Origin of the sequence: Sorangium sp. So ce448, from assembly GCF_051520915.1 — a bacterium.
GTDB classification, from domain to species: domain Bacteria; phylum Myxococcota_A; class Polyangia; order Polyangiales; family Polyangiaceae; genus Sorangium; species Sorangium cellulosum_B.
The window spans coordinates 4,574,557-4,632,227 of sequence record NZ_CP150343.1; the positions used below are offsets into that span (position 1 = coordinate 4,574,557).

Sequence of the window (57,671 nt, forward strand, 5' to 3'; positions counted from 1 at the left end):
CGCTGGCGCGACCGGAGCGGCGTCCAGCGGCAGCGGCAGCGGCGCGGGCACCAGCGCTGCGTCCGGCAGCGGCGGCGCGGGGACCAGCGCAGCGTCCGGCAGCGGCACCGCAGGGACCAGCGCCGCGACCGGCAGCGGCGGCGCGGGCACGGGCGCGGGCGAGCCGACGGGGTTCGCGCAGATGGAAGACCTCGACCGCGGTGTCGTGGCCGTGCCCACGGAAGGCGGCACGTACGTGGGCTTTCGCCTGTTCGGCTACGACCCCGACGACATCGCGTTCAACGTCTACCGCGACGGCGCCAAGGTCAACGCCGCGCCGCTCGCGGACTCCACGAACCTCGTGGACCGCGACGGCTCTCCGAGCTCGGTCTACACAGTGCGCCCCGTCATCGGCGGCGTCGAGCAGGGCGAGTCGGAGTCCGCGACCGTGTGGAAGGATGGAGCCCTGTCCATCCCGACGACACCGCCGCCCGCAGGGGACGGCACCACGTACTCGAGCGGCGATGGCAGCGTGGGAGACGTGGACGGCGACGGGCGTTACGAGATCATCCTCAAGTGGGACCCGTCGAACCTCCAGGACAACTCGAAGGCCGGCCGCACCGGCAAGACCTACCTCGACGCGTACTCGCTCGACGGCAAGCGGCTCTGGCGCATCGATCTCGGCGTGAACATCCGGGCCGGAGCGCACTACTCGCCGTTCCTCGTGTACGATCTCGACGGCGACGGGAAGGCGGAGGTGGCCGTCAAGACGGCGCCGGGGACGCGCGATGGGAGGGGCGAGTACCTGAGCAAGGGGCCCGCGGCCGGCGACGACGATTCCAAGGATTACCGCAACAACGACGGCTATATCCTCACCGGCCCGGAGTACCTCACCGTGTTCGCCGGCGACACCGGCGCGGAGCTCGCCACGACCGAGTTCAAGGTCGGCCGCGGCGACGTGTGCAGCTGGGGCAACAACGAGTGTTACGGCAACCGCGTCGACCGCTTCGTCGGCACCGTCGCGTTCCTCGACGACACGGGGCGCCCGAGCGTGGTGTTCGGGCGCGGCTATTACGCGCGCACGACGCTCTCGGCCTGGAACTACCGCGACGGCGCGCTCTCGAACCTCTGGACGTTCGACTCCAGCTCGAGCCGCGCCAACGAGGCGTTCGGCGGCAAGGGCTGCCACTCCATCAGCGTCGCGAACGTGGACGACGACCCGCAGCAGGAGATCATCAACGGGGGCGCCACGTTCGACAACGACGGCAAGGGCCTCTGCGCGGTGGACTACTATGCTCACGGCGACGCGCTGCACGTCACGGATCACATCCCGTCGCGCCCTGGCCTCGAGGTGTTCCAGCCGTACGAGGGCGGCGAGTCGCCCGCCTACGCCATGCGCGACGCCCGGACGTGCGAGGTCCTGTGGAAGGGGCCAGGCAACGGCGGCGAGGAGGGCCCTGGCCGGGGCGTGGCGGCGGACGTCGACCCGCGCAGCCCCGGCAGCGAGGCGTGGGTCAACAACAGCGAGCTGCTGCGCGGCTCGGACGGCGGTCGCGTCGGGAGCCGCCCTGCGTCGAGCAACTTCCTCATCTGGTGGGACGCCGACCTGAGCCGGGAGCTCCTCGACAGCAACGGCATCCGCCAGGCCGACGGCCAAGGGGGGAACTTCACGGCCACGGGGTGTACCTCGAACAACGGCACGAAGAGCACGCCGACGCTCAGCGCCGACATCCTGGGCGACTGGCGTGAAGAGGTGATCTTCCGCTGCGGCGATTCCATCCGCATCTTCACGACGGACCAGGTCGCGACGAACCGGATCTACACACTGATGCACGATCCGCAGTACCGCGTTGCCATCTCGTGGCAAAACGGCGCCTACAACCAGCCGCCTCACCCGAGCTTCCATATCGGGGAGGGGATGGCCGCGGCGCCGAAGCCGGATATCCACGTCCGCTGAGACACCGGCGCTGACAAGTCGCCTCGCTCGACTCGACATCTGAAGCCGACGGCCTGGCTACCGAGTCACCACGCGTCGAAAGGGCCGCCCTCACTGCACAGACTGCCTGTGAGCGTTCACAAGGTTTATAAATACACGAGCACAGTACATTCGTTAACACCGTTGACGAAGTTCGCGTGACGCTGGTACAGTGGTGTTACCTGCTCGCGGTGAGGCGGGTTGCGCCTGACGGACTGAGCCTAACGGCCTGAGCGCCTGAGAGAGCGACATGCGATTTATCGACCTGCACCAGGGTTCTGCGACCGACCTCCGTACATCCCGGCGGGGCCTGGCGACGCTCGCCGCGCTGGCGGCGTTGTTGCTCGGCGCGTGCGCCGGTGACGATGGCAACTCGTTGAGCGGCGCGTCGGAGGGCGGCGCGGGAGGACCCGACGCGACGGGCGGGACGGGCGGCGCGGGCTCGCAATCGAGCGTGAACTCAGGTTCGGGCGCCGGCACGGGGGCGGGCTCGCAAGCGAGCACGGGCGCGGATTCGGGCTCAGGCTCGGGCTCGGGCACCGGAGGCGCCGGTGTCGGCGGCGGTCCGGACGACCATCCTGCGTACGACCACTGCGTGAGCGGGTACATGCCCCATCCGAGCGACTCGGATCCCACCATGAAGGATGGCCCGGCGGAGTTCTTCCCGCCCGGCAACAACAGTCCGGACATCGTCGATACGACGGTGCAGCCCCAGGTCCTGGACTGGATGTATGAAAACAAGTGGCAGGACGCTCACGTCGAGTGGCACGCGATCCGCGCCTGCAACTTCGGGGGCGCCGGAAGCAAGGTGGGCATCTGCAACTTCAAGCAGCTGGTCCCGAAGGATCAGAACTGTCAGAGCGCCGGCGACGGCTATCAGTTCCTTGTGTTTCACCGCCACATGATCCAGGCGTTGCAGCAGCTCTGGCCCAACCATAAAGAGCAGTTCACGGGCTTCACCAAGTTCCCGACCAAGGCGGAGGATGTGCCGTCCCAGTGGCGCTCCGCGTGGAAGAACTGGGACGCGGCCGCCCTCGAAGCCGGGAAAATCGGCGATGAGATCGACAAGCCCGAGAACCTCGCGCGGTTCAAGGACGAAGGCGAGCTCGGCTTCTGGCTTCAGTGCAACGTGGGGCAGAAGCTGGCGGGCGCGACCAACATGCCGTGGGTGGGGCTCCACTTCGTTCTGCACGCCAAGTGGGCGCGGCCGGGCAACACGACGCACGGTGTGAACAACACCAGCGCGAACATCGACAACTACATGTTCTGGAAGCTCCACGGCTGGATCGACAACGTGTGGGAGAAGTACCGGCGCGCCAAGGGGTTGTTGCCGACGGATCAGAAGCTGAAGGACGATCTCGTCGCGCAGTGCCGCGAGATGGATACCGAGATCAAGATCATCAAGGAGAACCTGGACCCCGAGGATGTCAGGGATCCCAATGCGCCTTTGCCGGTGGAGTCCGGGTACTTCCACGAGAAGGTTCGGCCCATCTTCGAGAGCGCGACGAACCTGTGCAGCGGCTGCCACGCCGAGTCGGGCCCCAACGCGGGGCTGTCGCTCGGTGGCCGCCTCAGCTCCAAGGAGATCGTCGACGGTCTGGTCAACGTGCCCTCCCGCGACGGCGGCCAGTTCAAGCTCGTGGTCCCGGGCGACCCCGACCACAGCTGGCTCTACCTCAAGGCCGCCGGCAAGGCGGAAGCCGCGGGGTGCCAGGAGTCCTCCACGGCGCAGTGCATCTCGGGCGTGATGCCGCCCAGCACGGGGGGGCCGACCGTCACCCCGGCGCAGCTCGAGATCTTGCGTAAATGGATCGCGGACGGCGCCCCGGGACCGACGTGAGCCTGGCGAACGCGTGAGGTCGGCGGGAATCCGAGCCGCCGGTCTCACGACATTCGGGGCTCGGGGGGGGCGCCGTCAGCGCCCTCCGGCCCGCCCCCTCAGGCGTCAGAAGTGCCCAGGGCGCTCCGCCTCCCTCCTGGCATCCCGCACATCGATCCCGTTGCTCTCTAGTTCCGCCAGCCAGAAGTCCGGCCAGCGATCTGGGGAGAGATTTCAACGCAAAGCCGCAAAGTCGCAAAGCCGCAAAAGACAGATCTTGCGCAGTTTTGCGGCTTTGCGACTTGGCGCCTTTGCGTTGAACTCTTTCTCCCCTCGCGACGCCGGTCCCTGGCAGGATCTCTGACCCGAGGTACTAGGGTCCAGGCGACGGGTAGGTTTCCTTCATCTCCTGGATCCAGCGCGAGACCACCTCCACGCCCGTCTCGTCGACCTTGTGCGTCCCGATGCGCGGCATCTGCCCTTCGAAGCCGCGGAGCACCTGGCGGGCGACAAGCAAGCTGCGCGACGGGTCCCCCGGCCGGATGTCGTACCAGTTGGCGGGATCGGGGTTTGTGAGGCCCTCATACTTCGCGTTCTCCGCGGGGCGCTTGTTGATGCCCGTCCGGGCGGCGTCCGTGGCCATCACTTCGCCGAGCTCGCCCGCCTCGAGCCGCAGGTACAGGCCCGTATCGTGGGCCGCCGATTCGGGGAGGTCGTTGTGACAGCTCACGCCGCAGTTGGCGTGAAGGTAGCCGAGCGCCTGGCGCTCCACCTCGTTGCCAGGAATCGTGAGGGCGAGATTGCTCGCGTCCGCGATCACGCCGAGCTCGACCAGCGTCTCGGCCGAGATCCCCTGGGCGCCAGTGCCGAGCATCAGCGCGTCCCAGCCGAGGACGTAATCGGCGCGTCCGACGTGGCACTCCTGGCACTGATCGCGGTTCGGCACCGTGTGGCCGGTGCCGTAGAGATCTTCCACGCCGAAGTCGTTCTGCATCTGGATCGCCTGCTTCTCGTCCTCGGACCACACATAGCTCGTGTAGACCCAGCCGGCGGCCGTCTTGCGCAGGAGGCGAGTCTCCGCGAGCCGCTGCGCGCCGCCCGCGCCCGTCACGCTGAACTCCTTCCAGAACTGCGTCCCCTCGGGGTAGATGAACGCGTCCGGATTGGTCGTGTCCACCTGCTGCCCTTTCGGAATCGACACGAAGCGCCGCTTCCTGGCGCCGTCGCTCCAGAGCTCCACGGCAGGCTTGTACTCGAGCACACCGCACGCGAGCTCGCGCTGATCGAAGTTCCCGTAGAGCCCCGTACAGCGCAGATCCACCGGCAGCACGCCGTCGAGCGGCGCAGCGCAGTCCACGTCGGTGGGCATCGCGAACTCTGCGCAGCTCGCGCCACCCGCGCTGCCTGCGCCGCCTGCGCCGCTCGTTTGCGCGCCCGATCCGCCGCTGCCCACCGTGGCGCCCGACCCCCCTTCGCCCTCGGGCTGCGCCTGCCCGCCGCCCGAGCTGCATCCCGCCGCGAACAGCAGCGCGCCGACGAGTGAACCGTTCCTCACGACATGAAAAAGCATGCGCTCAGTCTGCCACAGGAGAGGAGCGCTTGGGAGCGTGGAGTCACACCTTCGCCATGCGCGCATCGCGCATCGCCCCCGCGCCGCGCGCTTCATCCGGTCACCCGTCGTCCTTTGCAGGGATGTGAACGTCGATCAATCGACGATCGACCGGACAGGAGCGGTGGAGCCGACGGAGCGCGATGAGGGCAGGGCGCCCTCTGAAAAGGTGAACCTATCGAATGGTCCACTCTTGCTGTACACCGCGCGTCCAGCGCCGGATCGTTCACACGGCTTGGACACCCGGCATGGCCTGTCCGCCGCGCTCGTGCGCCGCTCCGGCGCCATGCTCGCGCCGCGGTGCGGCCTCGGCAGCAGGCGCTGCTGACCGCGTGCTCGTGACGCAGCACCTGGCGCGCGGAGTCCGGCCGAAGCGCGTGGAAATGCCTGGCACGGCGCGTGCGATACGCCGCCGACGACGACGACGCGCGTCGGAGCAGCGACCCGGCCCGGAGGGCGCGCTCGGCGGTGCGCCGCCCGGGCCCGCGGTGGTGCGCCGCCCGGGCCGTCACCCCGCCCAGCGCGCCAGAGAACAACCTTTTCACGGAGCCGTCGCATGAGTGGTCTCAGTCTCGTCTTCGATACGCCCCAGCTCGCGCAGGACTACGAGGTGCGCAGCGCCGATCGGCAGTTCCGCCATGGAAAGCGGCTGATCGTGGGGCTCGGCGTCCGCCCCGGCGATCACGTGCTCGACGTCGGCAGCGGCACCGGGCTGCTCGCAGAGCACGTGGCGGGCCTCGTCGGGCCGACAGGGAAGGTGCTCGGGATCGACCCGCTGCCGCTGCGCGTGGAGATCGCCCAGCAGAAGCTGACAGGTCGATAGCCGACCACCACACCGCGACGCCATCCCAGCACCCTTTTCGCTTTCTCTGCCACGAGGAGAATTCCGCATGAGCGCTACACAGAACCAGAGCAACAACGTCCTCGAGATCGTCCCCGTCGCTGGCCGGATCGGCGCGGAGGTGCGCGGCGTGCGCCTCAGCGGCGATCTCGACGCCGCCACCGTGAGCGAGATCCGGAAAGCCTGGCTGCGATACAAGGTCATCTTCTTCAGGGGCCAGCACCACCTCGACGACGGCTCGCAGGAGGCGCTCACCACGCTGTTCGGCGCCAAGCCCGTGGCGCACCCGACGGTGCCCGTGGTCAATGGCACCGAAACCATCCACGAGCTCGACTCGCGGGAGGGCGGGCGCGCGAACTCCTGGCACACCGACGTCACGTTCGTGGACGCCTACCCGAGGGCCTCGATCCTCCGGGCGCTCGTGATCCCGGCGTACGGTGGCGACACCGTCTGGGCCAACACGGTCGCCGCGTACCAGGATCTGCCGCCCGCGCTGCGCGCGCTCGCGGACACGCTGTGGGCGGTCCACAGCAACGAGTACGACTACCAGGCGCGGAAGCCGAACTCGTCGGCGGACGACGTGCGGCGCTACCAGGAGGTGTTCACGTCGACCGTGTACGAGACCGAGCACCCCGTCGTGCGCGTCCACCCGGAGACCGGGGAGAGGTCGCTCGTGCTCGGCCACTTCGTCAAGCGGCTGCTCGGCGTCTCGTCCCACGACTCGACGCACCTCTTCCAGGTGCTCCAGGAGCACGTCACGCGCCTCGAGAACACCGTGCGCTGGCGCTGGGCCGCGGGCGACGTGGCGGTCTGGGACAACCGCGCCACGCAGCACTACGCGATCAACGACTACGGCGATCAGGTCCGCGTGGTGCGCCGCGTGACGGTGGACGGGGACGCGCCCGTCAGCATCGACGGCCGGCGCAGCGTCACCCGCAAGAAGGCGGCGCGCGCCCCCGCCGCGAGGAGCGAGAGCGCCGCGGTCGCCGTGGCCACGGCGACCGCGTAGTCGCGCCGAGCCGAGGCGCGTCCGCGGGCGCCAGGGGATCCTTGACGGCCGCGGACGTGTGCGCTTCACCTGCGGCGGAGGAGCACCCCGTGGGTCCAACAAGCAAGCGCGACGACGCTCGAGACGGAGCGCAGAGCACGGCGCACGTCGTGGTGATCATGCTGATCGTGGCCTTCGGCGTGCTCGCGCTGCCGTGGATGGTCCTCCGGAAGCTGGACGCCCGGACGCCGACGGGCGGCGTGGCGGCGTCCGGCGTCCCGGCCGAGGACCTCGCCCAGGGCGGCAAGATCTATTATCGCTCGTGCGCCAACTGTCACCAGGCCAGGGGGGAGGGGAAGCCGGGCCGCTATCCGCCCCTCACCGGCTCGTCATGGCTGCTCGAGGACAAGGAGACGCCGATCCGGATCACGCTGCTCGGCGCCGCCGGCCCGATGGAGGTGAACGGTGCGCTCTACAACGACGTGATGCCCAACCTCGGCGTCACGCTGTCGGACGAGGACGTCGCGCTGGTGCTCACCTATGTCCGGTCGAGCTGGGGGAACAGCGCGCCCGCCATCACGCGGGACGAGGTCGCGAAGGTGCGCGCCTCGCTGGGAGACCGGATGGAGCCGTGGGCCGGCGGCGCGGCGCTGTCGGCGGCACGCGAGACGCGCGTCCTGCGCTGAGGCGCGCAGGCGAGCGGGGCCGGCTGCCACGGCGGCGCTTCCAGGCGAGCGGGGCGGTCACTCCCGCACGGGCTCCTGCAGATCCACCCCGAAGTGCTCACGGTAGCCCCGCCGCGCGGCCTCGCGCAGCTCGTCGTCGCCGCGGCGGACCTGCTCCTCGAACGCCTGCGCGTACGTCTCGGGATCGACCTCCCGCGCGCCGAAGCGCAGCTTCTTCCCGGAGAGCGTCTCGAGGACGAGCGTGGCCACCCGGTGCTCGGCGCCGCCGCGCGCCACGACGCCGAAGGGGAACAGGTGCACGAGCGTGAGCTGCGGCGGCGCGTCGCCGGCCGTCATCTCGGCGATGTACGCGGAGAGCTCGCGGCTCACGCGGCCCTGCGCCTCGTCGGAGAAGCCGGCGAGCAGCTCGGTCACCGCGGGCGAGAGGGGCAGGTGAGGGCCGTCGATCTGGTGCTGGAGCTCGTGCCGCTCGGTGCCGGCGAGCACGGCCCGCTCGAGCGTGGAGCCCAGGCGCTCGCGCAGCTTCGCGAGCGCGGCGTCGCAGCGCGCGAGGGCGCCGGCGTGAGCGTTGGCCCCGCCGTCCGCCGCCGCGTGGCACGTCGCGCCCTCCTGATCGAACCGCTCGGCGTAGGACCGGACCTCGGAGCCGAGGACGAGCGCGAAGGGATCCTGGTCGCGCGAGAAGCCGAGGTGGACACGGCGCTCGCCCGTCATCGGCTCCACGAGGAGCGTCGCGAAGCGGTCGCGGCCGACGCGGTAGGCGTGGACCTCCTTGACCCGGTAAGGCGTTGTGTAGAAGCGCCGCGTGGCGCCGTCGGCCGAGACACCGAGATTGACGGCCGCGTCGAGGTAGTACCCGAGCCCGGCGCGTCGCGCCGCGTCGTTGGCCTCGGCGACGAGCCGGCCGAACGCGCGGCCGGAGAGCTCGAGATCGTCCACCTGAGCGGCCAGCGTCGCGAGCGCCGCGGCGACGTCCTTACCGTCGGGCTGCGCCCTGGCGAGCGCGAGCATCTCGCGGCTGCGCGCCCTGGTCAGCACCTGCGCCTCCGCGCCCGTGCCCTGCGCGCGTCCGCCGCGCGCGTGCGCGTCGCGGGCGATGCGCACGCGCTCCCAGCTCGGCAAGAGCTCGCCGTACACCTTGTCCCATTCGGCCGTGGGCGCGCCGAGCCTCCAGTCGACGCCCTTCGGCGCGGGGCGGCCGAGCACGAGCAGGGCCCCCAGCAGCGCGGCGACCGAGGCCGCGGCCGCGCCTGCCGCCACGATCGGCCGGGCGCCGCCCGAGCTGGCCCCGACGCCTGGCTCCAGCTCGGCTTCGGGCACCATCACGCCGAGCGCGAGCACCTCGATCGCGGAGGCGAGCACCGCCACGACCGCGGCGAGCAGGAGCGCGAAGAAGGCGACGGTGCCCGCCTCGACGCCCCAGCCGCCCGAGAGGAACGCGCGGTACACGAAGAGCAGCATGAGGCCGGGCATGGCCCACACGGCCGCGATCGCGAGGCCCGGGTGCTCGCGCCGGGGGACGCGGCGCACGTAGGCGAGGCCCAGCAGGGCGATCGCGAGCGGGCCGAGCACGAAGAGCAGGACCATGCCGTAGCCGAGCTGGAAGCGGGCGTCGGGCAGCGTCGCGACGAGCACGGCCGCGCGCGCGATCGTCTGCGCGGGGATCTCGCCGCGCGATGGCCAGAGGTAGAAGACGAGCGCCGCGGCGAGCGACGCGATGAGCAGCGCGCTGCCGCCCCTGCGCGCCCGGGCGTGGAAGCGGAGCACAACGCCCGCCGCGGTGAACGCGAAGACCGCGAGGAACGGGGCCGGCCGCGTCACCAGGCTGTCCGGCAGCGGCAGCATGTCCCACGCGGAGCTCCGGCGGCCGATCCACACGGCGACGTTCACGGCCACGAACGCGGCGAGCACGGCGATGGCGCGCGACGTCGGCCGCTCGACGAGCAGGCCCGCGCGCCGCTCGGTGCGCGCGCCGAGGAAGAGCAGCCACAGGCCGGCGATCGCGGGCGCGAGCGCGGCGACCTGGGCGGCGGGCGCGAGCTCGGGGAGCACGCTCCACACGAAAATCCCGTGGCCGTAGGCGACCTCGTACGGCACCAGCGCCGACAGCGCGAGCGCGAGGCCGCTCCACAGGCAGCGCGCGCGGAGGCGCTCGGCCGACATGCGGTAGAACATCGCGGTCGCGGCGCTCTCCTCGCCGGGAGGAGCGGCGGCGTGCTGCGGCGGGGCGCCGGCGTGCTGCGGCGGGGCGCCGATGTTTTGCGGCGGGGCGCCTGCGTTCTGCGGGGCGCCGGCGCCGTGCTGCGGCGGGAGGAGAGGCGCGCTCACGGCTCGACCGCCGCGCTCGCGATGCGCGAGATCGACCGCTTCTGCGGGAACACCGGGTCGCGGTACCGCACCTCGAACAGCACGCGCTTTCCGTCGGCGGAGAACCGCGGCACCCGCTCCGTCGCGGAGCCCACGGTCAGCTTCTTGATCTCGCCCGTGGAGAGCGCCAGCACCGCGATGTCCGTGCCGCCCGCGCCCCGCGTCTCGAACGCGACGCGCGCGGCGTCGGGCGAGAACGCGGGCCACGAAGCGCCGCCCGGGGCCGCGTACACCTTCCGGCGCCACGTCGCCGTGTCGATGACCGCGATCCCCGGCTCGTCGCCGTCGACGACGCACACGATCTTCGTCCCGTCGCTCGATGCCGCCGGGTTGCGCAGGTCCTCCCCGGGCTTCGCGCGGAACGGGCGCTCGATCGACAGCGGCTGCTTGGTCACGTCGACCACCGCGAGGTGCGGCGCGTCGCCCTCCGACGCGTCGGGCACGTAGACGAACGCGAGCCTCGTCTCGTCGAGCCACGCGAACCCGCCGAGCGACTGGTTCTCGGTGTGGAAGCCGAACACCTCCTTGCCGCCGTCGGTGTCGAGCACCATCAGATCGGCTTGCGCGCCCGCCTCCGGGCGATCGTAGACCGCCACGAACCTGCCGCCGGGGGCGAGCTTCGGGTCGACGAAGCGGTGCTCCGGATCGACGCGCACGCGCTTGCTCTGCCCGGATCGGTCGACGACCGTGATCGTCTTGGCCCAGCCGAAGAAGTCCTCCACCAGCGCGACCCGGTCGCCGTCGCGCTGCGACGACGGATACGAGTACACGTGATAACCCCTCCACATCGGCTTGACCGCGCCGGGATCCGTCGTGGGGACGGCCGGCCGATCGAGCGGCCGCCACTCGACCGTCTCCAGCGCTTCGCTGCGGGCGAGGTCCCTGGACCTCACCGAGTGGAACACCGAGACATCGGCCGTCTTGACGAAATAGCCGCCCTCGGCCGTGCCCACGAGCAGGTCCTCCGCCGCCTGGGGCGACAGGAAGGTCACGCGCCCCTGCTCCTCGGCCTCGATCTCCTTCGCGCGGGCGGCGTACGCGCCGGCGGCCCGGTCGAGGTTCGCGGCGCGGTCCTTCACGAACCTGCGCGCCGACGCCAGCCGCTCCAGCAGCTTGATGTCCGATCCCTCCGTGATCTCGCGCACCGAGGGGTGGTCCATGAGCTGCGCGATCACCGCGTCGAGCGCCTGCGACGCCATGGAGTTCGCGAGCAGCGCCATCGCGCGGTCCTTCTTCGGCGCCCCGGAGTAGCCGCGGATCCGCCCCTCGGTCGACGTGCCCTTGTCGAGGAACGTGAGCGTCACCGGCGCGTCGACCCGGAGCTCGAAGTAACCCTCCTTGATGGGGTGCTCCACGATCTCGGGCGCGAGGCGCGCCTCGACGATGAAGCCGGCGCCGAGCGCCTTCGCGGCCTCCTTCGGGTCCTTGGCGCTCTCCAGCGCCTTCATCACCTTCGGATCGCCGCCCTTCACGGGATCGAACCCGAGCTCCGCGAGGTGCTCGCCGAGCTCGTCGGCGAGCCTCGCCGCGGGCTGCGAACCTTCCCACCAGTACCCGTCGAGATCGATCGCCACGAGGATGCGCAGCGGATCGGTCGCCGTCATCGAGCGGAAGGCGAGGAGGCCCGCCGCCGCGATCACGAGGCCGAGCACCGCGAAGACCGGCCAGAGCCTGCGCTTCGGCACGAGCGCCTCGAGCGACTCCGGCGGTTCGGGCTCGGGGGCGGGGGGCTGCGCGTCGGTCGGATTTTGAGGCTCCTCCATGGAAGGGGACGTGCCCTATCCGCGAGAGGGCGTAAAGCTGCGCGTCTTCCATGACCGCCCGACCATACTCCGCCGGCGCGGAGGGCTCGAATTGAGCCTGAATTCGCGGAGGCATGCGCCGTGCAAGCGCGTCGAGCCCTGCTCTTCATCAACGAGGTCCCCGATGAATACCGCACATACCTTCCGCCGCACGCTCGCCCATCGCCTCTTCGCCCTGCTCGCGCTCCCCGCTGCGGCGGGCGCGGCCGGCTGCACCACTACCTACAGCAGCTGTCCCGAGGATCCCGAGCCCGTCTCCAAGGTGGCCTGCTTCGCGTGGCCGCAGGACGATGCGAGCAGCCTCGGAGATGCTGGCGGCGAGGGGGGAGCCGGGGGCGGCGGAGGTGCCGGCGGGAGCGAGCCTGTCGCGTGCCCCTCGCGGTCGGAAGGGCAGGAGATCCTCAATCATACCGGCTTCGGATCGCACAGCGTCAAGAGCGATGGAGCCTTGCAGGACGGCCAGTGCTGCTATGAGACGTATTTCATCCCCATGTGTGAGGGGCGCCCGTACCTCGTCGAGGAGGCGGCGCGGACAGCGCCGTTCGTCCGCGCCCGCGGCAGCGCCGGGTGGGGCGCGCCGGAGGCCGTCGCGCCGCGGATCGATCATCTCACCGCCGATGTGCGGGCGGCGCTTGCCGCGGCGTGGACGCGCGACGCGCTCTTCGAGCACGCGTCCGTGGCCTCGTTCGGCCGCTTCGCGCTCGAGCTGCTCGCCGCGGGCGCGCCGGCCGATCTCGTGGAGGAGGCGCACCGCGCGGCGCTCGACGAGGCCCGCCACGCGCGCCTCTGCTTCGCCCTCGCGAGCGCCTATGCGGGCGAGGCGATCGCGCCGGGCGCGTTTCCCTTCGACGGGCGGGTGGAGGTCGAGGCAGACCTCGCGTCGATCGCAGCGCGCGCCGCGAGGGAGGGCTGCATCGGCGAGACCATCGCGGCGGTTGTCGCGGCCGAGGAGCTCGGCGCAGCGGAGGACCCGGCGGTGCGGAGCGCGCTCGCGATCATCGCCGCGGACGAGGCGCGGCACGCGGAGCTCGCGTGGGGCACGGTGGCGTGGGCGATCCGCGCGGGCGGCGAGCGGGTGCGGGCGGCGGTGGAAGAGGTGTTCGCGGGGCTCGGGCGCGCGGAGATCGAGGGAGGCGACAGCGCAGGAAGTGCGCAGCTCGCGGCGCACGGGCGCTTCGGCGCCGCGGCGCGCGGCGAGGCGGCCGCGCGCGTGATCGAGGAGATCGTGCGGCCGGCGTCGAGGTTGCTCCTGGCAGGGAGCCCGGACGAAGCGGCCCAGAGCGCGATGACGGCCTGAGGGGAAGGGCCCTTCCGGTCGCCTTGGCCACGCGATACGCTCCCTCTCCGCCATGAAGAAAGCGCATCTCGTGACCGGGGCGACCGGGTTTGTCGGCGCCGCGCTCGTCCTGGAGCTGCTGCGGCGGACCGATGACGACATCGTGACGCTGGTCCGACCCGGCGACACCGGAGCCGTCGAGAGGTTCCGCCGGTCCATCCACCATGCTGCAACCCTCTACGAAGCGACCGATGTGCTCGCGAAGCTCGACAGGTGCCGTGTCGTCGCCGGTGACGTCGTCGAGCAAGAGTGCGGCATCCGCGAGCCGATCGATGTTCGCGTCGCGCAGGTGTGGCATGCCGCCGCATCGCTCCAATACGAGGACCGTCACGTGGACGTCATCAGGGCGACCAACGTCGAAGGCACCCGCCGCGTCCTCGCCCTCGCGGAGCAGCTCGGGGCGGGGACGTTCAATTACATCAGCACGGCGTATGTTGCGGGGCGAGCGACGGGGGTGATCCCCGAGGTGCAGAGCCGCGGCAACGCGACCAACAACCACTACGAGCAAAGCAAGATCGACGCCGAGACGCTCGTCGCATCCTGGGCGAACGGGCGCGTTCGTATCTTTCGCCCCAGCATCGTTGTGGGGCATAGCCACACGCTCGGGGCGACCTCGTTTTCGGGCTGTTATGGTTTCTTTCGCCAGCTCGTGCAGTTCCGCGGGATGATCGAGCGCACCCAGAAGGGCTTGCTCTCGAGGTCCCCCGTGCGGATGAGGGTCGACCCGGATGGCGACCTGAACCTCGTTCCGGTCGATGCGGTCGTCCAGGAGGCCGTCGCGATCGCCCTCCAGGACGCATGCGCGGGTGTGTTTCATCTGACGCATCCATTCCCATGGAAGACCGGCGCGACGGTGCGCGCGATGTTCGAGCTGCTCGGTATGCACGCGCCCATCTTCATCGACCGGCGTGACGACCTCTCGTGGCTCGATCAGCAGCTCGACAAGCGGATGGACTTCTACGGCTCGTACATCATCGGTCACAAGCATTTCGAGCGAATCCGGACGGACGCGGCGCTCCGAGGGGGCGAGCGTTTTGCGTACGCGGAGGTGCCCCTCGTGGCGCTCTGCCAGTGGTACTTTCAGGTCCTCGAAGAGACCCGCAAGAACCTCCCGGTGGCACGCTGACATGAGCGCGACAGGGCCGCTCTTCATCGTGGGGACGGGGCGTTGTGGGTCGACCATGCTGTCGAACCTCGTGCGCCGGCATCCGGACCTGCTGAGCATCTCCGAGTTCTTCTCGCTGGCCACCGACCTCGGTGGACGGATCTCCCCGTGCTTCCCCGACCCTCCGATCGGCGCGGACGCGCTCTGGCGGATCCTCGCGGGCATCCAGCCCAAGCTGGCGACGATGCGGCGCCACGACGTCATGATGGACGAGGTGCTGTATCGGCCGGCGGCGCTCCCATGTTTCGGCGGCGTACCGGGTGTGCCGGCCATCCTGGAGACCGCGCTTCCGCACCTGTGCGACGAGCCAGAGGCGCTGCTCGACGACCTCGAGCGCTTCGTCGCCACCCTGCCGACGGCGGCGGTCGGCCAGCACTATCAGCAGGTGTTCGGGTTTCTCGCTCACCGCTTCGGCAAGCGAACGTGGGTCGAGCGTTCCGGGGGGTCGCTGCGGCTGGTTCGCCGGCTGCTCAAGAATTTCCCCGACGCTCGCTTCGTGCATCTGGTGCGCGACGGCCGCACCTGCGCAATCTCGATGAGCCGTCACCTCGGGTTTCGCATGGCGTTGATCGCGGTTCAGCTGACCGAGATCCTCGGCGTCGACCCGTGGGAATCGAGGGACCGCGCGTACGTGGACGACGTGCCCGAGGAGCTGCTCCCGTTCTTGCCCGAGCGCTTCGATCGCGAGGCCTTCCTGCGCTACGAGACGCCGCTGCCGCTGTGCGGTCATTACTGGTCCGGCGAGATCGTCACTGGGCTCGACGAGCTCTCGGGCGTCGCACCCGGGCGGCTCTTGACGCTTCGTTACGAGGACTTCGGTCGAGCGCCGCGCCCGACCATCGCTCGCCTGATGGAGTTCATCGGCGTCGACGCCGATGACGCCTGGATCGAGCGCATGGCGGGCATCGTGCGTCCGGCGCGCTCGCGCTTCAGCGAGCTCGCCCCCGGAGAGCGCCGGGCGTTGATGGACGCGTGTCAGCCTGGCTTCGCCGCGCTTGCGGAGCTGTATTCCGACGAGATCGCGGAGGCGGCCCTGGACGAGGCACCCATCTGAGCGAATCCGAGTGGAACGCCCGCACGAGATCGCCGGCGCGCCCTCCGAATGGCGATCACCCGAGGGGCGGCCGTGAACCGGATGCTAGCACTACTGCGGGAGGTTCGTCGCGGAAAGAGAGGAACCGCCAAGAACGCCAAGAACGCCAAATTTACGGGGAATGAACCACGCGCCTGACACCGGTACGGAGGAAGGCCACTTTGAAGGTGATCAAGAGGCCAAGCCGTAGTCTTGCCGCCTTGAGGTACGACAGAAGCTGCGCAACGTGGATCGGGGCAATGCCCTCGGTGGCCTTGAGCTCGACGACGAGCTGACCATCCACCACGAGATCCAATCGAGCCTGGCCCACCAGATTCCCCTTGTAGTCCACGCCGATGGGCACTTGCCGGGCGAACGGAATGCGGCGCAAGGAAAGCTCGACGCAGAGCGCTTCCTCGTAGATAGCTTCGAGGAAGCCAGGGCCGAGAGTTCGGTGCACTTCAAGCGCGGCGCCGATCACGCAGTGGGCGAGGCGATCCAACTCCGCGTCGGGCTCGCTCCTCACTTCTTCCTTGGCGTCCTTGGTGTCTTGGCGGTTCATCTCGTGTCTATCGACACAACCCCGCCCTCAGTTGTGCACTCCGCCGCAAAAGAATGCAGTTGACCCTTTGGAGAGTGTGGGATCCCTCGACGGTGACACAGAGGGCATCGAGGGAGCCACGCGATGAGGGCGTACGCTATGGCGAGGCGGAGAGTGGTGAAGGAGTCGGCGAAGTGGCGCTCAGGCCGCGCTACGGAGCGCGTAGCCTTGCGCTTCCCCTCGGACCGAGGGGGGAAAATGCCGCACGCGTTCAGCAACAATGAACGCGTAGCAGCACAGGACGACGGACACGTGATGGTGCCATCCAGGGAACGACCGTCCTTCATAGTGGTCGAGCCCCAGCTCCCCTTTGAGCTCCTCGTAGGCGTGTTCGGTGCGCCATCGTTCCTTCAGGGTTCTGACGATCTGCTTCTTGCTCATCCGGCGAGGCAGCGTGGTCAGGGCAAACTTCGTCGGCTTCGTTTCGTCGTGCGGCCACTCGATCACGAGCCACAGGACCTCTCTGTCCTTGGGCTCGGACCCATCGTCATGGGCCGCCTTCACTCTGCGAAAGCAGAAGCGGCTGGCGAGCTTTCCGCGTGTTCCTGTGCGCCACGTCACTCGCCGGAAGGCCTGCAGCCCGAGCTCGATGCCGAGCTTCTGAACGCCGACGGCGGCGCCGCGGCGTCGTTCCTTGGCGTCGAGCAACCACACGCCCGTGGTCGCGTTGACGGCCACGGCGAAGTCAAGCCCATAGCTTCGCAGCGCGTCACGAAAACCGGACGAGGTGCCATAGGCCGCATCCGCGAGAACGATGTCTCCCGGGATCTCGTCGGCTATTGCGCGGGCGATCATGTCGAGCGCGAGATCCGGCTTGGTCTTGAACACCTGATCGGACGGAATCCTGGCCTCCTTCCGGCGCTCCTCGTCATCCAGCCACTGCTGAGGGAGGTACAGCTCAAAATCGAGAGGGACGTGCTCGGTTCTGTTTGCGGCGCAGAGGCTCACGCCAACCTGGCAGTTCGTGATCTTCCCTGCGGTGCCTGTGTACTGGCGCTGGACACCGACAGAGTGGTCCCCTTGCTTGAGGAAGCCCGTGTCATCGACGATCCAGACCGAGATCGGATCCTGTTCGTGCATGGCCCTCGTCACATAGTGCGCAGCCTCACGGCGGACATCGCGATCGCTCCACGGCGAGTCCCTCAAGAAGTGGAGAAGCCGGTCATGGGCGCGCTGCGTCTCGCGTGGCTCTCCGAACGCGCGCGCCGCGATGGGCTCGACGCTCTTTCTCTCCCCCTCGCCCAGAATGCCAAAGGCGTAAGCCGCGAACGACGCCCGCTGCTCCTTTCGTCGTAGGTGGGCGCCGATCTGGGCAAAGTAGTCATCCAACCGAGACTTCGCTGCGTTGTCCAGCGTGTATGTCATCGCGACGCCCATCTTGGGCACCCGACCGCAGATGGAAACCCCCTGTTCTAACTTTCGGAGGACAAAGTGAGAAACAAACGACACCAACCGACCAGGTGGCTGTCGCCGGCCTACTCAGGTCTCACCAACTTCCCGCAGTAGAACTAGCACCACTGCGTCACGGCCCAGCGAGCTGAAACGGATCGCCCCTGGACTGCGACGCGTGGCAGCTTGGGCATCGGGGCAACCAGCGGGTCAGCACGCGAGCGATGGCGAGACGAACCGTGGGAAAGGAGTCCGGGAAGTGGCGCTCAGGCCGCGAGCGCGAGCGCACGGGGGCGACGCGGCCGGGCGGCCGAGGGGGGAAAAGGCCGCGTGCGTTCCGCGACCACGAAGGCATAGCAGCTCAGCGCGACCGTGACGTGATGATGCCAGCCGCGAAACCGACGGCCCTCAAAGTGGTCGAGGCCCAGCTCCCCCTTCAACTCTTCGTAGACCTTTTCGGTGCGGTAGCGTTCCTTGAACCTCCGAACGATCTCTTTGTTCGTCATCCGCGCCGGAAGCGTCGTGAGCGCGAACTTGGTCGGCTTCGGCTCGTCGTCTGGCCACTCCATCAGGAGCCAAACGGGCGGGTGCTGCTCGATCGGGATCCCGTCCTCGTGCGCCACCTGGACGCGCCGAAGTGCGAAGCGCGAGGACAACGTTCGACACGTGCCTTCCCGCCAGCACAGGCGACGAAACGCCCCGCGTCCGAGGCGTTGCGCGAAGTCGGCGGCGCTGACGGTCGGGCTTGGGTCGACAGCGCCACGACGTCGCAGCGGGAGGACCTTTGTGGGCGATTCGATGCCGACGGCGTAGTCGAAGCCCAGCAACCGCACCGTCTCCCGGAACGCATTAGAATTGCCGTAGGCGGCGTCGGCCAGCACGATATCCCCGGGAATGCCGTGATGGACGGCGCGCTCGATCATCTCGAGCGCCAAGTCGATCTTGGTCTTGTAGACGACTTGGTCGGGGATGCGCGCCTCTCGTCGTCGTGCTGGATCGTCCGCCCAGCTTTGCGGCAGGTACAGCTCGAAGTCAATGGGGACATGGTGATAGCGGGTCGCCACACTGAGGCTGACCCCGATCTGGCAATTGGTGGTCTTACCGGCGGAGCCGGTGTATTGCCGCTGAACGCCGACGGAGTGGGTCCCCTTCTTCAAGAAGCCCGTGTCGTCGACGATCCACGAGGTCACGGGGGCCTGCTGGGTCATCGCTCCGATCGCATAGCGCGCAGCGTGAACGCGCACGGCCTCGTCGTCCCAATGCGAGTTCGAGACGAAGTGCAGCAGGCGTTGGTGCGCCACCTCGACGCGTTCCGGATCGGGGCAGGCGCGCGCCGCGATCGGTTCGACGCTCTTGCGCTCCGCCTCGCCGAGCAGCCCCAACGCATACGTCGCGAAGGACTCGCGCCGCAGCGGATGGCCGAGCACGTCGCCAATCTCGGACAAGTAGGCCTGCAACCGCTGCTCCGCAGCGGGGTCCATCATGTACTCCATGGCCCCGAAGGCTGTGTCGCGCGGGCGCCGCGTCGACCCCGGCGCGACGAAAAGACTCCTCGATCTACAGGGATATCCGCCCGAGCGTGCAGCTCCCGCCGGTCGGTCGTTGCCGGGCTCGACGGGCTGCGACGCAGTGGTGCTAGGTCGCGACGTGCCCTGCTGCTACCCTCATCGCATGTCTGACCTGCTCGTCAACATCGATGTCCCGGCGCTCGATCCTGCCATCGCGTTCTACACGCGTGCGTTCGGCTTGCGCGTCGGGCGGCGCTTTGGTGCCTCCGGGGTCGAGCTCCTCGGCGCGGCGGCTCCCATCTACGTCCTTGTGAAGCCGGCCGGCAGCGAGCCTGCCGCCGGCGCGTCCCCGCGCGACTACCGGCGTCACTGGACGCCGGTCCACCTCGATTTCGTGGTCGACGATCTCGAGGCCGCCGCGCGCCGCGCGCAGCAGGCAGGCGCCGTCCCCGAAGCCGAGATCGAGGTGGCGGCGTGGGGGCGCATGCTCCGCCTGGCCGATCCCTTCGGCCACGGCGTCTGCCTCCTCCAGTTCAGCGGCCGCGGCTACGACGAGATCGCCACGCCCGGCTGAGCGCGCGGAGGCCACGTGGGGCAGTCGCCCTCGGCGCCCTCGACGAGATCACGTGTCCTCCCGCCCCGCGCCGGCGCGGGGCCCTGGGGTCTGCTTCCCGCGCAGGTAGCGCTCGAGCAGCTGCACGAGCTCCTCGGCCAGCGCGCCGGAGCGCACGTCGTCGGGCCGCTCGACGATCGCCTGATGCACGACCGCGTGCGCCGCGGTCTGCATCATCCACCACGCGAGCTCCACGTCCGGCGCCGGGCAGCCCCACGCCGCGAGGAGCTGCTTTGCCTCCTCGAGAAGGAAGCCCTCGCTCGCCGCGGAGCGGGTCGCCCTGATGCGCGGCATTTGCTCGAGGAACACGCGGTGCAGCTCGGGCTCCACCGCGTGGGCGGCGATGCCGGCCTCCACGATCGTCCGGACCACCCGATCGGGCGGCTGCCCCCGATGCGCGGCGAGCACCGCGGCCGCGGCCGCGCGGCCCTGCTCGATGTGCCGGCGGTGGAGCTCGGCCACGAGCGCCTCCTTGCCCGGAAAGAACTGGTACAGCGACGCGACGTTCACCCCGGCCCGCTGGGCCACGCGGTTCGTCGTCAGCCGCGCGTACCCGTCCCGGACCAGAATGTAAGCGGTCGCCTGCAGGATCGCCTCGACCGTCGCGCGCGACCGGTCCTGCGTCGGCTGTTTCCGCGGCGTGGCAGCGTCCCGCTTGCGCATGGAACCATGCTGGCAGAACGCAAGCTGACGAGGCAAGCGACAGCTTCCAAGATGGCGTGACTTCACCTGACAGGAGACAGCCAATGAATCCGTCGCTGAGCACGCATGTCCTCATCGCGGGGGCGGGGCCCACCGGCCTGACCCTCGCGTGCGATCTGGCCCGCCGTGGCGTTGTGTGCCGGATCGTCGACAAGGCGCCTGCCCATTTCGCCGGCTCTCGCGGAAAGGGCGTGCAGCCGCGCACCCTCGAGGTCCTCGACGATCTCGGGGTGGTCGACGCGGCGATGGCCGCCGGAGCCCCTTACCCGCTGATCCGCGCCTACGACGGCGCCGCGGTGCTCGGCGACTGGGCCATGTTCGAGCGCCGCGCGCCGGCGCCGGACGTGCCTTATCCGAACATCCTGCTCCTCGGGCAATGGCGGACGGAGGAGATCCTGCGCGCCCGGCTCGCGCAGCACGGCGTCCGTGTCGAGCTCGCCACCGAGCTGACCGGCTTCGAGCAGGACGGCGACGGCGTGACCGCCACGCTGGTCCGCGGGGGCGAGACGGAGCGGGTCCGCGCCGGCTACCTCGTCGGCGCGGACGGGGGGCGCAGCTTCGTGCGGCGCGCGCTCGGCGTCGGCTTTCAGGGGGAGACGCTGGAGGCGGACCGGGCGCTCGTGGGCGACGTCCGCGCCGACGGGCTGGACCGCGAGCGCTGGCATGCATGGCCGAAAGCGCTCGGCGGCCCGGTCGCGCTGTGCCCGCTGCCCGGCACGGAGCGCTTCCAGATCCTGATACCGATCCATGGCGACGAGGCGCCCGAGCTGACGGCGGAGGCCGTCCAGAGGCTGTTCCACGAGCGGACCGGGCGCTCGGATGTCCGGCTGCACGACGCGAGCTGGCTGTCGCTCTACCGGCCCAGCGTGCGGATGGTGGACCGGTACCGGGTCGGCCGGGTGTTCCTGGCCGGCGACGCCGCGCACGTGCACCCCGCGGCCGGCGGGCAGGGCCTGAACACCGGCATCCAGGACGCCTACAACCTCGGCTGGAAGCTCGGCCAGGTGCTGGCGGGAGCGCCCGCGGCGCTGCTCGACACCTACGAGGAGGAGCGGCTTCCCGTCGCCGCGGCGATGCTCGGCCTCACCTCGAGGCTGCATCGCCGGACCGCGGAGGGAAGCCCGGGCGAGGTGCGGCGCGGCCCGGAGACGCAGCAGCTCGACATCAGCTACCGCGGGAGCTCGCTGGCCCGTGACGAGGCCCGCGACGATCACGGCGCGCCGGCGCGCGTCCTCGCGGGGGACCGAGCGCCCGATGCGCCCTGTCATGACGCCGAGGGCGCGCCCGTCCGCCTGTTCGATGTGTTCCGTGGCCCGCACTTCACGCTGCTCGCCTTCGGCGCGGCCCACGGGGACACGGTCGCCCGGGTGAACGCCCGGTATGGCCCCGCCGTGCACGCGCGCGCGGTGGTGCAGCCGGGGGAGCCGGCCAGCCGGCGCGCCCTCGTCGATACGGATAGGTACGCGCGCACTGGCTATGGCGTTGATGGCGATGCGCTCGTGCTGGTCCGCCCGGACGGCTACATCGGATGGCGCGCTTCGCCGGGCACGCTCGAGCAGCTCGACGACTTCCTTCGCCCGCTGGTCGGGTGATCGCAAGGGCTTTGCTACGGCTGTGCTTGGCGGTACGCTGAATCCGATCGAGCTACCGCGCAGGCCACGCGACACCTCTCGAGGTGACGTCCCCTGACGCGCCCGCGGGTTCCGCCCGCGCAGGAATGAACAGCGTCCCCGCACGCGCGCGCCCGCGAGATCCGCTCACGCGCCCGCGCGACCCCGGAGAAAGGCAGCGAAGGAAGAACATGAACACCCGCTCGTTTGAACAAGTCCTTTTGGCCCTGACAATGACGCTCTCGGCCGGTTGCGCGGCCGAGGCGTTCAGCGAAGAGGAGCAGAGCGAGGTCGTGGGCGAGGCCGAGGAGGCGATATCGGTCTTCTCCTTCAGCCGGAGCGCGACCAACAACGCCACGGTGAACACGGCCAATTTCAACCTCAATATCAACCCGAGCCGGCGCGTGATGATCGGCACGACCGGCATCGTCGGCGCCAGCTCCTCGGGGGACACGTACCTCCGCCTCTTCGACCTGAGCTCCGGGTCGCCCGTGCAGGTGGCCTCGGCGAACGACGGCCCCTCGGGGTCGATCTCGGCGCAGATCCGCTATACGACGTCGGCGACGGGCTGGCCCTTCCAGATCCGGGCCGGCTGTGACGGCTTCTCCTCGTGCAGCGGGACGGTGGCGATCGCGCGCGGTAAAGGCACCTTCTCGTACTCGAGGAGCAGCACGAACTACGCCACGACCAACTATGTCGACCAGGCGTACTTCTTCAACGCCGGAGAGACGATCTCCTTCGGCACCTGCGCGGCGGTGCTCTACGGGGCGAGCCGCTCGGGGATGTCGTACATCCGCCTCTTCGATCGCAACGGCGTCCAGGTCGCCGTGGACTCCGCCGAGACGATCGGCTGCTCCGAGATGCCGAAGACGACGCACGTCGCGGCGTTCTCGGACTACTACACCTTCCGCGCCGGCTGCGTCGGCAACGCCTCGTGCACCGCGACGGTGGCCGTCTACGCCGAGTGAAGCGCGACCAGCTCGCGGCGAGCAGCTTCCCTGTCCGATCGAGCCCACCGTTCGAGGCCACTTGCCCGCTTGCCGCTGGGCCCGCTCGAAACGCCGGAATTCCCGGACTCATGGAGAGACGGTGATTGTCCGGTATTCTCGCGTCGATGAAGTCTGCGCCACCGCGCGGATCAAAACCCGCGCTGGCGGCATGGCGTGACGCCTGAGGCGCTGTAAGGTCTGCCCCGCCGTACAGCAAAGGAAGCACCTCGAAGGATGAACCGCCCGTCCGTCTCCGCCGAGCCCCCCCCTGGAGCAGACCTCTCCACCGCCGGCGGGCGCGCGCATGGCTACCCGCGGCCGCAGCTCCGGCGCGCCGGGTGGGAATCACTCAACGGTACGTGGAGCTTCGCGCTCGATCCCGAGGCGCGCTTCCGGGAGCCGGCCGACGTGGGCTGGGAGGGCTTCATCGAGGTCCCCTTCGCGCCGGAGACACCGCGGAGCGGCGTGGGCGCGCGCGGCCTCTTCCGCGCCGTCTGGTACCGGCGCACCATCGCGGTGCCGGAGCTCCGCGGTGGAGAGCGGCTGATACTGCACTTCGGAGCCGTCGACTACGACGCGACGGTCTGGGTCGCGGGGAGCCGCGCGGCGCATCATACCGGCGGCTACACCCCCTTCAGCATCGACATCACCGACCTCGTCGGTTCAGCGCGCGCCGTCGAGATCGTCGTGCGCGCAGAGGACGATCCGCTCGACCTCGCCAAGCCGCGCGGCAAGCAGGATTGGCAGCTCGAACCGCACTCCATCTGGTACCCGCGCACGACCGGCATCTGGCAGACGGTGTGGATGGAGCGCGTGCCCGCGAGCTCGATCGCGGCGCTCCGCTGGCAGTCGAGCCTCGACCGATGGGAGCTCGATTTCTATGCCAGGATCGGCGGCGAGCGCCGGGACGGACTGCGGCTGCGCCTGCGCCTCAGCGCGAACGGCGCGCTGCTCGCCGAGGACAGCTACGCCGTCGTGCTCGGCGAGGTCCACCGCCGGATCGCGCTCTCCGATCCGGGCATCGACGACTCGCGCAACCAGCTGCTCTGGAGCCCGGAGTCACCCACGCTCATCGACGCCGAGATCGAGCTCGTCACCCGCGACGGCGAGACGATCGATCGCGTGCACAGCTACACAGCGCTCCGATCCATCGCGGTGCAGGGCGACCGCGTGCTGCTCAACGGGCGGCCCGTCGGGCTCCGGATGGTGCTCGATCAGGGCTACTGGCCCGAGACCGGGATGACCGCGCCCGACGACGACGCGCTCCGGCGCGACATCGAGCTCACGCGCGCCATGGGGTTCAACGGCGCACGCAAGCACCAGAAGATCGAGGATCCGCGCTATCTCTACTGGGCCGATCGGCTGGGCTTGCTCGTGTGGGAGGAGATGCCGAGCGCTTACCGCTTCACGCCCCTCTCGATCGAGCGCCTCACGCGCGAGTGGACGGAGGCGATCAACCGCGATTTCAGCCATCCGTGCGTCATCGCCTGGGTGCCCTTCAACGAGTCCTGGGGCGTGCCCAACCTGCCGGACAGCGCGCGCGAGCGGCACGGGGTCAAGGCGCTCTATCACCTCACCAAGACGCTGGACCCGACGCGCCCGGTGATCGGCAACGACGGCTGGGAGGCCGTGGCCACCGACATCATCGGTATCCATGACTACGATCCGGATCCGGCCCGGATCGCCCAGCGCTACGACGGCGGCGAGTGTCGCCCGCGGCTCTTCCGGCGCGAGCGCCCCGGCGGCCGCGTGCTCGTGCTCGACGGCCACTCGCGCAAGCTGGAGCACCCGATCGTGCTCTCGGAGATGGGCGGTATCGCGCTCCGCCGCCCCGGCACGTGGGGATACACCTCCGCCGATAACCCAGCGGCGCTGGAGCGGGCGTACGAGCGCCTCCTCGCCGTGGTGCGCGCGACACCGCTGCTCGCCGGCTTCTGCTACACGCAGCTCACCGATACCTACCAGGAGGCCAACGGGCTTCTCTACGCCGATAGGACGCCGAAATTCCTGATCGACGCCATCGCCGCCGCCACGCGCGGCCGGGCCGCGGGGCAGGTGCACCCCGACCCGATGGAGCTCGCGGAGTGCGCAGGCCCGCGCCAGGAAGGCATCATGATGGACGAGGTGATCGCCGGGGAGGAGTGATGTTCCAACGGAGCCTCGCCAAGCCGGGCGGCTGAGCGGCGGCCGAGCTCCGCGATGGACGTGGCCCTCAGGTACGTTCCTTGTATTGCCCCTCCCGGGCGGCACGCTCGTGCACATCAGCCGCGCCGCGGCCGCCACCGAGGAGGACAAGCATGAGCCCGAAACGGCGGCCGGACGTCGTCTGCTTCTCGCACCTGCGCTGGAGCTTCGTCTTCCAGCGCCCGCAGCACCTCCTCTCGCGCTGCGCGCGCACGCGGCGCGTGTTCTTCTTCGAGGAGCCGATGTGGAGCGACGGGCCGCCGCGGATCGAGGCCGCGCCCGTCGATCGCCACGGCGTGCGCGTCGTCACGCCGCACCTGCCACCAGGCCTCGACGACGCGCGGAACCACGCGCTACAGCGCGATCTCGTCGACGACATGCTCGATCGCTTCGGCATCGACGATCACGTGCTCTGGTACTACACGCCGATGGCGCTCCTGTTCTCGCGGCACCTCGCGGCCAGCGCGGTCGTGTATGACTGCATGGACGAGCTCTCCGCGTTCGCCGGCGCGCCGCCCGCGCTCAAGCACCACGAGGCCGAGCTGCTCCGCCGCGCCGACGTTGTCTTCACGGGAGGGCGCAGCCTCTACGAGTCCAAGAGGGCGCTGCACGCGAACGTGCACCTGCTCCCGAGCAGCGTCGACATCGCCCACTTCGCGGCGGCGCGCCGGCCGCTCGCGCCGCCCGTCGATCAGGCCACGATCCCGGGCCCGCGGCTCGGTTACTTCGGCGTCATCGACGAGCGCATGGATCTCGATCTCATCGCCGGCGTGGCCGCCGCCCGGCCTGAATGGCACCTCGTCTTCGTCGGTCCGGTCGTGAAGATCGATCCGGCGAGCCTGCCTCGCGCGCCCAACATTCACTATCTCGGCAAGAAGACCTACGAGGAGCTGCCCGCCTACCTCGCGGGCTGGGACGTGGCGCTCCTTCCGTTCGCGCGTAACGAGGCCACGCGCTTCATCAGCCCCACCAAGACGCCGGAGTACCTCGCGGGCGGCAAGCCCGTCGTCTCCACGTCGATCCGCGATGTGGTCCGGCCCTACGGCGAGCTCGGCCTCGCGCGCATCGCGGACACCGCGGGCGATTTCGTGGCCGCCGTCGAGGCGTACCTCGCCGAGGACCACGCCGCGCGGCTCTCCCGGGCCGACGCGCTGCTCGCACAGGGATCGTGGGACGCGACATGGTCGAAGATCGAGAAGCTCCTCGACGGCGTGCTGATGGTGGGCCGGCGCCCGGCGGCGCGACAGGGCGCCGATGTTTGACTATCTCATCGTCGGCGCCGGCTTCGCAGGCTGCGTGCTCGCCGAGCGGCTCGCGCGCGGCTCGGGCAAGAAGGTGGTGCTCTGCGATGTCCGCCCCCACATCGGCGGCAACGCCTATGATCACCACGACGCCGCCGGCGTCCTCGTGCACAGGTACGGCCCCCACGTCTTCCACACCAACTCGCGGGAGGTCTTCGAGTACCTCTCGCAGTTCACCGAGTGGCGCCCGTACCAGCACCGCGTGCGCGCCTGGGTGGACGGGCAGCTCGTCCCCATCCCCATCAACCTCGACACCATCAACCAGCTCTACGGCCTGCGCCTGAGCGCGCCCGAGGTGGAGGTGTTCCTCGCCTCCCGGGCCGTGCGACGCGAGCAGATCCGCACAAGCGAGGACGTGATCGTCAGCAAGGTCGGCGTCGAGCTCTACGAGAAGTTCTTCAAGCACTACACCCGGAAGCAGTGGGGACTCGACCCGTCCGAGCTCGACGCCGCCGTGACCGCGCGGGTGCCGGTGCGGAGCAACCGCGACGATCGGTACTTCACCGACACCTACCAGGCCATGCCGCTCCACGGCTTCACGCGCATGTTCGAGCGGATGGTCGATCACCCGAACATCAAGATCCTGCTCAACGCCTCGTTTCGCGAGATGCAGAGCGAGATCCCTCATCGCGAGGTGATCTTCACCGGCCCCGTCGACGCCTTCTTCGACTATCGCTTCGGAAAGCTGCCGTATCGATCCCTGGAGTTCCACTTCGAGACCAAGGATCAAGAGAGGTACCAGGACGCGCCGGTCATCAACTATCCGAACGAGAACCCGTATACCCGGGTCACCGAGTTCAAGCACCTCACGGGCCAGGTGCACCCGAAGACGACCATCGTCTACGAGATCCCGAAGGGCGAGGGCGACCCGTATTACCCCGTGCCGCGGCCGGAGAACGCGGCCCTCTACCGCAGGTACGAGGAGCTCGCCAGGGAGACGCCCGGCGTCCACTTCGCCGGGCGGCTCGGGACCTATCGCTACTACAACATGGACCAGGTGGTGGCGCAGGCGCTCACCCTCTATGCCAAGCTGGCCGGCGTGCCGAACCGACAGCTCGCCGCGGCCAAGGCGGCTTGACCATGGCGGTAGAGGCGAGGGCGCCCCTCGAGATCTGGGGCGGGGTGGAGTGCACGGTCAACCGCGTCGGCGACGTGGTTCACCACCAGCTCGAGCGGAGCGGGCACGCGCGCCGCCTCGATGATCTCGATCGCTTTGCCGCGCTCGGGATCCAGGCGCTGCGCATGCCCGTGCTCTGGGAGCGGACGGCCCCCGATCGGCCGGAGCGCCTGGACTTCGGCTGGGCCGACGCGCGGATGGAGCGGCTCCGGGCGCTCGAGGTGCGGCCCATCATCGGGCTCGTCCACCACGGCAGCGGCCCGCGTTACACGAGCCTCGTCGATCCGGGCTTCCCGGAGGGGCTCGCCCGCTTCGCCCGCGCGGCGGCCGAGCGTTATCCGTGGGTCACCGACTGGACGCCGGTGAACGAGCCGCTCACGACGGCCCGCTTCTCGGGCCTGTACGGGCACTGGTACCCGCACGGCCGCGATCCGCGCACGTTCGTGCGCGCGCTGCTCACCGAGTGCCGCGCGATCGCGCTCGCCATGCGCGCCATCCGGGAGGTGATCCCCCGGGCGCGCCTGATCCAGACCGAGGATATCGGCAAGACGACGAGCACGCCGCTGCTCGCGTACCAGGCCGACCACGAGAATCACCGGCGCTGGCTCAGCTTCGATCTGCTCACGGGGCGCGTGGACGGCGATCACCCGCTGTTTCCGCTGCTCCTCGGGTGGGGCGCGTCGCCCGCCGAGCTCGCGTGGTTCGTCGAGGATCCCTGTCCGCCGGACGTCCTCGGCATCAACTACTACATCACGAGCGAGCGCTTCCTCGACGAGCGGCTGGCCTGTTACCCCGCCTGGTCGCACGGCGGAAATGGCAAGCACGCGTATGCCGACGTCGAGGCCGTGCGTGCGGTCGCCGGAGGCATCGACGGGCACCGCGCGCGGCTCCAGGAGGTCTGGGATCGCTACCGCCGGCCCGTGGCGATCAGCGAGGTGCACCTCGGCGGGCCGCGCGAGGAGCAGCTTCGCTGGCTTGTCGAGGCGTTCCGCGCCGCGGAGGCCGCGCGCGCGGCGGGCGCGGACGTGCGCGCGGTCACCGCGTGGTCGCTCCTCGGCTGCTTCGACTGGAGCTGCCTCGTCACCGAGGAGCGCGGGCACTACGAGCCGGGCGTGTTCGATGTACGCGGCCCCGAGCCGCGGTCCACGGCGCTCGCGCGGCTGGTCTCCGCGCTCGCGCGCGGCGATCGCTTCGAGCATCCCGCGCTCGCCCCGCCGGGCTGGTGGCGGCGCCCCGAGCGGCTGACGTACGGTCCGGCCGCGGCCGTCGCGCCCGCGCCCGAGGCCGCCGCCGCCGGTCCGCCCATCCTGATCACCGGCGCGAAGGGGGCGCTCGGCCGCGCGTTCGCGCGCCTGTGCGCGCTGCGCGGCCTGCCCCATCGCACGATCGGGCGCGACGAGATGGACATCGCCGATCCCGCGTCGGTCGAGCGCGCGCTCGATCGGTTCTCCCCGTGGGCCGTCGTCAACACGGCGGGGTTCGTGGGCGTCGACGAGGCCGAGCGCGAGCCGCACCGCTGCGAGCGCGAGAACGCGCTGGGGCCCGCCGTGCTCGCGATCGCGTGTCGCCGGCGTGACGCGCGGCTCGTGACCTTCTCGGCCGATCTGGTCTTCGACGGCGCGCAGCGCTCGCCGTACGTGGAGACCGATCCCGCGCGGCCGCTCAACGTCTACGGCCGCAGCAAGGCGACGGCGGAGTGGAACGTCCTGGCGATCCTCCCGGAGGCGCTGGTGGTGCGCACCGCCGCGTTCTTCTGTCCCTGGGACGAAGCGAACTTCGTCGGCGCCGCGCTGCGCGCCCTCGGCGAGGGCCGGAGCTTCCACGCGGCCGACGACGTGATCGTCTCGCCGACCTACGTCCCGGATCTCGTGCACGCGACCCTCGATCTGCTGATCGACGGCGAGCGCGGCATCTGGCACCTCGCGAACCGGGACGCCACGAGCTGGGCGGAGCTCGCCTCGCGCAGCGCGGCGCTCGCGCGCGTCCCCGCGACGCGGCTCGTGCGCTGCCCGAGCCGCGCGCTCGGCCTGGCCGCGCCGCGCCCGCGGTACAGCGCGCTCGGGAGCGGCCGCGGGCTCCTGTTGCCGTCGCTCGACGACGCGCTCGCGCGCTACGTCGCGGAGCGTGACCCCCGGCCACAAAGTTAGGAGGCTTCATGCGCGTCCTGGTCACCGGCGGATCCGGCTACATTGGCAGTGCGATCACCGAAGATCTCGTCGCGCGCGGTCACGGCGCCTCGGATCTGGCCGAGATCATCGGCCCGGTGTTCAGCGGGGGGCTCGCCCGGCGACGCGAAGGCGGCGCTCGCCCGGCAGCTTGATCTCGCCCACGCCGCGGTTCACGAGCAGCGGCGCCGAGGAGGCGGAAGCGTGGCCGCGATCGCGTTCGAGCATGTGTACAAGCGCTACCAGGGGAGCGCGCCCATCGTGGAGGACCTGTCGCTGCGCATCGAGGACGGCGAGCTCCTCGTGCTCGTCGGGCCTTCCGGGTGCGGCAAGTCGACGACGCTCCGGATGATCGCGGGCCTCGAGGACGTCGACGGCGGGACGCTCTCCATCGGCGGCCGCGTGGTCAACGACGTGCCCCCGAAGCAGCGCGACGTCGCCATGGTCTTCCAGAGCTACGCGCTCTACCCGCACATGACGTGCTTCGAGAACATGGCCTTCTCGCTCGCGCTCCGCCGCGTGCCGCGCGACGAGGTGAAGCGCCGCGTGGAGGCCACCGCGCGCGCGCTGGCGATCGATCACCTCCTCGATCGCAAGCCGCGGGCGCTCTCGGGCGGCCAGCAGCAGCGCGTGGCCATCGGGCGCGCCATCGTGCGCGAGCCGGGCGTGCTGCTCATGGACGAGCCGCTCTCGAACCTCGACGCCGCGCTGCGCAGCTCGATGCGCGCCGAGCTGCGCCGCCTGCATCGTCGCCTCGGGACGACGCTCGTGTACGTGACCCACGATCAGACGGAGGCGCTCACCCTCGGGGAGCGGATCGCCGTCCTCCGCGGAGGCGCGCTCCTCCAGCACGACAGCCCGCAGGAGCTCTACGACCGGCCGGCCAACGTCTTCGTCGCGACGTTCATCGGCGCACCCCCGATGAACCTGATCCCCGCCGAGCTCCGCCTCGACGGCCCGACCTCGGTGCTCTCGGCGCCGAGCGTGCGGCTCGCGCTGCCGAGGACAACGGAGCACCGCGAGGGCCGGGTGATCGCGGGCGTCCGGCCCGAGCACCTCGGCCCGGCGCCCGCCGGCGCGTCGCTGGGCGTGGAGGGCGATGTCGAGATGGTCGAGGCGATGGGGTTCGAGTCGTACGTCCACCTGCGCGTCGGCGACGCCGCGATCGTGTGCCGCTGGCTGGATCGTGGCACGACGCCGGCCGTCGGCGCGCGCGTGACGCTGGCCGCCGCGCCGGAGCACGTCCACCTGTTCGATCCGCGCACCGAGGAGCGGGTCTGAGATGGCCCGTCGCGCGCTCTGGCTCGTTGTCTGGTGCGCGTCCATCTCGCCCGCCGGATGCGCCTCGAAGGCCGATCCCCGCTCGCACGTCGCGCGCACCACCATCACCTTCGTCGGCTGGGGGATGCCGGAGGAGCGGGCCATCATGCGGTCGGCGCTCGCCGCCTTCGAGCGGATCCACCCGGAGATCCGCGTCGAGTACACGCAGGTGCCCGGCGTCGGCTACGACTACCTCAACAAGCTCCGGCTGATGATCGTGGCGAAGCGCGCGCCCGACGTCTTCTACGTGCCCGACGGCGCGTTCGGCGAGATGGTCAGTCAGGGCGTCCTGCGCGACATCGACGGTCTCGTGCAGGAGAGTCGGACCCTCGACCTCGCCGACATCTGGCCGAGCGCCCTGGCCCGCTATCGCTGGAACGGCCGCGTCCTCCACGAGGGCAGCCTCTACGCGCTGCCGAAGGACATCGGCCCCACGGTGCTCTACTACAACAAGGACGTGCTCCGCCGCCGCGGCGTGCCCGCGCCGGATCCCGAGGTGCCGATGACCTGGGATCAGGCCATCGCTGCCTTTCGCGCGCTCACGTACCGCGAGGGGTATGTCCAGCACTGGGGGATCACCGGATATCCCTATGAAGCCGCTGTGTGGTCCGCGGGCGGCGAGATCGTGGACGCGGCGCAGCGCCGGTGGCTCATGGACTCCGGCGTGTCGATGGACGCGGTGCAGTGGTGCGCGGATCTGGCCCTCCGCCATCAGGTGGCGCCCAACCTCGCCCGCAGCGGCGGCGCCGGGCAGAGCGAGCTCTTCGAGGCCGGGCTCGCCGCCATGCACATCGACGGGCGCTGGATGGTCCCGCGGTATCGCCGGATGCGCTTCGACTGGGATGTCGCGCCCGTGCCTGTGCCGAAGCCGGGCATGACCTCGGTGAGCTGGTCGGGCTCCGTGGGGCTCGCCGTCAGCGCCGCGAGCCGGCGCATCGCCGAGGCGTTCACGTTGATCGAGTACCTGGCCGGCCCCGAGGGACAGAGCGAGCTGGTCCGATCCGGGCTCCAGGTGCCCAATCAGCGATCGGTCGCCGCGACCGCCGCCTTCCTCCAGCCCGGGCAGCGGCCGGCCCACGCCGCGGTCTTCCTGCGCGCCGCCGAGACGAGCCGCCCGAGCCCCGAGACCGAGATGCCCAACGCCTTCTGGCACGAGGTCTTCGCGAGCTTCCTCCCCGAGGTCTGGCGCGGCGAACGGCCCGCCCGCGAGCTGCTCCCGGCCCTCGCGCCGGTCGTCGAGCAAACCATGCGGGAGAACAACCCCGGACCGGAGGCGGCGCGTTGAACAAGCAGATTCCGCGCGCCCGCGCCGACGCGCGCTGGGGTTGCGCGTTCGTGGCGATCCCCGTGCTCGGCTTCGTCGTGTTCGCGCTCGGCCCGATGCTGGCGTCGCTCTATCTGAGCTTCACCCGCTTCGAGGTGCTCACGCCGCCGCAGTGGGTCGGCCTCGACAACTACGCTCGCCTCTTCGCCCGGGATTTCTTCATCTGGCGGACGCTCGCCAACACGGCCTTTTACCTCCTCGGCATCCCGGTCGGCATCGCCATCTCCCTCTTCCTCGCGCTCCTGTTGAACCAGAAGCTCAGGCTCGAGGGGTTCTTCCGCACCGTCTATTTCATCCCCTCCGTGTGCTCGATCGTGGCCGCGGCGCTGCTCTGGAAGTGGATCTACAACGCCGATTACGGGCTCATCAACACGTACCTCCGCGCCCTCGGCGTCGCCGACCCGCCCGGGTGGCTCTCGAGCCCGCACCTCGTCAAGCCCGCGCTCGTCGTGATGGGGATCTGGAGCGGGCTCGGCTACAACATGGTCCTCTTCCTGGCCGCGCTCCAGGGCGTGCCGCGATCGCTGCTCGAGGCCGCGGAGCTCGACGGGGCGAACGCCTGGCAGCGCTTCCGGCACGTGACCCTGCCGGCCATCAGCCCGATGACGTTCTTCATCGCCGTCACCAGCGTCATCGGCGGGCTGCAGAGCTTCGATCAGGTCTACGTGATGACGCGCGGCGGCCCGGAGTTCCGCTCGGCGACGTTCATGCTCTATCTCTACCTCACCGGCTTTCAGTACTTCCAGATGGGTTATGCGTCGGCGATGGCCTGGGTGCTCGGCGCGCTCGTGATGATCGTGACCGTGCTCCAGTTCCGCCTCGCCCGGCGCTGGGTGCACGATGAGTAGCGGCCGGAGGTCCCGGGGGCGCCGCGCGCTCCGGCTCCTCTCCTATGCGGTCCTCGCGCTGGTGGCCGTCTTCGTGCTGGCGCCCTTCGCGTTCATGATCAGCACCAGCGTGAAGCCGGCGGACGAGATCTACGCGGTCCCGATCCGCTGGATCCCGGCCCGCCCGACGCTCGCCAACTACCGGCAAGCCTTCGCCGAGATCGACATCCTCCGCGGCACCTGGAACACGCTCCTCATCGCCGTCCCGTCCACCCTCGGGGGCCTCCTCACGGCGTCGTTCGCCGGCTACGCCTTCGCGAAGCTCCGTTTTCCGGGGCGCGACGCGATCTTCGCCGCGCTCCTGTCGACGATGATGCTGCCGAGCGTGGTCACGTTGATCCCGCAGTTCGTGGGCTTCGCCCGGATCGGCTGGATCGACACCTACTATCCGCTCATCGTGCCGGGCGCGACGGGCAGCGCGGTCGCGATCTTCCTGATGCGGCAGTACTTCGCGAGCATTCCGGACGAGCTCATCGAGGCCGCGACGCTGGACGGCGCGAACCCTTTCCAGACGTTCACGCGGGTGGTCTTCCCCCTCGCCGGGCCGGCCGTCGCGACGCTCGCGGTCCTCGGGCTCAAGGCCGCCTGGAACGACTACTTCGGGCCGCTCGTCTACATCATCTCTCCGCAGAAGATGAACATCCAGCAGATGATCGCCGGCACCCAGAACGCCTACGGCGGCGAGCCGGCCGTGCTCATGGCGGGCGCCTCCCTCGCGATGTTGCCGCTCGTGGTGCTCTTCCTGTTCGCGCAGCGGTACTTCGTGGAGGGGCTCGCGCGGACCGGGCTCAAGCGCTGATTCGTCGCAGAGGGCGGAGCGCTTCGTCCCCAGCGGCGGATCGGACCACTCTCTCGATTTCCAGTCGCACGTATGCCCAGCATGGATCCGAGAACGCCAGTGCATCGTCCATGCGCGCTCGACCGTGGTCTACAAATCGCAGCAACCTTCACTCATGCAAGTCACGACAACCAGGTCGATTGCCGCTCTCGTGCTATCTCTCGCTTGTTTCTCGTGTGCCATGGCGGCGGAGGATGTGGGCGAAGGGCCTGGCGAGGTCATGTTGGATGACATGAACGCGTCAGAGGTCACCATCACCGCACCGGATGAGCTGGGTTTTCATGACGGGCCGCGCATCGAGCGTCAATTGATCTGCCTCGCCTTGACGGCCTCCGGCCAGGAGGCGAAAGAGGCGTTTTGTGGATCGCGATGGAGGTTAGACCCGGACAAGAAGGACGTATGCTCGAAGAAAGCGGGCAGCGGGAGCGATGTTGAATGGATCCTCTACTGCGCGCTGACGAATTTCCCGGAGTAGCCGCCGCTCCGGACGGCATCGGCACGCCCTCAGGGCGGCGCCGGCCGCGGGCCGCATGTCTCGGGCCAGATCCGGTGGAAGACGACCGCGCCGGCGCGCACCCGCTCGGTCTTGCATCGCCCGGTGAAGTGCTTCGCGACCGCGTTCTCGGCGAGCACCGGGCGGGTCGCGGCGCTCGCGAGGAGGAAGGCATCGAGCGATTCGGCGCGGCTGGCCGCGATGAACCGCAGATCGTCGCGCTCCTCGTCGAGCCGGGCGGCATAGTGGAACAGGTAGAGCATGTCCCAGTTGGTCACGACGAGCGCTCCCGCGGCGAGGCCGCGCACGGCGACACGGACATCGTCATGCAGCACATCGCCGTTCGCGAGCTGCAAGGGATACCACGGCGCATCGAACGTGTAGGTCCCCGCCCGGACGTCGGCGAGCCGCGGGGCGGCGACCGGTCCGAGGCCGCCGCCGAGGAATCCCGCCGCGAGCACCGCGCTCACGCCCTCGCGACCGCGCGGTCCGAACGCGCCGAGCCGCGCCGGAGCCTCCACGATGGCCCCGAGGCCGGCGCCTGCGAGGACGGCCAGGAGCACGTAACCCGGGACATGGAAGGCATAGATGTCCTGGACGCCGTAGTTGAACGTGAAGAGCCATTGCCCCGCGACGGCGCCGAGGGGCAGGATCGCGACGCGCGGGCGGTCGACGAGGAGCGCGAGCGCGCCAATCGCGGCGAGGATCAGGAGCGGATACGATAGCTCGGCAGGCAGCTTTCCGAAGTAGGCGCCGGCGCGCAGGGGCAGATTCTTGGCCGGATCGACGAACATGAGGTGCTGGAACTGCCTCGCGCTCCAGCTGAAGCGGAGCCGCTCCCAGGGCTCGTCGAGGGCGGTGGCGTCGAGGCCCCACTGCGAGCGCGAGGGGTTGACGACCGTCTCGAAGTAGCTCGCCGGCGAGGCGGCCCAATCGTTCAGGGCGAAGAGCGCGACCGTGACGCCGACGCCCGCGGCCGCGCCTGCGATCGCGGGGCGGAAGACGGCGTGGGCGCGCCCTCGGTGCAGCCACAGGAACGCGAGGATCGCCGGCGCGGCGAGCGCGACGGTGAAGTGGACGCCGAGACTCATGCCGCCGAGGAGCCCGGCGGCGAAGACGGCGCCGGGGCGGGCGTGGATCCGCCAGCGGAGGAGGAGGACCAGGATGAGCGCGAGGAACGCGGCGCCGGCGGTGTATACCTCCGCGATGACGGCCTGCGACCAGAACGTCGGCGCCATCGCGAGCGCCGACGCCGCGACGAGCGCCGCGCCGCGCGAGGCCACGAGCGAGCGCACGGCGAGGTAGACGCACGCGACCGCGACCGCGCCCAGGACCGCAGAGAGCAGGTTGACCCGGTACGCGACGTCGCGGAGTGGAAGCCACGAGACCGCGCGAGCGAGCGCCAGATACACCGGGTAACCGGTCGGGTGGCTGTGACCGGCGAGCCGGGCGAGCGACTGGAACTCCCCGCTGTCGTCCTGGAGCAGGCCGGGGGCCAGCGTACGCACGTAGAGCGCGAAGAAGACGCCGCCCACGCTGGCGGCGACAACCCGGTCCGCCGCGGGGAGCTGTGCCTTGGCGTGAGTTCCGCGAGGAGCAGGGGACACGCTGGGCATGTGTGCGACTGGCCCTGCATCGTAGGCCAGGACGCTGCGGTAGGCGACATCCCAGCGACGCACGATGGTCGTTTCCGTCATGCATCCGGGCGACGCCACGGCGCCTCACTGTCCGTGAGACCCGGCGATGAGCGGGGTTGGGTCGCGCCGGCGTGCCACGCCGCGCGACGGCGGGCGCCGCCGGTCACTGGGGGGAGCGCCGCGAGCGGTGATCGCGCTGGACCACCGCCGCACGGAGCGCGGGCCGCGGCGCGAGTGCATCCGTCAGGTTTGCAAGCGGCGATCTCAGGATCGAAAGCTTCAGGGTCTTCCTTACGGTTAAGTCCTTGAAAACGGTGCGGAAAGGCCCTGGTCCGTGTCCTGCTAAGTAACCACGGCAGAGCGCCCGTGACGGCTTCCCCCCCCGCCGTCGAATGGGCGCTCTTTTTTTTTAGGTTCCCCCGACAGAATCTGTCGGCGCGCGGGCCGGGCAAGCACGGAGCGGCCTGCGGGCATCCGCGAGGCGCCCCACCGCATCGCAATTCTGAGCGAAGCGTCGCGGGCCTCCGTGGGACGTGTCGGCTGCTCCCGGATCGTCGTCGCACAGGCTGTGCGTGGACGCGTCGGCGCGCAGCGGGAGACCGGAGAATTGAACGCAAAGGCGCCAGGGCGCAAAGACGCAAAAAGACATGAGAGGGGCCTGTAGTTCTATTCTTGCTATCCATTGACCACTCGATGGATGCTTTGCATTCTCTCTCCGCTTTTTTGCGTCTTCGCGCCTTTGCGCCTTTGCGTTGAAATCTTAGATTCTCAGCGACGTCCGCCGCATGCGCGATGAGGCACCCAGTGCCGTGGGTGGTTCCGCGCCCGGAGCGCCTTCGCCAGGAGCGGGAGCCGTGACCTTCGAGATGCCGGCCGCCGAGGGCGAGCCGGAAGCCGAGTCGACGGAGGGCGTAGATCCCGGCGACGAGCCGTGATCGCGCTGGACCGCCGCCGCACAGCCCTGGGCCGCGACGCGAGCGCATCCGTCAGGTCTGCAAGCAACCATCTCAGGATCGAAAGCTTCAGGGACTTCCTGATGGGTAAGTCCTTGAAACAAGTACGGAGAAGCCCTGGCCCGTATCCTGCTAGATATCCACGGCAGAGCGCCCGTGACGGCTTCCCCCCCCGCCGTCGAATGGGCGCTCTGTTTTTTGTGGCCCGGCGTGTTGTGGCCCGGCGTGGCAGGGCGCGAGGAGCGCCCCCGGACGCTCGGCCGCTGCGGCTACGGATCCTCGGTGACAAGGACGATCGCGAGGCCGTCGTATCCCTTGCTGCCCACGGTCTGGATCGCCGTCGCGCTCACGCGTCGCTCGGCCGCGAGCAGCTTGTTCAGGCGGCGCACCCCCTGGACGTTGGGATCGGCGCTCTCGGGGTCGATGACCGCCCCCTTGCGCACGACGTTGTCGATCACGATGACGCTGCCGCGGCGGGAGAGCTTGAGCGCCCACGCGAAGTAGTCGGGATTGCTCGGCTTGTCGGCGTCGATGAAGATGAGGTCGAACGGGCCGCGGCCCTCCGCGGCGAGCTTCGGCAGCGTGTCGAGCGCTCGCCCCAGGCGCAGCTCGACGACGTCGGCCAGCCCGGCGCGATCGAGGTTCGCGCGGGCGACCTCGGCGTGCTTCGGCTCCGACTCGAGCGTGATCAGGCGGCCGCCGTCGGGCAGCGCCCGCGCGAGCCAGATCGTGCTGTAACCCCCGAGCGTGCCGATCTCCAGGATGGCTCGCGCCCCCCGGATCCGCGCCAGGAGATGCAGCAGCTTGCCCTGGTTCGGCGCGACGTTGATCGGCGGCAGGCCGGCAGCGGCGCTGGCCGCGAGCGCCGCATCGAGCGCGGCGTCGGACGGCACGAGCAGATCGGTGAGGTAGCGATCGACGGCGGACCATTGCTCCTGAGCCATGAAAATCATCCTCCTCACGCCGGGCGACCCCCGTCGCCTCGCGCAGGTGAGTTGAGTGCCAAGTGTTGAATTCTACTGTATGTATCGGCGATGCTGAGCGTCCTGGCGGCAGGGACGCCTCGCTGCCGAGTCAAACGTTGGACGTTTGTCCGCTATAACAGATGTCTGGGATGAGCGCAGCCCTCACCGCCGCGCGGGGCTCGTCCTTTGTCCTACCGCGGCACGAGGACGCGGACGTCCCAGGGCGCGAGGTCCAGCGCGAGGGCGCCGGCCCGGAGGTGCGCGCCGGCGCCGCTCAGCGCGTCGCGCAGGCCGCCTCGCGCGTGGGCGGCGAACGGCTCCGGGACGGTGAGGCGCTTCTTCACGGATCGCTCGCTGAAATTCAGGACCACGAGCGCGAAGCGAGACGCGTCGTCACCGTGCCTGACATAGGCGAAGACCTCGTCGTCCGGCCCCCCGGCGTGCACCGTGTGGTGCCCCGGCGACCGGAGCGCGGCGACACCGCGCCTGAGCCGGATCAGCTGCTCGTAATGCCGCGCCAGCTGGCCGCGCGGGGGCCGTGAGACCGGGGCGAGGCCGCCGTAAGGCTCGTACTCGGCGCCGAGCTCGTCGAACGTGTAGACGCACGGGATCCCGGGCAGGGTCAGCAGCGCCGCCGCGGCGACGCGCGTCAGCCCCGGTCCGTGGCGGGTGACGAAGCGCGCGCCCGTGTCGTTGTTGTTGATGAACCTGAGCGTGCGCTCGGGGCGCTCGGCGCGCGCCGCGGTGGCGGCGAGCGCCGCGCCGAGCCGGGCCGCGATGCCCCGCGGCGCGCCGAACACGTCCTTCCAGGCCCAGTGTCCGAGCTCCTCGGTCCAGTCATAGGCCGCGTCGAACCCGTTCTGCAGGTAGTACGGATCGCGCGCCGAGGCCTCGGCGATCAGCGCGACATGCGGGCTCACACGCCGGAGCTCGGCGGCCCAGGGAGACCAGAGCGCGCCCCGCCGCTGCTGGATGCCCCACGCGGCGTCGACGCGATAACCATCGATGTCGAACCGGCGCACCCAGTGCAGGGACGCCTCGAGCATCCAGCGCGCCACCTCGGCGCTGTCGTAGTTCAGGTTCGGCAGGTGCTCCCAGTCGAAGTAATGCGTCGGCTCGCCGCCCTCATCGCGATCGTAGAAGGCGAAGGTGTGGGCGCGGTTCGTGCGCCGCTGGGCTTCACGGAAATACGGGTGCTCGGCCGAGGTGTGGTTGGGCACGAGATCGAGCAGCACGCGCAGGCCGCGCCGGTGCGCGTCGTCCACGAGCTCGCGGAGATCTTGCTCGGTCCCGTAGTCGGGGCGCACGCTGAAGTAATCGGTGACGGCATACCCGAAGTCGCCCTCGGGCGCGGCGAAGATAGGAGATAGCCAGATCGCCGTGACGCCGAGCCGCTCGATCGCGGGGAGGGCGGCGCGGACGCTCCGGAGCGGCGGATCGCCGAAGAACGGCGGCACGACGCCGTAGAGGACGGCATCGTCGATCCACGCCGGTGCGGCCCTGCCAGAGGGGGCTTCGAGCGGCGGCGCGACACGCGCGGCGTCGCCCCGGCCGCGCTCGTCGCGCACCCTGAGCTCGTACAGCGCCTGACCGCCGACGTCGGGCGCCGGCAGCTCGAGGCGAGCGCCCTGCCCGAGCGGCTCCGGCGCCGCGCCGCCGCGCACGCGGAACCAGTCGAAGGCGACGAGCTCGGCGCGGGAGCGCTCGCTGGGCTCGCTGCTCGTCGCGTCGAGGACGAGCTTGCCGCCGGCCAGCGCGGCGCGGGCGCGGGCGCGCGGGGTGTCCTCCAGCCGGACGCGGTAGGTGACGGGCGGAGAGTCCAGCTCGCCAGCGCTCGCTTCCCGGCAGCGCGCGACGATCTCGTTCTCGCCCTCGAGCAGCGGGACGTCCGCGAAGAACCGCTGCTGCTCGATCGCCGCCGGGAACACGTCGCCGCCGACCCGGATCGCGCAGTCCTCCAGCGTGCCCGCCCCGGCGAGGGCGCCCTGGACGCGCGCGCTGAAGGCCCAGACGTCGGCATCGCCGGCGTGCAGCTCCAGCCGGGCTTGCGCCGCCGCGGAGGGGCGCGGCGATTGCGCCGCCGCGGAGGGGCGCGGCGATACCGAGGGGGTGACCGACTCGCACGAGGGCGCCGCCAGGAGCAGCGCGGCAGCCCATCCGAGCCGGGTGAGCGGCCCCGCGTGACGCGATGGGCCCGGGGTGCGCTGCCGAAGGACGCCCGTGGCCGCGCCGATCGGCACGACCGGTCCAGAGAGAGATGCACAGGGAGGCGAGGAGGCGGCGGTCGAGCGGAGGAGGCGTCTCAGCATGGGGGCGATGCGGCAAGCGGGGGAGCCCCTCTATTCCAGAACCACCCCTGACGATCGCCAAAGCGCCGAGAGCACGGAGGTTTTATGTCGTGATGTTCTCTCTCTCCTCCATGTCCGCCGTGTCGTGTCATCCACGGCGGCGCATTCCCGTGCCGGGGCTTCCCCTGCGCCTCCTCGCGCCAGGATCAGGCGGCGGCGTAAAGGCGGCTCCGCCCCCGGGCGCGCACGACGAGCGGGACGCCGCCCGACGGGCTCAGCGTCAGGTTGCGGCGCACGGGGCGGGGCGGACGCTCGTCGAGCAGGCTGAACTCGCATGCTGACAGCGCCAAGCCGAGCACGATCTTCATCTCGAACATCGCGAAGGCCGCGCCGATGCAGCGGCGGTGTCCGCCGCCGAACGGCAGGTACTCGAACGGCGAGAACTTTCGCTCCAGGAAGCGCTCTGGCCTGAACCGGGACGGCTCGGGGTAGAGCTCGGGGTGGTGGTGCACGAGCAGGATGCAGGGCGCCACCCCCGTTCCCGGCAGGAGCTCGTGCTCGCCGAGGCGGAACGGCTGCGCCAGGAGGCGCGGGGACTCGGTGACGATCGGATAGATGCGCAGCGCCTCCTTGCACACGGCGTCCAGGTAGGGCAGGGCAGCGAGGCGCTCGGGGTCGGGCTCCGGGCCGAGGGCGTCGATCTCGTCGCGGAGGCGCGCGAGGACGCCGGGGTGACGGTGCACGTGATCGAGGGCCCACGCGAGGGCGAGCGCCGTGGTCTCGTGCCCGGCGAACAGCAGCGTCCGGAGCTCGTCGAAGATGGCCTGATCGCTCATGCGCGATCCGTCGTCGTAACGCGCCGAGACCATGAGGCTCAGGATGTCGTCGCCCGGGGCCGCGCGCGCCCGCTCGATCTGCGCCCGGAACAGGGCGTCCAGGTCGCCTACGCGCCGGCGGAAGCGCGCGTAGGGGCCGATGCCGCCGAGCTCCCGCTGCAAGGGCGGCAGGAAGGTCAGCGCCGGGGTCAGCGCGTCGGTCATGGCGACGACGGCCTGAGCGAACGCGCTCGTTCGAGACGGCTCCTCCACGCCGAAGACGGCGCGGATGATGACGTCGAGCGAGATCGCCTGCGTGAGCTCCTGGGCGATGGCGCGGGGCGCGCGCGCCGCCTCGGTGAGCCGGCGGGCGGCGGTGTCCGCCATCGCCGCCGCGTAGGCGCGCATGCGATCGCCGTGGAACGGCGGCGTCAGCAGCTTCCGCTCTCGCCTGTGGCGCTCGTCCGAGAGCATGAGCAGCGAGTGCTCCCCCACGAGCGGCGCGATCGCCTTGGTGGCGAAGGGAAGGAAGGTCTCGGGCGGCGCCGTCATCACGTCCTGCACCGTCCTGGGGCCTCCGGCGATCACGACGTCGCCGCTGAGCACGGGGACGTTGAAGACATCGCCGTAGGTGGCGGCGCAATGCGTGAGGAACTCGAACGGACGGGTGAGGAACTTGTAGGTCGTGAGAAGTCGGCTGCGCGGGCCTCGGGGCAACTGGCTCATGGCGTACCTCGGCGGGGGCTCGATCCCGGGGGCGCGCGGCGCCTCACCGGGATCGACGCAAGGATGGGCTCGGCGCGCCGCTGCGGCAGCGGCGTCGGGCGCCAATGTTACGACGGACGGCGCCAGGCGGGGGCGCGCCGCGCGGTGTCCGTCCGACCAAGGCCTCGTGACCACCCCGTCGGAGTCGGCCGGCGCTACCGCGCTCGGGCGCCAGGAGGAATGGGAAGAGCCCAAGGGGCGCAGCACCGGGCTGGGCGCCAAGGCCGGCGACGAGCGCATCCGCTACCCCGACGAGCAGGAGGACCTGTCCGACTCGAGCGGCGCGCGGCCCGCGGCCGCCGCTCCCGAGGCGGACGACTGCTGCTCACGGATGCGGCGCTGAGCCGCGGGGCCCTCGCCGCACCCAGGGAAAGCCCGACGCCCGAGCGGCCTCGCTCGCCGCGGGCAGGAGGGAACGCCGCTCACCGCGCATCGAACCTCACGTCCAGGTCCGGGTACTTGCGGGCGAGGTACTCCAGCGCCAGCCACGTGTGGCAATGCCGCACGTCGGGCTGGCGCGCCGTGGGGCAGTTGCAGCCGAGGAACACGTCGCCTTGCAGGGCCTCCTGAGCCAGCGCGTCGAAGTGCTCCCGTTGCTCCGTAAATCTCTTGTCGAGTACCGCAAAGTAGGCGGCGCGAAACCTCTTGAAGCCAGCTTGCGAGGGATCCGACAGGAACTCTTCGACGATCTCCGGGGTGGGCCTCAGGACGTGGTGCGTGTGTTTGCGCGTGTCGTACCGCCTGCCCTCTGGCAGCGGATCACCCTCCGGACGGCGCCCGCGGACGATCTGGTAGCGTGCAAGCATAGGTGCTCATTCCTCCTTTCGTTCGTCGTTTGCATGCGCCGGCCGTGAGGTCGCATGGCGGTCCGGACGAAGCGCAGCGCGCGCCGCTCACCGCGGCGCCGGCGCGCGCGCCACGCGGCCGCCGACGACCACCATGTCGATCGGCGTGTCGACGAGCGAGCGATCGGGCGAGAGATCGCGGCCGAGGACGGTCAGATCGGCCACGTAGCCAGGCGCGATCCGGCCCCGCTGGCCCTCGGCGAAGGCCGCGTACGCGGGCGCCCCGGTGAAGGCCAGGAGCGCCTCGTCGAGGTCGAGCCGCTCCTCGGGCATCCACCCGCCCGGGGGGTGGCCCGAGAGATCCTGCCGGGTCACGGCTGCATGGATGCCGAGCAGCGGTGAGGCGTCCTCTACCGGGAAATCCGAGCCGAACACGACGCGCGCGCCCGACGACAGGAGCGACCGCCAGGCATAGGCGCCCTTCAGGCGATCGGCGCCGAGCCGCGCGGGCGCCCACGGCATGTCGCTCGTCGCGTGGGTCGGCTGCATCGAGGCGATCACCCCGAGCGCCGCGAAGCGCGGCAGATCGTCGGGCGAGAGGATCTGCGCGTGCTCCACCCGGAACCGCAGCGCCGCCGCCCGTCCCGGGCCGAGCGCCTCGAACGCGTCGAGCACGGCGCGGTTGGCGCGGTCGCCGATCGCGTGCACCGCGAGCTGGAAGCCCGCGTCCGCGACGAGCCGCGCCGCGCGCGCGAGCGCCTCGCGATCCATGAGCAGGAGCCCGCTCGTCGAGGGCTCGTCCGCGTACGGCGCGAGCAGCGCCGCGCCGCGCGAGCCGAGCGCGCCGTCCGCGAAGAGCTTGACCCCGCGCAGCACGAACATCGCCGTGCCCGTCGGGTCCACGTCGGGCGCGCGCGCCTTCAGCCCCTCGAGGTTCCCGTCGCCCGCGAGGTACGCGGTGACGCGGATCGGCAGCCGCCCGGCGGCGGCGAGCGCCCGGTAGACGGCCACCGTCTCGTCGTCGATGCCCATCTCGTGCACGCCCGTGAGCCCGGACGAGAGCGCCTCCTCGGCCGCGCGCAGGATGCGCCGCTCGCGCACGGCGGGCGGGTCGGCCGGGACCCTGGCCTCGATGAGGCCCATCGCGTTGTCGATGAAGACGCCCGTCGGCTCGCCCGCCGCATCGCGCAGGATGCGCCCGCCCGGCGGATCCTGCGTGCCTCGGCCGACCCCGGCCGCGCGCATCGCCGCGGCGTTCGCCCAGAGCGCGTGCCCGTCGACGCGGCGCAACGCCACCGGGTGCTCCGGCGCCGCCGCGTCGAGCGGGGCGTGCGTGGGGAACGCGGCGCCCGGCCAGTGGTTCTGGTCCCAGCCGCGCCCGGTGATCCACTCGGCCTTCGGGCGGGCCTTCGCCGCCTCGGCCACGAGCGCCGCCGCCGCCTCGGCGCTCTTCGCGCCGCGTACGCTCAGCGTCTCCAGCGCGACCCCGAGCCCGTAGAGATGGGCATGCCCGTCGACGAGACCGGGCACGACCGCGCGCCCCGGCATCTCCTCGACGCGCGTCCCCGGTCCGACGAAGGCCTTCGCGCCGGCCGCGCTGCCCACGAAGACGATCCGCTCGCCGCGCACGGCGACCGCTTCGGCGCGCGGGTTCCCGGGGTCCATGGTCCGGACGACGCCGGCGGTGATCACGAGATCTGCGGGCGCCGAGGGCGCCGCCGTCGCGGCGAGCAGGCCCGGCGAGGCACAGCTCGGGGCGAGGCTGCCGAAGAGGCTCAGGAGCGTCGCTCGGAGCGCGTTCGACATGAGCGCCACCCTAGCACCCGCATGGGGCGCGCAACGGCGGGCAGGGGGCTACCAGAGGCTCAGCGTGATCGCGATGGTCAGCAGCGGCAGCGGCGCGAGCACCGCGACGAAGAAGACGAGGACGTCGAGCCGCGCGATCCGCGCGCTCCCTCGCTCGAGCAGCCGGGCCTGCTCTCCGGCGACGATCTCGGCGCCGCAGAGAGCCCCTCCCCGGTACGTGCCCCCGGACGTCGGTCCGAGGACCACGACCGGTCCGGGCGGCAAGCCGCGGTCTGCGGCGCGCACGGGAGGCGAGCCGTCCGCGAAGTCGAGCCAGCCGTTTTCCTCGAGTATCGCGACCCTCGCCCCCGCGATCCGCGCGAGGGCGCGGCGGGCGCGCCAGCGATGGCGGAGCAGCACCGCGGAGAGCAGCACTCCGCAGGCCGCGACGGCGATCGCGCGCCGGTGAGCGCCGAGCACGTCTGCGACGAGCCGCATGGACGCGGGCATCGGGAAGAACCGCGGCGCCGCGAGGACGACCGGACCTGCTTCGCCGCCGCGATGGGCATCGTAGATCGCTCCGTCGAGCACGAGCAGCTCGTCCAGCTGGCGGCCCTTGGCGAACAGAGACGCCTTGCGAACGAGCGGCGACGCCTGGCGGATGATGAAAGAATCGCGGGGATCGATCCAGCCCGGCTGCTGCCGGCACGCCTCGGGGTCGACCATCGTGTACGTGCCGCGCTGAGACAGCCACGTCACGAGCTGAGCGTCGAACGGCCTCCCGGTCTCCTCCACATCGAGAAAACACCTCTCGGACAGGCTCGGGCACAGCCGGCGCACGCCCAGCCGGCCGATGGTCACGTCGTGGATGCGCGTCACGAGGGGCGGTCCGGACGGGTCCGACGGGCCCTCGGCGATCATCGAGGGCTCCCCCTCGACGGGCGGGACGACTCCGATGCTCGGAAGGGACGCGATGTGATCCTCCGGATCGGGCTCTCGCACGGCGTGAGCGGTCGACACGGCAATGAGGCCCGTGGCCAGCGCGAGGACGGCGATGCTCGCCGCGTGGAGAGCGCGCGGCGGCACGTGGACCATGGTGCTCGCCATGGCAGCGAAGAACACCACCCCGAGGGCGCCGACGAGGGCGGACATGAGCCCGAACACGCTCCCGATGGCCGGCAGCCACTCTCGCCATACGTGCCAGGAAGGGGGAATGTCGGGGCACGTCATCGCATCCCGGGTCATTCGGAAGAAAAGGTATGCGAGCGGAAAGACGAAGAGGGGAAGGGAGACGCGCAGCGCAGGGCTGCGGGTCGCGGCGGCGACGCAGAGGAGCGCGACGAACAAGCCCGCCTCCACCACGAACCAGGGGACGGCCACGTGCTTGCCCGCGAGGATGGCGAGCGCGACGCAGGGGCCAACCAGGACCCCCACGCAGGCGGCGTGACCCCTCGGAGGGTCCGAGGAGAAAGAGGGGGGATGATCGCCCGGTGCCAGCACCAACGCTCCTTGAGCTTCACCGAGGCGCCCCGCCCACGGCGGGGCCACCTGGACGCCGAGGAGCGCCCTGCGCGCTGCGCGCCTCGGAAAAATGCGCCTCGGCCTGCGTGTCGGACGATCCCATGGGGCGCCGATCGCCGTCAAGGAGGCCGCCGGATCGCGACGGACGGGCGCTCGACTCCTCGGGCTCGTGCACCGAAGGCGCCGCGCTCCCTTCACGGCCCGCGGGACGTGGGCGCGCGGGCGGCGCCGACACGTCGAACGACCACATCGCCTGAGCCGGCCGCGGCCTCGCGGGCCAGAGAGCTCCTGAGAGGACACCTGGTGGAGGCTCGCGCCGTCGGCGTGGGGGCTCTGACCTCCACCGCGCCGCGCGGGCGCCCCCCGGCGCCGCGAGGAGGAGCGCGAAAACCCCGAAAGAGGCCGTCTTCCCGGTGGATCCTGGGCGCGCCGGGCGGCCTCCCGAAGCGCCCCGACAACCTGGCCCGCCGGTTGCTCTATCGGAATGCGACGCCGCGAGACAGCGACGAGGGCCTCCCGGGCGACTCGGTATCGCCGGAGGCCGCCGAGACGCGATCTCGTGAGCGTGAACCCCCGACCCAAGGATATACCACCATGAAGCTCAAGAACCTGCTCCTCTGCTCGCTCATCTCATCCTTCTCGCTCGTCGGCTGCATCGCCGAGCCGCTCGACGGCGACAGCGCCGATGAGGGCGCGAGCGACGCCGCCGAGGTCGTGGGTGAGGGCGCAGAGGCGATCATCGGCCCCGGGGGGGGATGACGGCGGCGGCCCGGTGACGAAGACGGTGAACCTCTCCTGCTCGATCACGTTTCCCAGCATCTTCAACCCGAACGCGGCGATCAAGAACACCTCGCTCTTTGGCGTTCCGGACACGGCGAAGATCACCTTCACCGTCACGCACTACTACGGCGATCCTGGGCCCTACACGCGCTCGGTGACCGGGCCGCTCGCCAAGGGGCAGACCAAGCTCGTCCCGCTCTCGCACCCCGGCGCGCTCGACGCCTACGGCTGCACCGCCAAGGCCACCTGGACGATCATCGACTGAACGCGACCCAGCTGGTTCCTTTCGGCACGGCGCACCGCGCGATGTCGCCTCTCATTCCGCTTCTTCGGTACTGCAGGTGATGGTGATCCACCCTCCACGGCCTTCGAGCGCGCCGCCGATGAACCGGAGCGGCCATGGGTGCTCCGAGGGCCCGCAGCGCCTCTGCGACACGAGCTCCGGCACCTCGGTCGCGCAGAAGCCGCTCCGGCATCCTGGACAATCGAGCGAATGCCGGCAGCTCTCCAGGTCGGCGCCGGCGAGCTGCACGACCTCGCAGCGGCGCAGCACCTTGCCGCCGCGCTCGACGAACGTGGGCTGCCCGCCTGGATCGCGCCGACCTGGCGCGGCATCGCAGCCCTCGAGATCGGCCTGATCGATCATGACCTTGCAAGCGACCACGCCTCCGGCGTCCACGGCGAGCGGGTGGGCCTGGCAGATGAAGCCGCAATCGGCAAAGCCCGGGTGAAGGAGCATGTCCCACGTGTGCTGATCGTCGCAGCTCGAGGCGATCGGGTCCGCGCCCACGAGCTCGCTCCACGCCGCGAGTCGCCCGCTGCCCTCGTCGATGGCGTGACAGGTCCAATCGGGCGTGGTGAAAGGCCCGACCACCTCCGTGTCCAGGGTCATCGACAGCGCTGTCCGGCTGGGTACCTCGTCGGCGACGAGCCCGGGCCCCTCGTCGTCGCGCGTGCTCGCGACGAGCAGCCTCGCGATCCTGTGCTGAGGCAGCGACCTGACGAGGGCTACCTCGGCCTCCCCCACGGGGGCGCGCGCGCCCGTGACGAGCTCCAGCGCGCGCGTCGCCGTCCGTAGCGGGCGGTACTCCTCCCCGGGCTCCGCGAGCCGCTGTCCCAGCGCCTCTGTCACGCCTGCCATCACCGCCTCGACCTCCTCCTCGTGCGAGGTCTGCGTGGTCCACGCGAGCGCGGGGATTTCCCTCGAGGTGACGAGCGCCGCAGCGTCGGGCGCGCTCGGCCGCGCGACGACCAGCCGAATATCGCCGGCGTGCCACTGGGCCGGATCCGCGCTGCCGCATGTTCCCCACCGCGATTCGATCACGGCAAGGAGGCCTGCGCGCACGCTCTGGGCGACGCGCTCACGGAGCTGCGCGGCTTCGGCCGTGTCCGCGTCATCGACGACCAGCACGATGACCTGCGGGGGCTCCTCGCTGAGCCCTCCGTCGAGGACCAGCTGGGAGGTTGTCCGGGGGTCTACCGCCACCGGATCCGTGCCGCACGCCACGGTGGCGAGCGTCAACCATGCGAGATGGAGAGACCTCATTTGCCACATCATGGGTGATATTGGCAACACGCGTACCAGCGAGGGCGCTGCTCTCCCGGCCGAGAAGAGCGCTATTTCTGCGGTGTCCGAAGGAGGTTAAGTGCGCTCCATGCCAACGCGGCGGCGCGTGGCGCCAACCCAGTTGCTCAGCCCGAGCGAACCGCTCCCTCCCGGCATGGTGGCGCTGGATCCGCAATTGACGATCTGCGGCAACTCCGCGCCCGAGTCGACACCGTGCCAAGGGGGCGACTGGAAGCGCACATCCAGCGTCTGGACGACCGGCTCGCGCGTGTGATCCCCCGGGGCGGATGTGGGTGTGTCGTGCCTCGGCGTTGAACCTGACGAAACCCTCGGCGGCCGCTGATATGCTGTGGTCGTGCGACGGCTCGCCCAGCTTGCGCTCGCCGTGGTCCTGACGGGGTGCGCGCCGGATGGAAGCGAGGATGCGATCCCGACCGCGACCTCGCTCCCGATTGAAGTCCTCGGCGCGCCGGGCGCCGCTGTCGCGGTCACGATCGACGTCCCCGGCGACGTCGCCTCCGCGCCCGGCGCCGCGCTCGCGCTCACGGTGCACAACGTCGTCGAGGCCGGCGCGGCGTACGTGGTGGTGAACGACGCGGCGCCGATCGACCTCGCCGCGCCCGGGCTGCGCAGGCCGTCGGGCGGCCACGCGACGGCCACGCTCCCCCTCGCCGAGGGCACGCTGCGCGCGGGCCCGAACCGCGTTGTGTTCCGCTACGACCGCCAGGTTCGCGACGTATCCGGGTTCCGCGTGATCGACGTGGCCGTGGTGGCCGGGGGGCAGCGGGGGACGGCCGACCTGCCCGCCGACGACCCTGGCGCCTGGACCGCGCCGTCGGGCGGCGCCGACGCCATCGAGCGCGGGCGGCGCTTCTTCGCCGAGGAGAGCCGTGACGGCGGGCCGGTGTGCGCGCGCTGCCACGCCGACGATGGCGCCGACCTGGCCTACTTCGCGTTCTCCAATCACAGCCTGATCGCGCGCGCCCAGCACCACCTGTTCACCCCCGCCGAGGCCGCCGACCTCGCGAGCTACGTGCGCTCTCTGGCCGTCCCCCCCGCCGGACGCGTGATCGACGCGCCGTTCCAGCCCGGTCCGCTGTACGCAGGCGCGGCCGGCGCCGGGCATAAGGCCGTGCTCGACTCCGACGAGGCGCTCGGCGCCGCGCTGTTCCCCGGCGGCTTCCCCGAGGACCCGGCCTGGGACCTGGCCGCGTCGTTCGACACCTCGGCCATCGCGCTCCCCGTCGAGACGCCGTCGTGGATGCGCTGGCTGCCGCGCAGGATCGACGAGACCTGGTTCACGCGCGACGACGGCCGGCTCGCCGAGGCGCAGGCCGCGCTCGCGCGCGACGGCACGCTCGAGGCCGCGCGCGCCTTCGAGACCGCCGCCGTGCAGATCGGCAAGGAGATCCTCATCACCACCGGTGATCACGCCGGGCGCGTGGAGCTCCTGCGCTACGCCGCGATCAAGCTGTGGGACTGGCAGCGGCGCCACGGCGGCTTCGACGGCGCGGACCACGGCTTTCCCGACGGCGGGCCCGCGTTCCCCTACGAGGTCGGCTTCGCGTTCTTCGAGGCGGCCTTGGCCGACGCCGTGCCCGACGCGATGGCGCAGGCCTTCTCCTGGTGGGTGGCCCAGGCTGCGGTCAACCCGGGTCGGGGCCACACGTCGGGCGATCGACCGCTGAACTGGAAGGACGTCCTCACCGCCGCCGACGGCGCCGGCGCGGGCCCGTGGACGATCATCTACCTCCACCTCGTCGGCAGCCTGGAGGAGTCGCAGGGCGCGCTCGCCGACGATTTCGGCACCGATCGCGGGCCGGTGCGCCTGCTCGCCGTGCCGCTGCGGCGCGTCCCCGGCCCGATCCGCGCCGCGCTGCTGCGCCGCTTCTTCGCGCGCGAGGCGGCGTTCCTGGCCGGCGGCGGGACGCTCACGTCCGATCATCACGTGGTCCTTGGCAACGCCTGGCGGGATGGGTGTGAGGGGCTCGCCCTCGACGAGCGCGCGGAGCTGCGCGCGCTCGCGCCGCCCGAGGTCGCCGCCGACCTGGCGGCGTGTCCCTAGGCGGCGATGGGAGGAACGATGGTTCGAACACGTCTCGCGCTCTCACTCGTGGCCGCCGCCGCGCTCGCGGCCTGCGGCAGCTCGGGGAATGGCCCCGAGGGTCCCAATGGCTCGACCGCCGACTGCCCTGACGGCGAGTCCTGCTCCTTCTGCGACGCCGCGACCTGGGGCGGCGCGCCCTCCGGCGCGGACACCGACGTTGTGATCCCGTCAGGGAAGGTCGTTGTCATCGACTGCCCCGCCGAGGCGCGGACGGTCCTGGTCCAGGCCGGCGGTACGCTGCGCGCGTCGCGCGAGGCGTCAGCCACGCTGACCCTGCACGGCAACCTGGTCGTGGAGGGGACGGTCGACTACGGCACGCCGGACGACCGCATCCCCGACGGCGTGACCGCCGAGATCATCTTCACCGGCATGCACGACGAGGAGTACGCCGGCACGCCCAGCGCGGCGGAGGGCGGGGAAGGCTCGCAGTCGGTCGACACGCCCATCTCCGTCGTCGACGGCGACGTCGGGGTGTGGGTCATGGGCGCCGGGCGCCTGCTCGCGGCCGGCGCGCCCAAGCGCGCCTGGGGGAAGCTCGTCGAGGGCGCGGGGGACGGCGACGCCGTGTTCACCGTCGATGACGCGTCGGGGTGGAAGGCCGGCGATCGCGTCGTCCTCACCCCCTCGGCCCCGCTCGCCGGCGGCGACGTGGCGGTCGACCAGTTCGACGAGGGGACCATCGCCGCCGTCGACGGGAACGAGGTGACGCTGGCCCACGCGCCGGCGTTCGCTCACGACGGCTGCGCGGACTGCCTGCGCCGCGCCGAGGCCGCGAACCTGTCGCGCAACGTGGTCATCCGCTCGGCCGACGACACCGCGCACGCGCACATCCTGGTCGCCGAGCAGGGGCACGTGCAGCTCGACAGCGTGGAGCTCCGCTGGCTCGGCCCGCTGATCCCGTGCAGCGGCGGCGCCGAGGGGACCGCGCTCCCCGCCCGCCGCGCGCCGCTCTGGTTCCACCAGCAGAAGGACGCCTCGGCGGGCTCGTTCGTGCGTCACGCGGCGATCTGGGGCGGCGAGCTCCACTTCATCATGGTCGAGCAGTCGAACGACATCGAGATCACCGACGTCGCCGGCTACGACACCGAGGGGGTGGGCTTCGGCCTGTTCTACGACAACGGCGCGTGCGGCACGTTCTGCGACGATCGCGAGAAGGCGCCGTCCGGCGTGCTGCTCGACCACGTGCTGGCCGCGCGCGTCGGCATCCCCGAGCGCGTCGACGGCTGCATCCGCGTGGACCACCGCATGACGGGCATCGCCGTGTCGGGCGGCGAGGGCTCGGGCGCGCGCGACTCGGTAGCCGTCGGCGTGGGCTACGACGGCACAGGCGAGGACGTCTCCGGCTTCGGCTGGCAGGAGGGGGGATCGGGGCGGCCGGCGGACTTCGTCTTCGACGGCAACGTCGCCCATCACGTCCGCGGGCACGGCGCGATGATCTGGCACAACCTCGAGGTCGCACAGCCGGCGTACCGCGACAACGCGTTCTGGTCGAACGGCCACTACGGCGTCCTCTGGGGTGCCTACGTGAACCCGCTGCTGTTCGGCGACGTCGTGGCGGTGGACAACGGGCTGGCGTCGATCGGCGTCAAGGCCATCCCGCTCGACGACACGCCCCGCATGCAGGGGGGCACCGTCGATGACATCAAGATCCTTGCTTACGTGTTCATCCAGGAGAAGCCGGCCATCTTCGAGCACGTGACGTTCACGGGCGATCGTCCGATCGCGGTGACGCAGCTCCACGAGGCGTGCGACGGCGGCGACGAGGAGGATCCCGCCGATCCCGACTGCCTGCGCGTGTGGCTGCGCTTCGTCGATCCGGTATTCCCGCCGGGCGTGCTGCCGTTCGATTTCGGGCAGACGTTCAACCGCTACTCGACCTGGGAGGTGCGCGGCTTCTCAAGCCCCGATTTCCCGGACCTGCCGGCCGACTTCGATCTCTACCGCGCCGACAACGAGGTCGAGGGGGGCGCCTACTTCGCGCCGTTCGACGCCTGGCTCGTGCCACGTTGATGCGGTGAGGAGCGCTGACGGCCGCATGGGGGTCGAGCGCGGGGTGGTGTTTTGACCTTCGGGCGTCGTACCCAGGAATCGCCTTTTCTTGTGCATGGCACCGTGTTTGCCTGGGGGCGTTCGCCCGATCGGTCGGGCGAGGAGGATGTAGACCATGCGCAAGCTATGGATGGCTCCGGTGATGGCGGCGGCGGCGGCGCTGATGACGGCGCCACGACCCGCCGAGGCGTGCGGCGGATTCTTTTGCGGACGACAGCCGGTGGACCAGACCGCGGAGCGGATCTTGTTCGCGACGAACCAGGATGGTTCGGTCACGATGGTGACGCAGATCCAGTATGCCGGCGCGGCGCCGGACTTCGCCTGGGTGGTTCCGCTGGCCGAGGTGCCGGCGGTGGAGAGCCTCGCTGTGTTCCCGCAGCTTGCGCTCACCGCCCTCGATTCAGCGACGGGCCCGCAGTTCCAGTGGCCCGACGACCCGAACTGCTACCCCGCCTTTCCCGAATCTGCCGCGGGGGGCGGGGCCACCGCGGGCGGCACCGACGACGGCGACGTCACGGTGCACATCCGGGAAGAGGTCGGGCCGTATGACGTGGCCGTTGTCGAGTCGACCGATCCCACGGCGCTCGTCGCCTGGCTTCGCGACAACAACTTCCGCGTCAACGACGCGATGCTGCCGTACATCCGCATCTATACGAGCGAGGGGATGAAGTTCCTCGCGCTGCGGCTCCAGCCGGACGCTGAGGTCACCGACATCCAGCCGTTCCGCTTCACGCTTCCGTCGGGGTCTCCGTCGATCCCGATCCGGCTGACGGCGATCGCGGCCGAGCCGGAGATGGGCATCACCGTGATGATCCTCGGCGACCGGCGTTATGGGCCGGCCAACTGGCCGGACGTCGAGATCGACGACAACCAGATCGTCTGGAGCGCGAACCAGTGGCCGGTGCAGACGAACTGGACGGCGCTCGTCGCGCGCGGCGTCGACGAGGCCGGCGGTCGAGGCTTCGTCACGGAGATGAGCGGACCGACGACCGACATCGCCGAGCAGGTCCGCAACACGATGACCTCGGACGAGGATCAGCTGGCCGCGCGTGACGCGCTGCTGCCGCTGCTGGAGGGCAACGCGACGATCACCCGGCTCTATACCCGCCTGTCGCCCGAGGAGATGACCGTCGATCCGATGTTCCGGCGCACCGACGGTCCCGTTGTGTCGAACACCCGCCTGCTCCCGCGCTACGTCGATGACCGCGACCTGTGCGTGGGCCCGCCGGGCGCCGAGGCTGCCGGCGCCGCGTCGCCGTGCGACTTCGCGGCGTGCGGCGCAGGCGGCCTGTGCCGCGTCGTCGAGGGCGCGGACGGCGCCCAGCCCGTCGCCGCCTGCGCGTGCGTGCCCGGGACGACGGCGCGCACCACGCGCGATCCGTCGGGTCGGCCGACGGTGACCTGCCAGGACCTCCGCATGTCGTTCCTCAACCCGGGTGACCGGGCGCTCCCTGACGCGCCGCCGCTCGCGGATCCTTGCGCGACGTTCGATTGCGGCGCGAACGGCGAGTGCGTGCCGATGAACATGACGCCGACCTGCCGCTGTTCGACCGGTTATGTGGCGGTAGGCACGATCGCCGCCGACGGCGGCCGCACGACGACCTGCGTGCTTCCCGACGAGCCCGTCCCCACGTCCTTCTACGACAGGCGCGTCCCGCAGCTGCCCGATTCGCTGCCGGGCGGCCGACCGGTCGATGTGCCGCCGCCCGCCGTCGGGGCCGCCTCTGGAGGCTGCAACGCCGGCGGCCATGCTGGCGGCGCCGTCGGTCTCAGCGGCGCGCTGCTCGGGCTGCTGGCGGCCGCGCGCCGCCGCCGGCGCTCGTAGGAGTCCACGCCGTGACCTGCTCGACCTCCGCCGCCGGTTTCGCCGTGCTCCTCGCGTTCGCTCCTGGCTGCGCCGGCGGGGACGAGCCGCCGGCGCAGGGCATCGCCGAGCTCGGCACCGGCGAGTGGCAGTTCGAGCCGCTGGCCGACGGCCAGGAGGTCGAGCTCGCCCACGGCGCGCAGGGCGGCTGGCACGTGTGGACGAGCGTCAGGACGCTCGGCCTGGAGCCGGAGGGCGCCCAGCTCGAGGTCACGACGACCGTGATCGGCGACCCGTCCTCGGCGACGACCAGCCGGGGGAGGATCGAGCTCGAGGAGATCGAGGACGGCCGGTGCGAGTTCATCGGATGGCCGGCCGTGCTCCGCGAGCCAGCTTGTGCCATCGGAGAACCGCTCCGGATCAGGGGGGTGGTGACCGACGCGCGAGGCACGGTTGCGACCGCCGAGCGGCTGGTGCACCCCCGATGGGACAGCGACGAGGCCTGTGCCGGGCGGCCATAGGGCCCGAAATCCACATCGCCGGTCCGGTCCAGCAGCTCTGGGTCAGAGCGAGTGAACGATCCAGACAGCCGGCTCTTCATAACGTCCGCGCCGGCCCTGGACGTACACGGGGGCAAGGCCGCCGGGGATCTCGAAAGACCGCTCGGAAGGCAGGATAGGCCTGCCGAGCCAGACCTCCCAGAAATCGAGCTCCAGGTCGACCACGAGGGCGCAACGGGGAGTCCCGGCGATCCGGCCCCCGATGCGGACATGCGTTCGGATCCACGGATCGGTGGGCAACCCGTCCTCGCGGGCGCGATCGAGGAACTCCTCGATATCGATGCCCGGGCAGGATGCCTTGGACGGGGGGCGCACCGGGGCGAGCACGCCGGCGAGGCCCGATCGCCTCGCCAGGGCCTTGAAGCCGGCGAGAACGAGCGCGCTCACGCCCTGGCCGCGGAACAGCGGCGATACCGAGGCGGTGAAGGCGCCCAGGTGGGTTGGCGGCTCGCCGTCGCGGACCGCCTTCGCACGGAGGACCTGCCACCTCCAGCCGCTGTCGGGCAGCGCCGCCAGATCGTCGCTCCGCACGGCGATCGGCGCGGCGTTGCCGACCGCGGCCAGGCGCCCCGTCGCCCTCTCGACGAGGCCGAACGTGAACGCGGGGGTCTCCCTGAGGATCTCCAGATAGGCGTCCTCGACGTCGTTGGAGTAGATGAACGGCGTCACGGCCCATGCCTGCGCGACGACGACATCCATCAGGGCGCCCAGATCCGGGCGCTCTGCGCGCGTGAACATGTCGAAGCGGTCGCTCACCACTTCAGGCGGAGCATCGTGGGTCATGCGAAGTCGTTCAGCCCGGCGAACGCCGTAGTCACATCCGAGGATGGGCGCAACGCCCACGACGAGCGGAGCAAATTTTTTTCCGAGCATCCCGCTTCGCGGCCGCCCTGGTTCCGCGCGCCAGCAATCCCTGGCGGAGATTTCTGACCCACGGAGCTACCGGGCGCGGGCGCGCCGGTACTCTCCCGGTGTCGTTCCCGTCCAGCGACGGAAGCTGCGGTAGAAATGGCGCGGCTCGCCATAGCCGAGCAGGAACGCGATCTCCTGGAGCGCCAGGTCAGCCCGGCGGACGAGATCGAGCGCCTTCTCCCGCCGGGCCTCGTCGAGCTGCGCCGTGAACGACGTGCCGATGTCCTTGAGCGCGCGCTGGAGCGACCGCGTGCTCATGCCCAGAGAGCGCGCGATCCCCTCCTGGTCCACGTCGCCGCGGTCGAGCCGCTCGTCGATGCGGGCGCGCACGCGCGCGTCGAGCGTCGCGGCGCTGGCGGGCGCGGCGCGCGCGGCGAGGAGCTGCTCGGCGTGGCGAACGAGGTAATCGCGTACCGACGGGTCCGCGCCGACCAGGGGCGCGTCGAGCAAACGCGCATCGTAGACGAGGCCCGTGGCGCCCGCGTCGAAGCGGGCCGGGGCCCCGATGGCCTCCTCGTAGAGCGACGGCGGGTGCCGCCGAGGATGGCGGAACAGCGCCTCGATCGGCCGCGCCGACCCGCCGAGGTAGAGCGCGATGAAGCGCGCGAGCGTCGCGATCATCATCTCGATCGGCTCGGCCATGGCGACGACGCGCGGCTCGTGCTCGAGAGCGAGCCGGGCGACCCCGCCGTGCTCCTCGAGGGTGATGCGGAGGTACGGGTCCATCAGCCGGCAGAAGCGGCCATAGACGGCGACGCCCTGCCGCACGGTCTCGCTGTGGCGAAGGACGTGCCCCACGATGCCGACGACCGACACCGGGATGCATCGCGCATAACGCAGCCCGAGCGGCTCGCCGGGGAGGCGCTGGAGAAGGACCTCCCACAGCGAGAAGAGCGATGCATACGGCACGAGCTCGTCGGGCGCGGCGAGGACCTCGGGCGCGACGCCGGCAGCCCGGAGGAGCTCCTCCTGCGGGACTCCGCACGACGAGGCGAAGGCGATGAGCCCGGCGGGCATGGATGCGAACACGAGATCGCCGTCGGACATGGCCTGCGCCGAGGATAGCGCAGCCGCCCGGGGGCTCAGCGCCGATCCCGCCGCGCTCGAAATCCAGCTTGAACGACCGCTCCGGCTCGTGGCATCCTCGACGTGCACGCAAAGGGGGGGACGATGGCGGTGCATCACATCGCGCTGGCGACCAGCGATCTGGTCGCCACACACCGGTTTTATACCCGGGTCATGGGGTTCCGTCTCGTGAAGGTCATCGCGGTGCCTTACGAGGGCAGCCGCGACGGGGGCTGGGCGAGGCACGCGCTGTATCGGATCAGCGAGCCCGATGGTCCGCTGCTGGCGTTCTGGGATCTGCACGAGGAGACGGTGCGGGGGCGCTTCAGGACCGATCTCTCGACAGGGCTCGGGCTGCCGGTGTGGATGAACCACCTGGCTTTCAGCGCCCCGACGGGCGAGTTCTACGGTCGGATGCTCGCGCGGTGGCTCTCGCACGGCCTCGAGGTGACCGAGCGAGATCGCGAGTTCTGCCGCTCGATCTGCACGATCGATCCCAACGGCATCATGGTCGAGTTCTGCCAGACCCTCCGGCCCTTCTCGGCCGAGGAGGTCGCCGACGCGGAGCGCTCGCTCTTCGATCCCATGCCGCAGCTCGATCTGCCGCGACCCTCGATCGTCCACCGGTCGCAG

45 protein-coding genes and 1 pseudogene (2 of these 46 only partly in view) are annotated in these 57,671 nt (G+C 70.8%); 29 read left to right on the forward strand and 17 right to left on the reverse strand.

Annotated elements, in window-relative coordinates:
- Together WMF45_RS17400 and WMF45_RS17405 are read left to right on the forward strand one after the other, a co-directional pair.
- A protein-coding gene (locus tag WMF45_RS17400) for a rhamnogalacturonan lyase (protein ID WP_437717995.1) crosses the window boundary here: on the forward strand, nt 1-1,936 show its 3' portion. 119 nt of this gene lie to the left of the window's left edge; only the last 1,936 of its 2,055 coding nucleotides appear in the window; the start codon falls outside the window, past its left edge; its stop codon occupies nt 1,934-1,936.
- Nucleotides 1,937-2,204: 268 nt separating this feature from the next.
- Nucleotides 2,205-3,794 carry a hypothetical protein gene (locus tag WMF45_RS17405; protein ID WP_437717996.1) on the forward strand — a complete coding sequence of 530 codons (1,590 nt, stop codon included), beginning with the start codon at nt 2,205-2,207 and terminating at the stop codon, nt 3,792-3,794.
- Between the two features lie 352 nt (nt 3,795-4,146).
- Here the strand turns inward: WMF45_RS17405 and WMF45_RS17410 are convergent, their stop codons facing one another.
- The gene (locus WMF45_RS17410; protein ID WP_437717997.1) at nt 4,147-5,343 is read right to left on the reverse strand and encodes a hypothetical protein; all 1,197 of its coding nucleotides are present in this window, start codon (nt 5,341-5,343) and stop codon (nt 4,147-4,149) included.
- 595 nt (nt 5,344-5,938) lie between these two features.
- On the opposite strand from WMF45_RS17410, the gene WMF45_RS17415 reads away from it, so the two are divergent.
- From WMF45_RS17415 to WMF45_RS17425, 3 genes are all read left to right on the forward strand, one after another.
- Nucleotides 5,939-6,205: a methyltransferase domain-containing protein gene (locus WMF45_RS17415; RefSeq protein WP_437717998.1), complete on the forward strand. Its 267-nt coding sequence runs from the start codon at nt 5,939-5,941 to the stop codon at nt 6,203-6,205.
- A gap of 67 nt (nt 6,206-6,272) precedes the next feature.
- On the forward strand, nt 6,273-7,232 hold the full coding sequence (locus tag WMF45_RS17420; protein ID WP_437717999.1) for a TauD/TfdA dioxygenase family protein: 960 nt from the start codon (nt 6,273-6,275) through the stop codon (nt 7,230-7,232).
- An 89-nt stretch (nt 7,233-7,321) separates the two neighbouring features.
- Nucleotides 7,322-7,897: a c-type cytochrome gene (locus tag WMF45_RS17425; protein ID WP_437718000.1), complete on the forward strand. Its 576-nt coding sequence runs from the start codon at nt 7,322-7,324 to the stop codon at nt 7,895-7,897.
- Between the two features lie 57 nt (nt 7,898-7,954).
- Here the strand turns inward: WMF45_RS17425 and WMF45_RS17430 are convergent, their stop codons facing one another.
- A complete protein-coding gene (locus WMF45_RS17430) occupies nt 7,955-10,225 on the reverse strand; it encodes a hypothetical protein (protein WP_437718001.1) in 2,271 nt (756 codons plus the stop codon).
- Nucleotides 10,222-12,027, reverse strand: a complete 1,806-nt coding sequence (locus WMF45_RS17435; RefSeq protein ID WP_437718002.1) for a hypothetical protein — start codon at nt 12,025-12,027, stop codon at nt 10,222-10,224. The genes WMF45_RS17430 and WMF45_RS17435 overlap by 4 nt, the downstream gene beginning before the upstream one ends.
- Before the next feature lie 163 nt (nt 12,028-12,190).
- Between WMF45_RS17435 and WMF45_RS17440 the strand changes: the two genes are divergently transcribed.
- Genes WMF45_RS17440 through WMF45_RS17450 form a run of 3 tightly spaced genes read left to right on the forward strand, consistent with a single transcriptional unit; the run spans nt 12,191 to nt 15,621 of the window.
- Complete coding sequence (locus tag WMF45_RS17440; protein WP_437718003.1) at nt 12,191-13,363, forward strand: ferritin-like domain-containing protein; 1,173 nt, start codon at nt 12,191-12,193, stop codon at nt 13,361-13,363.
- A gap of 52 nt (nt 13,364-13,415) precedes the next feature.
- Nucleotides 13,416-14,528 (forward strand): SDR family oxidoreductase, encoded by a 1,113-nt coding sequence (locus WMF45_RS17445; protein ID WP_437718004.1) that lies wholly within the window; start codon nt 13,416-13,418, stop codon nt 14,526-14,528.
- A 1-nt stretch (nt 14,529) separates the two neighbouring features.
- Nucleotides 14,530-15,621: a sulfotransferase gene (locus WMF45_RS17450; RefSeq protein ID WP_437718005.1), complete on the forward strand. Its 1,092-nt coding sequence runs from the start codon at nt 14,530-14,532 to the stop codon at nt 15,619-15,621.
- 151 nt (nt 15,622-15,772) lie between these two features.
- Here the strand turns inward: WMF45_RS17450 and WMF45_RS17455 are convergent, their stop codons facing one another.
- The 3 genes from WMF45_RS17455 to WMF45_RS17465 form a co-directional block, all read right to left on the reverse strand.
- Complete coding sequence (locus WMF45_RS17455) at nt 15,773-16,201, reverse strand: GxxExxY protein (protein WP_437707092.1); 429 nt, start codon at nt 16,199-16,201, stop codon at nt 15,773-15,775.
- Between the two features lie 180 nt (nt 16,202-16,381).
- Nucleotides 16,382-17,617, reverse strand: a complete 1,236-nt coding sequence (locus tag WMF45_RS17460) for an IS701 family transposase (protein ID WP_437707094.1) — start codon at nt 17,615-17,617, stop codon at nt 16,382-16,384.
- A 278-nt stretch (nt 17,618-17,895) separates the two neighbouring features.
- Nucleotides 17,896-19,122: an IS701 family transposase gene (locus WMF45_RS17465; RefSeq protein ID WP_437718006.1), complete on the reverse strand. Its 1,227-nt coding sequence runs from the start codon at nt 19,120-19,122 to the stop codon at nt 17,896-17,898.
- A 178-nt stretch (nt 19,123-19,300) separates the two neighbouring features.
- Here WMF45_RS17465 and WMF45_RS17470 point away from each other — a divergent pair, with 178 nt between their 5' ends.
- Nucleotides 19,301-19,711 (forward strand): VOC family protein, encoded by a 411-nt coding sequence (locus tag WMF45_RS17470; RefSeq protein ID WP_437718007.1) that lies wholly within the window; start codon nt 19,301-19,303, stop codon nt 19,709-19,711.
- 48 nt (nt 19,712-19,759) lie between these two features.
- Here the strand turns inward: WMF45_RS17470 and WMF45_RS17475 are convergent, their stop codons facing one another.
- A complete protein-coding gene (locus tag WMF45_RS17475) occupies nt 19,760-20,413 on the reverse strand; it encodes a TetR/AcrR family transcriptional regulator (RefSeq protein ID WP_437718008.1) in 654 nt (217 codons plus the stop codon).
- An 83-nt stretch (nt 20,414-20,496) separates the two neighbouring features.
- Between WMF45_RS17475 and WMF45_RS17480 the strand changes: the two genes are divergently transcribed.
- The 12 genes from WMF45_RS17480 (at nt 20,497) to WMF45_RS17535 (ending at nt 34,662) form a co-directional block, all read left to right on the forward strand.
- Nucleotides 20,497-22,044 (forward strand): FAD-dependent oxidoreductase, encoded by a 1,548-nt coding sequence (locus WMF45_RS17480; RefSeq protein WP_437718009.1) that lies wholly within the window; start codon nt 20,497-20,499, stop codon nt 22,042-22,044.
- 251 nt (nt 22,045-22,295) lie between these two features.
- Nucleotides 22,296-23,030 (forward strand): hypothetical protein, encoded by a 735-nt coding sequence (locus WMF45_RS17485; protein ID WP_437718010.1) that lies wholly within the window; start codon nt 22,296-22,298, stop codon nt 23,028-23,030.
- Between the two features lie 255 nt (nt 23,031-23,285).
- Nucleotides 23,286-25,196 carry a glycoside hydrolase family 2 protein gene (locus WMF45_RS17490; RefSeq protein ID WP_437718011.1) on the forward strand — a complete coding sequence of 637 codons (1,911 nt, stop codon included), beginning with the start codon at nt 23,286-23,288 and terminating at the stop codon, nt 25,194-25,196.
- Nucleotides 25,197-25,348: 152 nt separating this feature from the next.
- Entirely contained in the window at nt 25,349-26,497 is a 1,149-nt protein-coding gene (locus WMF45_RS17495) for a glycosyltransferase family 1 protein (protein WP_437718012.1), read from the forward strand.
- Nucleotides 26,490-27,614, forward strand: coding sequence for a UDP-galactopyranose mutase (glf, locus tag WMF45_RS17500; RefSeq protein ID WP_437718013.1), 1,125 nt, complete (start codon nt 26,490-26,492; stop codon nt 27,612-27,614). Before WMF45_RS17495 ends, glf begins: the two co-directional genes overlap by 8 nt.
- A 2-nt stretch (nt 27,615-27,616) precedes the next feature.
- Nucleotides 27,617-29,800, forward strand: coding sequence for a sugar nucleotide-binding protein (locus tag WMF45_RS17505; RefSeq protein ID WP_437718014.1), 2,184 nt, complete (start codon nt 27,617-27,619; stop codon nt 29,798-29,800).
- 8 nt (nt 29,801-29,808) lie between these two features.
- The gene (locus WMF45_RS17510; RefSeq protein WP_437718015.1) at nt 29,809-29,973 is read left to right on the forward strand and encodes a hypothetical protein; all 165 of its coding nucleotides are present in this window, start codon (nt 29,809-29,811) and stop codon (nt 29,971-29,973) included.
- Nucleotides 29,974-30,022: 49 nt separating this feature from the next.
- Nucleotides 30,023-31,099, forward strand: coding sequence for an ABC transporter ATP-binding protein (locus tag WMF45_RS17515; protein ID WP_437718016.1), 1,077 nt, complete (start codon nt 30,023-30,025; stop codon nt 31,097-31,099).
- 1 nt (nt 31,100) lies between these two features.
- Nucleotides 31,101-32,423 carry an ABC transporter substrate-binding protein gene (locus WMF45_RS17520; RefSeq protein ID WP_437718017.1) on the forward strand — a complete coding sequence of 441 codons (1,323 nt, stop codon included), beginning with the start codon at nt 31,101-31,103 and terminating at the stop codon, nt 32,421-32,423.
- Nucleotides 32,420-33,310 carry a carbohydrate ABC transporter permease gene (locus WMF45_RS17525; RefSeq protein ID WP_437718018.1) on the forward strand — a complete coding sequence of 297 codons (891 nt, stop codon included), beginning with the start codon at nt 32,420-32,422 and terminating at the stop codon, nt 33,308-33,310. Before WMF45_RS17520 ends, WMF45_RS17525 begins: the two co-directional genes overlap by 4 nt.
- Nucleotides 33,303-34,148: a carbohydrate ABC transporter permease gene (locus WMF45_RS17530; RefSeq protein ID WP_437718019.1), complete on the forward strand. Its 846-nt coding sequence runs from the start codon at nt 33,303-33,305 to the stop codon at nt 34,146-34,148. Before WMF45_RS17525 ends, WMF45_RS17530 begins: the two co-directional genes overlap by 8 nt.
- A 220-nt stretch (nt 34,149-34,368) precedes the next feature.
- Entirely contained in the window at nt 34,369-34,662 is a 294-nt protein-coding gene (locus tag WMF45_RS17535) for a hypothetical protein (protein ID WP_437718020.1), read from the forward strand.
- Between the two features lie 29 nt (nt 34,663-34,691).
- On the opposite strand, the gene WMF45_RS17540 is transcribed toward WMF45_RS17535, so the two are convergent.
- The 4 genes from WMF45_RS17540 to WMF45_RS17555 form a co-directional block, all read right to left on the reverse strand.
- Nucleotides 34,692-36,377, reverse strand: coding sequence for a protein O-mannosyl-transferase family (locus tag WMF45_RS17540; RefSeq protein ID WP_437718021.1), 1,686 nt, complete (start codon nt 36,375-36,377; stop codon nt 34,692-34,694).
- A gap of 1,162 nt (nt 36,378-37,539) precedes the next feature.
- On the reverse strand, nt 37,540-38,214 hold the full coding sequence (locus WMF45_RS17545) for an O-methyltransferase (RefSeq protein WP_437718022.1): 675 nt from the start codon (nt 38,212-38,214) through the stop codon (nt 37,540-37,542).
- Between the two features lie 212 nt (nt 38,215-38,426).
- Nucleotides 38,427-40,475: an alpha-amylase family glycosyl hydrolase gene (locus WMF45_RS17550; RefSeq protein ID WP_437718023.1), complete on the reverse strand. Its 2,049-nt coding sequence runs from the start codon at nt 40,473-40,475 to the stop codon at nt 38,427-38,429.
- A 254-nt stretch (nt 40,476-40,729) separates the two neighbouring features.
- Nucleotides 40,730-42,064, reverse strand: a complete 1,335-nt coding sequence (locus WMF45_RS17555) for a cytochrome P450 (RefSeq protein WP_437718024.1) — start codon at nt 42,062-42,064, stop codon at nt 40,730-40,732.
- A 196-nt stretch (nt 42,065-42,260) separates the two neighbouring features.
- Here WMF45_RS17555 and WMF45_RS17560 point away from each other — a divergent pair.
- Nucleotides 42,261-42,446 (forward strand): annotated as a pseudogene (locus tag WMF45_RS17560) (DUF899 domain-containing protein); the annotation flags it as partial.
- Between the two features lie 79 nt (nt 42,447-42,525).
- On the opposite strand, the gene WMF45_RS17565 reads toward WMF45_RS17560, so the two are convergent.
- The 3 genes from WMF45_RS17565 to WMF45_RS17575 form a co-directional block, all read right to left on the reverse strand.
- The gene (locus WMF45_RS17565; protein ID WP_437718025.1) at nt 42,526-42,909 is read right to left on the reverse strand and encodes a hypothetical protein; all 384 of its coding nucleotides are present in this window, start codon (nt 42,907-42,909) and stop codon (nt 42,526-42,528) included.
- A gap of 87 nt (nt 42,910-42,996) precedes the next feature.
- Nucleotides 42,997-44,694 carry an amidohydrolase gene (locus WMF45_RS17570; RefSeq protein ID WP_437718026.1) on the reverse strand — a complete coding sequence of 566 codons (1,698 nt, stop codon included), beginning with the start codon at nt 44,692-44,694 and terminating at the stop codon, nt 42,997-42,999.
- Nucleotides 44,695-44,742: 48 nt separating this feature from the next.
- Nucleotides 44,743-46,107, reverse strand: coding sequence for a hypothetical protein (locus tag WMF45_RS17575; protein WP_437718027.1), 1,365 nt, complete (start codon nt 46,105-46,107; stop codon nt 44,743-44,745).
- 681 nt (nt 46,108-46,788) lie between these two features.
- Here WMF45_RS17575 and WMF45_RS17580 point away from each other — a divergent pair.
- Both WMF45_RS17580 and WMF45_RS17585 read left to right on the forward strand, forming a co-directional pair.
- Nucleotides 46,789-46,953 carry a hypothetical protein gene (locus tag WMF45_RS17580; protein WP_437718028.1) on the forward strand — a complete coding sequence of 55 codons (165 nt, stop codon included), beginning with the start codon at nt 46,789-46,791 and terminating at the stop codon, nt 46,951-46,953.
- 13 nt (nt 46,954-46,966) lie between these two features.
- The gene (locus WMF45_RS17585) at nt 46,967-47,239 is read left to right on the forward strand and encodes a hypothetical protein (RefSeq protein WP_437718029.1); all 273 of its coding nucleotides are present in this window, start codon (nt 46,967-46,969) and stop codon (nt 47,237-47,239) included.
- 51 nt (nt 47,240-47,290) lie between these two features.
- On the opposite strand, the gene WMF45_RS17590 is transcribed toward WMF45_RS17585, so the two are convergent.
- Nucleotides 47,291-48,520, reverse strand: coding sequence for a hypothetical protein (locus WMF45_RS17590; RefSeq protein ID WP_437718030.1), 1,230 nt, complete (start codon nt 48,518-48,520; stop codon nt 47,291-47,293).
- 376 nt (nt 48,521-48,896) lie between these two features.
- Between WMF45_RS17590 and WMF45_RS17595 the strand changes: the two genes are divergently transcribed.
- The 4 genes from WMF45_RS17595 (at nt 48,897) to WMF45_RS17610 (ending at nt 55,022) form a co-directional block, all read left to right on the forward strand.
- Nucleotides 48,897-50,606, forward strand: a complete 1,710-nt coding sequence (locus WMF45_RS17595; RefSeq protein ID WP_437718031.1) for a hypothetical protein — start codon at nt 48,897-48,899, stop codon at nt 50,604-50,606.
- Between the two features lie 18 nt (nt 50,607-50,624).
- The gene (locus WMF45_RS17600; protein WP_437718032.1) at nt 50,625-52,658 is read left to right on the forward strand and encodes a G8 domain-containing protein; all 2,034 of its coding nucleotides are present in this window, start codon (nt 50,625-50,627) and stop codon (nt 52,656-52,658) included.
- Between the two features lie 154 nt (nt 52,659-52,812).
- Complete coding sequence (locus WMF45_RS17605) at nt 52,813-54,522, forward strand: DUF2330 domain-containing protein (protein WP_437718033.1); 1,710 nt, start codon at nt 52,813-52,815, stop codon at nt 54,520-54,522.
- Between the two features lie 11 nt (nt 54,523-54,533).
- Nucleotides 54,534-55,022: a hypothetical protein gene (locus WMF45_RS17610; protein WP_437718034.1), complete on the forward strand. Its 489-nt coding sequence runs from the start codon at nt 54,534-54,536 to the stop codon at nt 55,020-55,022.
- A 42-nt stretch (nt 55,023-55,064) separates the two neighbouring features.
- Here the strand turns inward: WMF45_RS17610 and WMF45_RS17615 are convergent, their stop codons facing one another.
- Complete coding sequence (locus WMF45_RS17615) at nt 55,065-55,844, reverse strand: hypothetical protein (protein WP_437718035.1); 780 nt, start codon at nt 55,842-55,844, stop codon at nt 55,065-55,067.
- Between the two features lie 156 nt (nt 55,845-56,000).
- Nucleotides 56,001-57,020, reverse strand: coding sequence for an AraC family transcriptional regulator (locus tag WMF45_RS17620; protein WP_437718036.1), 1,020 nt, complete (start codon nt 57,018-57,020; stop codon nt 56,001-56,003).
- 123 nt (nt 57,021-57,143) lie between these two features.
- On the opposite strand from WMF45_RS17620, the gene WMF45_RS17625 reads away from it, so the two are divergent.
- Nucleotides 57,144-57,671, forward strand: the 5' portion of a protein-coding gene (locus WMF45_RS17625) for a VOC family protein (protein WP_437718037.1). The gene runs 9 nt beyond the window's last position; 528 of the gene's 537 nt are visible here — the first part of the coding sequence; the start codon lies at nt 57,144-57,146; its stop codon lies off the right edge, out of view.

Excerpts from the sequence above, each read along its gene's own strand:
- WMF45_RS17605 (WP_437718033.1), top strand. The coding sequence starts at position 52,813 with ATGCGCAAGCTATGGATGGCTCCGGTGATGGCGGCGGCGGCGGCGCTG.
- WMF45_RS17445 (WP_437718004.1), top strand. The coding sequence starts at position 13,416 with ATGAAGAAAGCGCATCTCGTGACCGGGGCGACCGGGTTTGTCGGCGCC.
- WMF45_RS17540 (WP_437718021.1), bottom strand. The coding sequence starts at position 36,377 with ATGACGGAAACGACCATCGTGCGTCGCTGGGATGTCGCCTACCGCAGC.
- WMF45_RS17465 (WP_437718006.1), bottom strand. The coding sequence starts at position 19,122 with ATGGAGTACATGATGGACCCCGCTGCGGAGCAGCGGTTGCAGGCCTAC.
- WMF45_RS17535 (WP_437718020.1), top strand. The coding sequence starts at position 34,369 with ATGGCGGCGGAGGATGTGGGCGAAGGGCCTGGCGAGGTCATGTTGGAT.
- WMF45_RS17495 (WP_437718012.1), top strand. The coding sequence starts at position 25,349 with ATGAGCCCGAAACGGCGGCCGGACGTCGTCTGCTTCTCGCACCTGCGC.
- WMF45_RS17480 (WP_437718009.1), top strand. The coding sequence starts at position 20,497 with ATGAATCCGTCGCTGAGCACGCATGTCCTCATCGCGGGGGCGGGGCCC.
- WMF45_RS17455 (WP_437707092.1), bottom strand. The coding sequence starts at position 16,201 with ATGAACCGCCAAGACACCAAGGACGCCAAGGAAGAAGTGAGGAGCGAG.
- WMF45_RS17510 (WP_437718015.1), top strand. The coding sequence starts at position 29,809 with ATGCGCGTCCTGGTCACCGGCGGATCCGGCTACATTGGCAGTGCGATC.
- WMF45_RS17435 (WP_437718002.1), bottom strand. The coding sequence starts at position 12,027 with ATGGAGGAGCCTCAAAATCCGACCGACGCGCAGCCCCCCGCCCCCGAG.
- WMF45_RS17570 (WP_437718026.1), bottom strand. The coding sequence starts at position 44,694 with ATGTCGAACGCGCTCCGAGCGACGCTCCTGAGCCTCTTCGGCAGCCTC.
- WMF45_RS17410 (WP_437717997.1), bottom strand. The coding sequence starts at position 5,343 with ATGCTTTTTCATGTCGTGAGGAACGGTTCACTCGTCGGCGCGCTGCTG.
- WMF45_RS17475 (WP_437718008.1), bottom strand. The coding sequence starts at position 20,413 with ATGCGCAAGCGGGACGCTGCCACGCCGCGGAAACAGCCGACGCAGGAC.
- WMF45_RS17420 (WP_437717999.1), top strand. The coding sequence starts at position 6,273 with ATGAGCGCTACACAGAACCAGAGCAACAACGTCCTCGAGATCGTCCCC.
- WMF45_RS17530 (WP_437718019.1), top strand. The coding sequence starts at position 33,303 with ATGAGTAGCGGCCGGAGGTCCCGGGGGCGCCGCGCGCTCCGGCTCCTC.
- WMF45_RS17590 (WP_437718030.1), bottom strand. The coding sequence starts at position 48,520 with ATGAGGTCTCTCCATCTCGCATGGTTGACGCTCGCCACCGTGGCGTGC.
- WMF45_RS17565 (WP_437718025.1), bottom strand. The coding sequence starts at position 42,909 with ATGCTTGCACGCTACCAGATCGTCCGCGGGCGCCGTCCGGAGGGTGAT.
- WMF45_RS17415 (WP_437717998.1), top strand. The coding sequence starts at position 5,939 with ATGAGTGGTCTCAGTCTCGTCTTCGATACGCCCCAGCTCGCGCAGGAC.
- WMF45_RS17460 (WP_437707094.1), bottom strand. The coding sequence starts at position 17,617 with ATGGGCGTCGCGATGACATACACGCTGGACAACGCAGCGAAGTCTCGG.
- WMF45_RS17545 (WP_437718022.1), bottom strand. The coding sequence starts at position 38,214 with ATGGCTCAGGAGCAATGGTCCGCCGTCGATCGCTACCTCACCGATCTG.
- glf (WP_437718013.1), top strand. The coding sequence starts at position 26,490 with ATGTTTGACTATCTCATCGTCGGCGCCGGCTTCGCAGGCTGCGTGCTC.
- WMF45_RS17600 (WP_437718032.1), top strand. The coding sequence starts at position 50,625 with ATGGTTCGAACACGTCTCGCGCTCTCACTCGTGGCCGCCGCCGCGCTC.
- WMF45_RS17490 (WP_437718011.1), top strand. The coding sequence starts at position 23,286 with ATGAACCGCCCGTCCGTCTCCGCCGAGCCCCCCCCTGGAGCAGACCTC.
- WMF45_RS17580 (WP_437718028.1), top strand. The coding sequence starts at position 46,789 with ATGAAGCTCAAGAACCTGCTCCTCTGCTCGCTCATCTCATCCTTCTCG.
- WMF45_RS17405 (WP_437717996.1), top strand. The coding sequence starts at position 2,205 with ATGCGATTTATCGACCTGCACCAGGGTTCTGCGACCGACCTCCGTACA.
- WMF45_RS17440 (WP_437718003.1), top strand. The coding sequence starts at position 12,191 with ATGAATACCGCACATACCTTCCGCCGCACGCTCGCCCATCGCCTCTTC.
- WMF45_RS17615 (WP_437718035.1), bottom strand. The coding sequence starts at position 55,844 with ATGACCCACGATGCTCCGCCTGAAGTGGTGAGCGACCGCTTCGACATG.
- WMF45_RS17555 (WP_437718024.1), bottom strand. The coding sequence starts at position 42,064 with ATGAGCCAGTTGCCCCGAGGCCCGCGCAGCCGACTTCTCACGACCTAC.
- WMF45_RS17505 (WP_437718014.1), top strand. The coding sequence starts at position 27,617 with ATGGCGGTAGAGGCGAGGGCGCCCCTCGAGATCTGGGGCGGGGTGGAG.
- WMF45_RS17470 (WP_437718007.1), top strand. The coding sequence starts at position 19,301 with ATGTCTGACCTGCTCGTCAACATCGATGTCCCGGCGCTCGATCCTGCC.
- WMF45_RS17520 (WP_437718017.1), top strand. The coding sequence starts at position 31,101 with ATGGCCCGTCGCGCGCTCTGGCTCGTTGTCTGGTGCGCGTCCATCTCG.
- WMF45_RS17620 (WP_437718036.1), bottom strand. The coding sequence starts at position 57,020 with ATGTCCGACGGCGATCTCGTGTTCGCATCCATGCCCGCCGGGCTCATC.
- WMF45_RS17485 (WP_437718010.1), top strand. The coding sequence starts at position 22,296 with ATGACGCTCTCGGCCGGTTGCGCGGCCGAGGCGTTCAGCGAAGAGGAG.
- WMF45_RS17450 (WP_437718005.1), top strand. The coding sequence starts at position 14,530 with ATGAGCGCGACAGGGCCGCTCTTCATCGTGGGGACGGGGCGTTGTGGG.